General features: G+C 74.2%; 54 protein-coding genes and 1 pseudogene (1 of these 55 running past the window's edge). 29 read left to right on the forward strand and 26 right to left on the reverse strand.

Annotated features, from left to right (window positions below; all coding sequences use genetic code 11):
* Nucleotides 1-506: pseudogene (locus ABTY40_RS08625) on the reverse strand (protein phosphatase 2C domain-containing protein); the annotation flags it as partial.
* A gap of 950 nt (nucleotides 507-1456) precedes the next feature.
* Here ABTY40_RS08625 and ABTY40_RS08630 point away from each other — a divergent pair.
* Both ABTY40_RS08630 and ABTY40_RS08635 read left to right on the forward strand, forming a co-directional pair.
* Entirely contained in the window at nucleotides 1457-2440 is a 984-nt protein-coding gene (locus tag ABTY40_RS08630; protein WP_352058833.1) for a helix-turn-helix domain-containing protein, read from the forward strand.
* A 118-nt stretch (nucleotides 2441-2558) separates the two neighbouring features.
* A complete protein-coding gene (locus ABTY40_RS08635) occupies nucleotides 2559-3041 on the forward strand; it encodes a DUF456 domain-containing protein (RefSeq protein WP_352058834.1) in 483 nt (160 codons plus the stop codon).
* Here ABTY40_RS08635 and ABTY40_RS08640 read toward each other — a convergent pair.
* Nucleotides 3028-4395: a DNA-3-methyladenine glycosylase 2 family protein gene (locus tag ABTY40_RS08640; RefSeq protein ID WP_502990521.1), complete on the reverse strand. Its 1368-nt coding sequence runs from the start codon at nucleotides 4393-4395 to the stop codon at nucleotides 3028-3030. The two genes, ABTY40_RS08635 and ABTY40_RS08640, sit on opposite strands and share 14 nt — an antisense overlap.
* Before the next feature lie 88 nt (nucleotides 4396-4483).
* The gene (gene rsgA / locus ABTY40_RS08645; RefSeq protein ID WP_352058836.1) at nucleotides 4484-5629 is read right to left on the reverse strand and encodes a ribosome small subunit-dependent GTPase A; all 1146 of its coding nucleotides are present in this window, start codon (nucleotides 5627-5629) and stop codon (nucleotides 4484-4486) included.
* Nucleotides 5630-6009: 380 nt separating this feature from the next.
* On the opposite strand from rsgA, the gene ABTY40_RS08650 reads away from it, so the two are divergent.
* Nucleotides 6010-6453 (forward strand): VOC family protein, encoded by a 444-nt coding sequence (locus tag ABTY40_RS08650; RefSeq protein WP_352058837.1) that lies wholly within the window; start codon nucleotides 6010-6012, stop codon nucleotides 6451-6453.
* Here ABTY40_RS08650 and ABTY40_RS08655 read toward each other — a convergent pair.
* Together ABTY40_RS08655 and ABTY40_RS08660 are read right to left on the reverse strand one after the other, a co-directional pair.
* Nucleotides 6345-7151, reverse strand: a complete 807-nt coding sequence (locus ABTY40_RS08655) for a helix-turn-helix domain-containing protein (protein WP_352058838.1) — start codon at nucleotides 7149-7151, stop codon at nucleotides 6345-6347. The genes ABTY40_RS08650 and ABTY40_RS08655 overlap by 109 nt on opposite strands.
* Nucleotides 7148-8272 carry a YihY/virulence factor BrkB family protein gene (locus ABTY40_RS08660; RefSeq protein WP_352058839.1) on the reverse strand — a complete coding sequence of 375 codons (1125 nt, stop codon included), beginning with the start codon at nucleotides 8270-8272 and terminating at the stop codon, nucleotides 7148-7150. Before ABTY40_RS08660 ends, ABTY40_RS08655 begins: the two co-directional genes overlap by 4 nt.
* A gap of 17 nt (nucleotides 8273-8289) precedes the next feature.
* On the opposite strand from ABTY40_RS08660, the gene ABTY40_RS08665 reads away from it, so the two are divergent.
* Together ABTY40_RS08665 and ABTY40_RS08670 are read left to right on the forward strand one after the other, a co-directional pair.
* A complete protein-coding gene (locus ABTY40_RS08665; RefSeq protein WP_352058840.1) occupies nucleotides 8290-9939 on the forward strand; it encodes an acyl-CoA dehydrogenase family protein in 1650 nt (549 codons plus the stop codon).
* A gap of 312 nt (nucleotides 9940-10251) precedes the next feature.
* Nucleotides 10252-11553 (forward strand): helix-turn-helix domain-containing protein, encoded by a 1302-nt coding sequence (locus ABTY40_RS08670; RefSeq protein ID WP_352058841.1) that lies wholly within the window; start codon nucleotides 10252-10254, stop codon nucleotides 11551-11553.
* Nucleotides 11554-11668: 115 nt separating this feature from the next.
* Here ABTY40_RS08670 and ABTY40_RS08675 read toward each other — a convergent pair whose 3' ends face one another.
* The 3 genes from ABTY40_RS08675 to ABTY40_RS08685 form a co-directional block, all read right to left on the reverse strand.
* On the reverse strand, nucleotides 11669-12151 hold the full coding sequence (locus tag ABTY40_RS08675) for a DUF2267 domain-containing protein (protein ID WP_345286001.1): 483 nt from the start codon (nucleotides 12149-12151) through the stop codon (nucleotides 11669-11671).
* Nucleotides 12152-12224: 73 nt separating this feature from the next.
* Nucleotides 12225-12620 (reverse strand): DUF2267 domain-containing protein, encoded by a 396-nt coding sequence (locus tag ABTY40_RS08680; protein ID WP_352058843.1) that lies wholly within the window; start codon nucleotides 12618-12620, stop codon nucleotides 12225-12227.
* A 270-nt stretch (nucleotides 12621-12890) separates the two neighbouring features.
* Nucleotides 12891-13325, reverse strand: a complete 435-nt coding sequence (locus ABTY40_RS08685) for an Hsp20/alpha crystallin family protein (protein ID WP_352058844.1) — start codon at nucleotides 13323-13325, stop codon at nucleotides 12891-12893.
* 134 nt (nucleotides 13326-13459) lie between these two features.
* Between ABTY40_RS08685 and ABTY40_RS08690 the strand changes: the two genes are divergently transcribed.
* The 13 genes from ABTY40_RS08690 to ABTY40_RS08750 all read left to right on the forward strand — a co-directional run bounded on the left by ABTY40_RS08690 (nucleotide 13460) and on the right by ABTY40_RS08750 (nucleotide 24641).
* A complete protein-coding gene (locus ABTY40_RS08690) occupies nucleotides 13460-14113 on the forward strand; it encodes a type III effector protein (RefSeq protein WP_502990523.1) in 654 nt (217 codons plus the stop codon).
* Between the two features lie 144 nt (nucleotides 14114-14257).
* Nucleotides 14258-14827: a GNAT family N-acetyltransferase gene (locus ABTY40_RS08695; protein ID WP_352058846.1), complete on the forward strand. Its 570-nt coding sequence runs from the start codon at nucleotides 14258-14260 to the stop codon at nucleotides 14825-14827.
* A 203-nt stretch (nucleotides 14828-15030) separates the two neighbouring features.
* Nucleotides 15031-15114, forward strand: a complete 84-nt coding sequence (locus ABTY40_RS08700; RefSeq protein WP_351391960.1) for a putative leader peptide — start codon at nucleotides 15031-15033, stop codon at nucleotides 15112-15114.
* A gap of 125 nt (nucleotides 15115-15239) precedes the next feature.
* Nucleotides 15240-16937 carry a nitrite/sulfite reductase gene (locus tag ABTY40_RS08705; RefSeq protein WP_352058847.1) on the forward strand — a complete coding sequence of 566 codons (1698 nt, stop codon included), beginning with the start codon at nucleotides 15240-15242 and terminating at the stop codon, nucleotides 16935-16937.
* Entirely contained in the window at nucleotides 16934-17167 is a 234-nt protein-coding gene (locus tag ABTY40_RS08710; RefSeq protein ID WP_352059088.1) for a hypothetical protein, read from the forward strand. Before ABTY40_RS08705 ends, ABTY40_RS08710 begins: the two co-directional genes overlap by 4 nt.
* Nucleotides 17164-17871: a phosphoadenylyl-sulfate reductase gene (locus ABTY40_RS08715; protein ID WP_352058848.1), complete on the forward strand. Its 708-nt coding sequence runs from the start codon at nucleotides 17164-17166 to the stop codon at nucleotides 17869-17871. The genes ABTY40_RS08710 and ABTY40_RS08715 overlap by 4 nt, the downstream gene beginning before the upstream one ends.
* Nucleotides 17871-18464, forward strand: coding sequence for an adenylyl-sulfate kinase (gene cysC / locus ABTY40_RS08720; RefSeq protein ID WP_345286021.1), 594 nt, complete (start codon nucleotides 17871-17873; stop codon nucleotides 18462-18464). The genes ABTY40_RS08715 and cysC overlap by 1 nt, the downstream gene beginning before the upstream one ends.
* A gap of 115 nt (nucleotides 18465-18579) precedes the next feature.
* Nucleotides 18580-19515 (forward strand): sulfate adenylyltransferase subunit CysD, encoded by a 936-nt coding sequence (gene cysD, locus ABTY40_RS08725; protein ID WP_352058849.1) that lies wholly within the window; start codon nucleotides 18580-18582, stop codon nucleotides 19513-19515.
* Nucleotides 19515-20861 carry a sulfate adenylyltransferase subunit 1 gene (locus ABTY40_RS08730; RefSeq protein WP_352058850.1) on the forward strand — a complete coding sequence of 449 codons (1347 nt, stop codon included), beginning with the start codon at nucleotides 19515-19517 and terminating at the stop codon, nucleotides 20859-20861. The genes cysD and ABTY40_RS08730 overlap by 1 nt, the downstream gene beginning before the upstream one ends.
* Before the next feature lie 204 nt (nucleotides 20862-21065).
* The gene (locus ABTY40_RS08735) at nucleotides 21066-22175 is read left to right on the forward strand and encodes an aliphatic sulfonate ABC transporter substrate-binding protein (protein WP_352058851.1); all 1110 of its coding nucleotides are present in this window, start codon (nucleotides 21066-21068) and stop codon (nucleotides 22173-22175) included.
* Between the two features lie 30 nt (nucleotides 22176-22205).
* Complete coding sequence (locus tag ABTY40_RS08740; protein WP_352058852.1) at nucleotides 22206-23003, forward strand: ABC transporter ATP-binding protein; 798 nt, start codon at nucleotides 22206-22208, stop codon at nucleotides 23001-23003.
* Entirely contained in the window at nucleotides 22990-23892 is a 903-nt protein-coding gene (locus ABTY40_RS08745) for an ABC transporter permease (RefSeq protein WP_352058853.1), read from the forward strand. Before ABTY40_RS08740 ends, ABTY40_RS08745 begins: the two co-directional genes overlap by 14 nt.
* Nucleotides 23893-23900: 8 nt before the next feature.
* Nucleotides 23901-24641, forward strand: a complete 741-nt coding sequence (locus ABTY40_RS08750) for a sirohydrochlorin chelatase (protein WP_352058854.1) — start codon at nucleotides 23901-23903, stop codon at nucleotides 24639-24641.
* Here the strand turns inward: ABTY40_RS08750 and ABTY40_RS08755 are convergent.
* From ABTY40_RS08755 to ABTY40_RS08775, 5 genes are all read right to left on the reverse strand, one after another.
* On the reverse strand, nucleotides 24634-25272 hold the full coding sequence (locus ABTY40_RS08755; RefSeq protein ID WP_352058855.1) for a mycothiol-dependent nitroreductase Rv2466c family protein: 639 nt from the start codon (nucleotides 25270-25272) through the stop codon (nucleotides 24634-24636). The two genes, ABTY40_RS08750 and ABTY40_RS08755, sit on opposite strands and share 8 nt — an antisense overlap.
* 74 nt (nucleotides 25273-25346) lie before the next feature.
* Nucleotides 25347-25901 (reverse strand): DUF1697 domain-containing protein, encoded by a 555-nt coding sequence (locus ABTY40_RS08760; RefSeq protein ID WP_352058856.1) that lies wholly within the window; start codon nucleotides 25899-25901, stop codon nucleotides 25347-25349.
* 167 nt (nucleotides 25902-26068) lie between these two features.
* A complete protein-coding gene (locus tag ABTY40_RS08765) occupies nucleotides 26069-27370 on the reverse strand; it encodes an ABC transporter substrate-binding protein (RefSeq protein WP_352058857.1) in 1302 nt (433 codons plus the stop codon).
* Nucleotides 27367-28209 carry a carbohydrate ABC transporter permease gene (locus ABTY40_RS08770; protein WP_352058858.1) on the reverse strand — a complete coding sequence of 281 codons (843 nt, stop codon included), beginning with the start codon at nucleotides 28207-28209 and terminating at the stop codon, nucleotides 27367-27369. Before ABTY40_RS08770 ends, ABTY40_RS08765 begins: the two co-directional genes overlap by 4 nt.
* Nucleotides 28206-29195, reverse strand: a complete 990-nt coding sequence (locus ABTY40_RS08775) for a carbohydrate ABC transporter permease (protein ID WP_352058859.1) — start codon at nucleotides 29193-29195, stop codon at nucleotides 28206-28208. Before ABTY40_RS08775 ends, ABTY40_RS08770 begins: the two co-directional genes overlap by 4 nt.
* Before the next feature lie 95 nt (nucleotides 29196-29290).
* On the opposite strand from ABTY40_RS08775, the gene ABTY40_RS08780 reads away from it, so the two are divergent.
* Both ABTY40_RS08780 and ABTY40_RS08785 read left to right on the forward strand, forming a co-directional pair.
* Nucleotides 29291-30148 (forward strand): phosphotransferase, encoded by an 858-nt coding sequence (locus tag ABTY40_RS08780; protein WP_352058860.1) that lies wholly within the window; start codon nucleotides 29291-29293, stop codon nucleotides 30146-30148.
* Nucleotides 30149-30204: 56 nt separating this feature from the next.
* The gene (locus ABTY40_RS08785; RefSeq protein WP_352058861.1) at nucleotides 30205-31035 is read left to right on the forward strand and encodes an alpha/beta fold hydrolase; all 831 of its coding nucleotides are present in this window, start codon (nucleotides 30205-30207) and stop codon (nucleotides 31033-31035) included.
* A 10-nt stretch (nucleotides 31036-31045) separates the two neighbouring features.
* Here ABTY40_RS08785 and ABTY40_RS08790 read toward each other — a convergent pair whose 3' ends face one another.
* The 4 genes from ABTY40_RS08790 to ABTY40_RS08805 form a co-directional block, all read right to left on the reverse strand.
* Entirely contained in the window at nucleotides 31046-31771 is a 726-nt protein-coding gene (locus tag ABTY40_RS08790) for a 3'-5' exonuclease (protein ID WP_352058862.1), read from the reverse strand.
* 66 nt (nucleotides 31772-31837) lie between these two features.
* Nucleotides 31838-33124 carry a DUF5919 domain-containing protein gene (locus ABTY40_RS08795; RefSeq protein WP_352058863.1) on the reverse strand — a complete coding sequence of 429 codons (1287 nt, stop codon included), beginning with the start codon at nucleotides 33122-33124 and terminating at the stop codon, nucleotides 31838-31840.
* Nucleotides 33125-33234: 110 nt separating this feature from the next.
* Entirely contained in the window at nucleotides 33235-34557 is a 1323-nt protein-coding gene (locus ABTY40_RS08800) for a copper amine oxidase (protein WP_345286051.1), read from the reverse strand.
* A 57-nt stretch (nucleotides 34558-34614) separates the two neighbouring features.
* Complete coding sequence (locus ABTY40_RS08805) at nucleotides 34615-35526, reverse strand: Tat pathway signal sequence domain protein (RefSeq protein ID WP_352058864.1); 912 nt, start codon at nucleotides 35524-35526, stop codon at nucleotides 34615-34617.
* Between the two features lie 136 nt (nucleotides 35527-35662).
* Between ABTY40_RS08805 and glgX the strand changes: the two genes are divergently transcribed.
* Complete coding sequence (glgX, locus tag ABTY40_RS08810) at nucleotides 35663-37783, forward strand: glycogen debranching protein GlgX (RefSeq protein ID WP_352058865.1); 2121 nt, start codon at nucleotides 35663-35665, stop codon at nucleotides 37781-37783.
* On the opposite strand, the gene ABTY40_RS08815 is transcribed toward glgX, so the two are convergent.
* Nucleotides 37752-38981 (reverse strand): MFS transporter, encoded by a 1230-nt coding sequence (locus ABTY40_RS08815; protein ID WP_352059074.1) that lies wholly within the window; start codon nucleotides 38979-38981, stop codon nucleotides 37752-37754. The two genes, glgX and ABTY40_RS08815, sit on opposite strands and share 32 nt — an antisense overlap.
* Nucleotides 38982-39071: 90 nt before the next feature.
* Between ABTY40_RS08815 and treY the strand changes: the two genes are divergently transcribed.
* Nucleotides 39072-41426: a malto-oligosyltrehalose synthase gene (gene treY, locus ABTY40_RS08820; RefSeq protein ID WP_352058866.1), complete on the forward strand. Its 2355-nt coding sequence runs from the start codon at nucleotides 39072-39074 to the stop codon at nucleotides 41424-41426.
* A 66-nt stretch (nucleotides 41427-41492) separates the two neighbouring features.
* Nucleotides 41493-41717 carry a hypothetical protein gene (locus ABTY40_RS08825; RefSeq protein ID WP_345286059.1) on the forward strand — a complete coding sequence of 75 codons (225 nt, stop codon included), beginning with the start codon at nucleotides 41493-41495 and terminating at the stop codon, nucleotides 41715-41717.
* Between the two features lie 55 nt (nucleotides 41718-41772).
* On the opposite strand, the gene ABTY40_RS08830 is transcribed toward ABTY40_RS08825, so the two are convergent.
* The 3 genes from ABTY40_RS08830 to ABTY40_RS08840 form a co-directional block, all read right to left on the reverse strand.
* Nucleotides 41773-42276 (reverse strand): hypothetical protein, encoded by a 504-nt coding sequence (locus tag ABTY40_RS08830; RefSeq protein WP_352058867.1) that lies wholly within the window; start codon nucleotides 42274-42276, stop codon nucleotides 41773-41775.
* A gap of 91 nt (nucleotides 42277-42367) precedes the next feature.
* Nucleotides 42368-43501 carry a cytochrome P450 gene (locus ABTY40_RS08835; RefSeq protein ID WP_502990524.1) on the reverse strand — a complete coding sequence of 378 codons (1134 nt, stop codon included), beginning with the start codon at nucleotides 43499-43501 and terminating at the stop codon, nucleotides 42368-42370.
* A gap of 145 nt (nucleotides 43502-43646) precedes the next feature.
* A complete protein-coding gene (locus tag ABTY40_RS08840; RefSeq protein WP_352058868.1) occupies nucleotides 43647-44195 on the reverse strand; it encodes an FHA domain-containing protein in 549 nt (182 codons plus the stop codon).
* A 204-nt stretch (nucleotides 44196-44399) separates the two neighbouring features.
* On the opposite strand from ABTY40_RS08840, the gene ABTY40_RS08845 reads away from it, so the two are divergent.
* Nucleotides 44400-45368 (forward strand): GNAT family N-acetyltransferase, encoded by a 969-nt coding sequence (locus ABTY40_RS08845; protein WP_352058869.1) that lies wholly within the window; start codon nucleotides 44400-44402, stop codon nucleotides 45366-45368.
* A 62-nt stretch (nucleotides 45369-45430) separates the two neighbouring features.
* Nucleotides 45431-47182, forward strand: a complete 1752-nt coding sequence (gene treZ / locus ABTY40_RS08850) for a malto-oligosyltrehalose trehalohydrolase (protein ID WP_352058870.1) — start codon at nucleotides 45431-45433, stop codon at nucleotides 47180-47182.
* 37 nt (nucleotides 47183-47219) lie between these two features.
* On the opposite strand, the gene ABTY40_RS08855 is transcribed toward treZ, so the two are convergent.
* The 3 genes from ABTY40_RS08855 to ABTY40_RS08865 are packed head-to-tail and all read right to left on the reverse strand — an operon-like array spanning nucleotide 47220 to nucleotide 49694.
* Nucleotides 47220-48179 carry a DUF1444 domain-containing protein gene (locus ABTY40_RS08855; protein WP_352058871.1) on the reverse strand — a complete coding sequence of 320 codons (960 nt, stop codon included), beginning with the start codon at nucleotides 48177-48179 and terminating at the stop codon, nucleotides 47220-47222.
* Between the two features lie 49 nt (nucleotides 48180-48228).
* Nucleotides 48229-49116 (reverse strand): LysR family transcriptional regulator, encoded by an 888-nt coding sequence (locus ABTY40_RS08860; RefSeq protein ID WP_352058872.1) that lies wholly within the window; start codon nucleotides 49114-49116, stop codon nucleotides 48229-48231.
* 20 nt (nucleotides 49117-49136) lie between these two features.
* Nucleotides 49137-49694: a tetratricopeptide repeat protein gene (locus ABTY40_RS08865; RefSeq protein ID WP_352058873.1), complete on the reverse strand. Its 558-nt coding sequence runs from the start codon at nucleotides 49692-49694 to the stop codon at nucleotides 49137-49139.
* Between the two features lie 97 nt (nucleotides 49695-49791).
* Between ABTY40_RS08865 and ABTY40_RS08870 the strand changes: the two genes are divergently transcribed.
* Nucleotides 49792-50520 (forward strand): CTP synthase C-terminal region-related (seleno)protein, encoded by a 729-nt coding sequence (locus ABTY40_RS08870; RefSeq protein ID WP_352058874.1) that lies wholly within the window; start codon nucleotides 49792-49794, stop codon nucleotides 50518-50520.
* Nucleotides 50521-50593: 73 nt separating this feature from the next.
* Here ABTY40_RS08870 and ABTY40_RS08875 read toward each other — a convergent pair whose 3' ends face one another.
* A complete protein-coding gene (locus ABTY40_RS08875; protein ID WP_502990525.1) occupies nucleotides 50594-51229 on the reverse strand; it encodes a nucleoside/nucleotide kinase family protein in 636 nt (211 codons plus the stop codon).
* Nucleotides 51230-51506: 277 nt separating this feature from the next.
* Here ABTY40_RS08875 and ABTY40_RS08880 point away from each other — a divergent pair, with 277 nt between their 5' ends.
* Both ABTY40_RS08880 and fusA read left to right on the forward strand, forming a co-directional pair.
* Nucleotides 51507-51935, forward strand: coding sequence for a VOC family protein (locus ABTY40_RS08880; RefSeq protein ID WP_352058876.1), 429 nt, complete (start codon nucleotides 51507-51509; stop codon nucleotides 51933-51935).
* A 287-nt stretch (nucleotides 51936-52222) separates the two neighbouring features.
* Nucleotides 52223-54229: an elongation factor G gene (gene fusA / locus ABTY40_RS08885; protein ID WP_352058877.1), complete on the forward strand. Its 2007-nt coding sequence runs from the start codon at nucleotides 52223-52225 to the stop codon at nucleotides 54227-54229.
* Here fusA and ABTY40_RS08890 read toward each other — a convergent pair.
* Nucleotides 54189-54656: an ATP-binding protein gene (locus ABTY40_RS08890; RefSeq protein WP_352058878.1), complete on the reverse strand. Its 468-nt coding sequence runs from the start codon at nucleotides 54654-54656 to the stop codon at nucleotides 54189-54191. The genes fusA and ABTY40_RS08890 overlap by 41 nt on opposite strands.
* 149 nt (nucleotides 54657-54805) lie before the next feature.
* Between ABTY40_RS08890 and ABTY40_RS08895 the strand changes: the two genes are divergently transcribed.
* On the forward strand, nucleotides 54806-55412 hold the 5' portion of the coding sequence (locus ABTY40_RS08895) for a helix-turn-helix domain-containing protein (protein ID WP_352058879.1). The gene runs 227 nt beyond the window's last position; the window shows 607 of its 834 coding nt (coding positions 1-607); the start codon lies at nucleotides 54806-54808; its stop codon lies beyond the right edge, outside the window.

Consider the following 55412-nt stretch of genomic DNA (forward strand, 5'->3'; position numbering starts at 1 on the left):
CCCCGCGCCCCGGCGGGGGGCCCCCGCGGCGCGGGGGCGGCCTCGGGGGGCGGGGGCGGGGGCTCGGGAGGCGGGGGCTCCGGGAAGGTGCGCGGCCCGGCCTCCGGGGCCTCCCAGGGCGCGCGCCCGACGGGAGCGGCGGGGGCGCGGGGTGGCGGCGGGACGGCCGGGGGCGCAGCGGGCGGGGCCGGTGCGGCGGGTGGTGGCGTCTCGGGCCCGGGGGGCGCCGGGGGCGCGGGCTCGGGCACGGCGGGTGCGGCGGGCGGTGCGGCCGGGGTGGCTTCCGCCCGGGCCGGGGGGCTCGAGGTGGCGGGCGGTTCGGGCGCGGTCACCGGGTCCGGGAGGCGCGGCTCCGGGGCGGGGCCGGACGTGGCGCGGGTCGCCGAGGCGAAGTGGGCGTCGAGCGAGTCACCCGAGCCGGAGCCGTGCGACCGGCCCGGCGGTGCCGGTTCCGGCGCCGCGTCGTCGTAGAGCTTGTCCCACCAGTTGTCCCCCTGCTGAGTCATGCCCTTATTGTCCACCGCGCACGGCGTCCGAAAACGGGACATCCCCAAAACCGTTACGGCGAATGGGTGGTCCGCCGGGCGACCCCACCCCCCACGGGAAGGACGCCCGGCGGACCGCGTGGTCAGCGCACGTCGTCAGCGCCGACCACGGTCAGGGGGACGGAGTCGCCGTGGGCGTCCGTCCGTTCGGTCCTCAGGGTGACCTCGCGCCGGACGCGCCCGCGTGGTGCACGGTCGCGGTCCGGCCGTCGCCCTGCTGAGAGACCCGCTCTCCGGCCCGGGTCACGCCGCCGTCGCAGGAGTACGCGAGCGTGGCCGGGGTGAGCGCCGCGGGGGGGTACCCCGCGTGACCCGTCGCGGTGAGGCCGATCCGCTGGCCGTCGGTCGCGGCGAGGGTCTTGGGTCCGTCCTCCGGAAGGTCGTACCGGGGGAAGGGAATCGGGATGCCTTGAGAATAGACGCTCGTCTCAGGCTTGGAGGTGAATTCCCGGTATGAGTTGACGGACGTGGACCTCGACCGCGCGTCGCTCCCGATCGTGCGGTGTTCCGTTCGGGGGGTACGTCCCGGCTTCGGCCGGTACCTCGCAGGCGGTCTTCGGCCCGACGGGGGTGGGCCGCGTCGACGCCGGGGCGCGGCAAGGCGCCCTCGCCGCGCACGAGTTCGACGGCCGGGACGGCGGCGGTCGCCGGCCCCCGGACCGTACGCGGCGTCGGGCGCATCGCTCTCCCCATCTGATTCCGGGAAGAGGCGCGAAAGGCCCGCTTCCGGCGACTGTCGGTGGTGCGGTGGCGCCACATTGGCAGAGGTGAGGGCGGTGCGGGGATGATGGGTGCGGCGGGAATACGCCGTGGCCGATTCCCGCCAGGTCACCAACGGAACGAATGCCTCCGGCAGGAGCTCCGGGAACCCCCGGGACGCGGCCGGCGGTACGGCGAGGGGCGGGACGCACATGCTGGGAGCGATAGGACTCGACGGACGTCAGGAGTCCGCGTACCGGGCGCTGGTGGCGCTGGGCGCGGCGGAGGTCTCCGATCTCGCGCACCGGCTGGGGCTGCCCGAGCAGGACACCGAGCGGGCGCTGCGCCGGCTGGAGGCGCAGGGGCTCGCCGCCCAGTCCTCGGCGCGGACCGGGCGCTGGGTGGCGGCGCCGCCCGGGGTGGCGCTCGGGGCCCTGCTGACCCAGCAGCGGCACGAGCTGGAACAGGCGGAGCTGGCGGCGAAGATCCTCGCCGAGGAGTACCGGGCGGAGGCGACGGAACCGGCGGTGCACGACCTGGTGGAGGTGGTGACCGGGGCGAGCGCCGTGGCGCATCGTTTCTTCCAGCTCCAGCTCGGCGCCGCGGAGGAGGTCTGCGCGCTGGTCACGGGCAAGCCGGTCGCCGTCACGGGCCTGGAGAACGACGTGGAGGAGCGGGCCGCGAGCCGTGGTGTCGCCTACCGGGTGGTGCTGGAGCGGGAGGTGCTGACCCAGCCCTCGGGGCTCGGTGAGCTGGCGGCGGCGCTCGGCCGGGACGAGAAGGTCCGGGTGGTGGACCGGGTCCCCACCAAGCTGGTGGTCGCCGACCGGACCCTGGCCATGGTGCCGCTGACCGGCCGGGGCGCGGAGCCGGCGGCGCTCGTGGTGCACGCCAGCGGGCTGCTGGAGTCGCTCATGGGCCTCTTCGAGTCGGTGTGGCGCGACGCGCTGCCCCTGCGGCTCGGCGCCGGCGCGCAGGTCACGGAGGAGGAGGCACCGGGGCCGGACGCCACGGACCTGGAGGTGCTGTCCCTGCTGCTCGCGGGCATGACCGACGCGAGCGTCGCCAAGCAGCTCGACCTGGGCCTGCGGACGGTGCAGCGCCGGGTGAAGGGCCTCATGGAACTGACCGGGGTGACGACCCGCCTCCAGCTGGGGTGGCACGCGTACGAGAAGGGGTGGGTGTCCCGGCGCTGAGGCGGGACGGCGGGGTGGCCGGGGCTTCGCTCCGCCCGGAGGCCGCCCCCCCGGAGCCACCGCTCCCGGATGCCGCGCCCGACCTGCGCGGAGGCGGTGGGTGCGGGACGCTGGCCGGGTGGGTGTGTGGCAGCTCCTGATGGTGGCGACGGTGATGCTGCTCGGCGTCTTCGGGGTGCTCGTGCCCGGGGTGCCGGGGACGTGGCTCGTCTGGGCCGCCATGCTGTGGTGGTCGCTGCACGAGCAGACCGGCCTGGCCTGGATCCTGCTGGTCTCCTCGACCGCGCTCCTGCTGCTCACCCAGGTGGTGGTCTGGCAGCTGCCGCCCCGCCGCTTCCGGGGCGTCGGCATCACCCGGCGCATGGCCGCGTACGCGGGCGCCGGCGCGCTCCTCGGTTTTCTGCTGCTCCCGGTGGTGGGCGCGCTCCCCGGTTTCGTGGGCGGGATCTACCTCGCGGAGCGCCTGCGGCTCGGCGGCCACGGCCAGGCGGGGGCGGCGACGCGGGCCGTGATGCGGGCGGCGGGCACGAGCGTCCTGGTGGAGCTGTTCGCGTGCCTGCTCATCGCGGGCGCCTGGGCGGGCGCGGTCATCGCGGGCTGAGCTCGGCCGGCGCCGGGGCCAGGTAGCGGGCCGCGTACGAGCGCCAGGGGCGCCACCGCTCCGCCTCCGGTCCGGGTACGGACACGGGGGCGACGTCCGGGTCACCGAGGGCCCGCATGCGGATCAGGGCGGCGGTCCCCGCGTCCACGCCCGCGACGCCGCGCAGGGCGCGCTCGGCCTCGTCGCGGTCGGCGCCCGGATCGAGGCGGACCTCCCCGGCGGCCAGGGCGCGGGCGAGCGGCCCGGCGTCGGGGTGGGCGGCCAGCCCGGCCGGGGTGGGGAAGAGGTGCGTGAGGGTGCCGCAGGGAGTGTCGAGGGGCGTGCCGTACCGCCGCACGACCCGGGCCGCCTCCCCGGGCCCGAGGACGGCCCGCAGCGCGAACTCCTCCGGCGCGGCCGTGCCCGGGGACCGTACGCCGGGCCGGGCCGCGACCTCGGCGGCGAGCAGCGGGTCGGCGCCGAGCCGTTCCGCGACCGCGTAGGGGTCGGCGTCCAGGTCGAAGAGGCGGCGCAGCCGGTGCACGGCGGTGGTGAGGTCGCGCAGGTCGGTGAGGTGGATGCGGGCGTCGAGCCAGCGGCCGGCCGACCGCTCGTCGACGGAGACGATGCCGGTGCCGTACGGGAGGCGGAGCGTGCGCCGGTAGGTCCGGGTGCCGGGGGCGCCGACGACCTCCTCGACCAGGGGGACGGCCTCGGCGGCGAGCAGGTCGAAGACCTCCCGGGCGGCGTAGGGGCCGCGGTGGGCGAGCCGCAGCGGGACGCCGGCGGCGAGCGCGGTGCGGTCCCGGGCCCCCGCGCCGGCCTCGGCGCGCAGGGCGGTGGGGGTGCGGGCGTAGACGGCGCGGATGGTGTCGTTGAACTGGCGGACGCTGGCGAAGCCGGCGGCGAAGGCGATGTCGGTGACCGGCAGGGCGGTGGTCTGCAGCAGCAGCCGGGCGGTGTGGGCGCGCTGGGCACGGGCCAGGGCGACGGGTCCGGCGCCGAGCTCGGCGGTGAGCTGGCGCTGGACCTGCCGGGTGCTGTAGCCGAGGCGGCCGGCGAGCCCGGGGACGCCCTCGCGGTCCACGACCCCGTCGCCGATCATCCGCACGGCCCGGCCGACGACGTCGGCCCGGACGTTCCACTCGGCGGAGCCGGGCACGGCGTCCGGGCGGCAGCGGCGGCAGGCGCGGAAGCCGTGGCCCTGGGCGGCGGCGGCCGTCGGGAAGAAGGTGACGTTCTGCCGTTTGGGGGTGACGGCGGGGCAGCTGGGACGGCAGTAGATGCCGGTGGTGCGGACGGCGAAGAAGAACTCTCCGTCGAACCGCGCGTCCCTGCTGCTCACCGCCTCGTAGCGGGTGTCGTCGTCCGTCACGGGATCCAGTGTGCGGCGGCGGACGGCCCGGGGCTCGCGGTTTTCGGACACCGCGCTCCCCGGAGCCGTACGTCCCCGCCCGTACGGGCTACCGCAGACGTCCCTTGCGCTTGAACTCCACGGCGGCGCGGCCCGCGGCCATCGTGCGCTTCCAGTCCTTGCGGATCTCGCCGCGCAGCCGGGCGTCGGTCTTGGCGACGATCCGCTGGTTCTCGCGGAGCAGCTTGCGGTAGCTCTCCAGGCGGCGCACGGCGAGCGTGCCGTCCTCCACGGCCGCCGTGACCGCGCAGCCCGGCTCCGCCTCGTGGGCACAGTCGTGGAAGCGGCAGTCCCGGGCCAGCTCCTCGATCTCGGAGAACACCTGGCCCACCCCGGTCTCCGCGTCCCAGAGGCCGACACCGCGCAGTCCCGGCGTGTCGATGAGGACACCGCCGCCGGGCAGCACGAAGAGGTTGCGGGTGGTGGTGGTGTGCCGGCCCTTGCCGTCGACGTCCCGGGCCTCGCGGACGTCCATGACGTCCTCGCCGACCAGGGCGTTGGCGAGGGTGGACTTGCCCGCGCCGGAGACGCCGAGCAGCACGGTCGTGCCGCCCGCGACGGTGGCGGAGAGCTCGTCGAGACCGAGGCCGGTGGCCGCGCTCAGGGGCAGCACCCGCACGCCGGGGGCGACGGTTTCGACGTCCTCGACGAGGTAGGAGAGCCCGACCGGGTCGGGCACCAGGTCGGCCTTGCTGAGGACGACGACGGGCTGGGCGCCGGACTCCCAGGCCAGCGCGAGGAACCGCTCGATCCGGCCGAGGTCCAGCTCGACGGCGAGCGAGACGGTGATGATCGCGTGGTCGACGTTGGCGGCGAGGATCTGCCCCTCGGACCGCTTGGAGGAGGTGGACCGCGCGAACGCCGTCCTGCGCGGCAGGTACGCCCGTACGTAACGGGGGTCGCCGGCGCCCTCGGGGTCGACGGCCGCCCAGTCGCCGGTGCAGATGACGCGCAGCGGGTCGTGCGGGGTCACGAAGGCGGTGTCGGCGCGGACGACGCCGCCGGGAGTGGCGACGTCGCACTGCCCGCGGTCGACCCGGACGACCCGCCCGGGAACGAGTCCCCGCGCGGCGTACGGGGCGAAGGCCTCGGCCCAGCCGGTGTCCCAGCCGTGGGCGTCGAGTACCGAGGCGGCGCCGGCGGGAGCCGGAGCGGTGGAAAAGGTGGAGGAAGCGGCGGAAAGCGGGAAAGACAAGGGGAACCCTTCACAGGGTGGCCCCGGCGGCGCGCTCCGAGCGCGCGGATCGAGTCGGTGTCAGCCGGAGGCCACGGGGGTGGGAACGATGAACTCCTGAATGCGGGCAGAGCCCGTCACCGTGACAGTCATCAATGTCCTCACCTCCTGCTTCTTCTCAACGGACCAACTCCGTGCCCTCGGCGACGACACGGCCGCGCCTCGGGACGAGCAGAACCCTAGCCTCACCCCGGGGCACGGCACCACCGATTAAATCGGAGACCTCACGCACCCGTCCTGGGCCGCGGACCTCAGCGGTGCCGACTGACGACCGCGCGCGTCGGCGGCCGTGTCCGATCCGTACAAGACCCGGGTCCGGATCGCGCTTAACCTCTCGGGGCATGAACACACCGCGACTTGATCTGATCGGCTTGGTGGTCTCCGACATGGCCGCCTCGCTCGCGTTCTACCGGCGGCTCGGCCTCGACGTGCCCGAGGGGGCCGAGAGCGCGCCGCACGTGGAGGTGGGGCTGGCCGGGGGGCTGCGGGTGGCCTGGGACACCGAGGAGACGGTCCGGGCGTTCGACCCGGGGTGGAGCCGGCCGACCGGCGGGCACCGGGTCGAACTCGCCTTCCGCTGCGGGTCGCCCGGGGAGGTGGACGCCTTGTACGCGGAGCTGACCGGCGCCGGGTACGGCGGGCATCTGGAGCCCTGGGACGCGTTCTGGGGGCAGCGTTACGCCGTGGTCCTCGACCCGGACGGAGCGGGGGTGTCCCTCTTCGCCGACCTTCCGGCCGCCCCGTCCCCCGACGGTGCCGCCGGAGGCGCGAACGGGCGGGCGTAGGCGGCCGGGGTCGTCCCGGCCAAAGCGCGTGTCTCCCGGGTCAGGTGGGCCTGGTCCGCGTAGCGGGCGCGCAGCGCCGTCTCGGCCGGCGGGAGGCCGGACCGGAGGAGGGCGAGCGCCCGTTGGAGGCGGAGGATCCGTGCCAGGGGCCTGGGGCCGTAGCCGAAGGCGTCCAGGGAGAGCCGGTGCAGCCTGCGGGCGCCGAGCCCGAGGGCGTCGGCGGTGGCGGCGACCGGACGTCCGGCGTCGAGGCGGGTGACGACCTCGCGCAGCACCGGGTCGGGTGGCGGGGCCGCGGCGGCGCGGCGCAGGACGAGGCGTTCGAGGGCGGCGGCCGGGTCGGGGGCGGCGCCGATCCGCTCGGCGAGCCGCCGCGCCTCGGCCGTACCCCACAGGTCGTCGAGGCCGGCGCGCCGGTCGCGCAGTTCCCGTGCGGGCACCCCGAGGACGCGGGGCGCGTCACCGGGGGCGAAGCGCAGCCCGGCGTACCGCTCCACCCGCTCCCCCGGCACCCAGGGCCGGGTGTCGGGGCCGGTGACGAAGAGGTGTCCGTCGGCCCACACGAGGTCCATGCAGCCGTCGGGGAGCACGGGCCGGGAGGGCGCGGCGGCGGCCGGGGCGGTCCGGGCCCACAGGAAGGCGCCGTCGAGCCGCGCGGGGCGCTCGGTGTACGTCCCCCGGGTCCCGGCGGCCGTCAATCCTTGTCCCCGCCCGCGTGGAGGCGGGACTTCACGTCGTCCGGGGGCAGGAACCTGGACCAGCGCTCGGGGAACTCGGACGGCATGTCGGGGTCGTCCTCGTCCACCTCCTCGGCCTCGGCGCGGACGCGGGCGACGAGTTCGGCGGCCTGGACGGCGCGGGCGCGCTCGTTGGCCTCACGGGCGGCGGCGGTGGCGACGGAGGGCCACACGCGGTCGATGGCGGCGTTCACGGCGGCGCCGACGAGGACGGCGAAGGCGGAGATGCCGATCCAGAGGAGGACCGCGATGGGGGCGGCGAGCGAGCCGTAGATGGTGGGGCCCTCGACCTGGCTGGTCAGGTAGATGCGGAGCAGGAAACTGCCGAGCACCCCCATGGCGAGCGCGACCAGGGCGCCGGGGATGTCCTCGATCCACGGCGACCGGACGGGCACGGACACGTGGTAGAGCGTGGTGAGGAAGGCGATGGTCAGCAGGATGACGGCCGGCCAGTAGAGGACGGTGACGATCTCCGTCCCCCAGGGGACGAACTCCACGACCCGGTCGGGTCCCACGACCGCGAGGGGCAGGACGACGGCTCCGATGACCAGGGCCACGAGATAGAGCAGGAAGGCCAGGAGCCGGGTCTTGACGATGCCGCGGTGGCCGTCGAGTCCGTACATGACGGTGATGGTGTCGATGAAGACGTTCACCGCGCGGGAGCCGGACCAGAGGGCGATGGCGAAGCCGAGGGAGATGAGGTCGGGGCGTTTGCCCTGCGTGACGTCCTCGATGAGGGGTTTGGCGATGTCGTGGACGCCGCGGTCGGAGAGGACCGTCCCGGCGGCCCGGAGGATGTTCTCCTCGATGCTGGCGACGGTGTCGGTGTTGGTCCAGTCGTCGGCGTAGCCGAGGAGGGCGATCAGGCCGAGGAGGAGGGGCGGCAGGGACAGCAGGGTGAAGAACGCGGCCTCGGCGGCGAGACCCAGGATCCGGTACTCGATGCACGAGTTGACGGTGTCCTTCAGAAGCAGCCAGACCATCTTCCGCTTCGAGACGTTGCGGTAGAGGACGCGTGCCCGGTGGAGCCTGCTCCAGGGCCGACGCTCGGGCCTTTCGGGTGTTTCTCTTGCTGCCTGCACCTGCTTACCGTATCGGCATGGCAGCGAGCACCCACACCGTCACCAATCAGGCTCCGCCCCTGGTGGGATACGACGTCTTCACGAGCGACCGGGCCCTGACCGAGGCCGTCGACCGGCACCTCGGCGCGGCGGGCGCCCCGGAGGTCCTGGAGGAGGCGCGCGAGGAGCTGGGGGCGCTCGGCCGTTCGGCCGGTTCGACGCAGCTGAACGGGTGGGCGGAGCTGGCGAACGCCTTCCCGCCCCGGCTGCGCACCCACGACCGGTACGGCCACCGCGTCGACGAGGTGGAGTTCCATCCGGCCTGGCACCGGCTGCTCGGCAAGTCGGTGACGTCGGGCCTCACGGACGCGTGGGGCAGGCCGGGCGGGCACGTCCGGCGCGCCGCCGGGTTCCTGCTGATGTCGCAGGTGGAGGCGGGGCACGGCTGCCCGGTCTCGATGACGCACGCGGCGGTGCCGGCGCTGCGCGCCGAGCCGGAACTCGCCGCCGTGTGGGAGCCGCTGGCGACCTCGCACCTGTACGAGGAGGAGCTGCGGCCGCCGCTGGGCAAGACGGGCGTGCTGCTCGGCATGGGGATGACGGAGAAGCAGGGCGGCAGCGACGTCCGGGCGAACACCACGTCGGCGCGCCCGCTGGCGGCGGCCGGGGAGTACGTCCTGACGGGCCACAAGTGGTTCTGTTCGGCGCCGATGTCGGACGCCTTCCTGGTCCTGGCGCAGGCACCGGGCGGGCTCACCTGCTTCCTCGTGCCCCGGATCCTGGAGGACGGGACGCGCAACGCGTTCGCGCTCATGCGTCTGAAGGACAAGCTGGGCAACCGTTCGAACGCCTCCGCGGAGGTGGAGTTCGACGGGACGACCTGGGCGCGCCGGGTCGGTGAGGAGGGCCGCGGGATCGGCGTGATCATCGGCATGGTGGCGGCCACCCGGCTGGACTGCGTGCTCGGCTCGGCGGCGCTGATGCGGCGGGCGGTGGCGGAGGCCGTGCACCACGCCTCGTACCGCTCGGCGTTCGGCGGTCTCCTCGTCGACAAGCCGCTGATGCGGAACGTGCTCGCCGACCTGGCGCTGGAGTCGGAGGCGGCCACGGTCCTCGGGATGCGTCTCGCGGCCGCCTGCGACGCCGACACCCCCGCGGAGCGGGCCCTGCTCCGCATCGCCGTGCCGGCGGCGAAGTACTGGGTGACGAAGCGCTGCACGCCGGTGGTGGCGGAGGCGCTGGAGTGCCTGGGGGGCAACGGCTACGTGGAGGAGTCGGGGATGCCGCGCCTGCTGCGCGAGTCACCGCTCAACTCGATCTGGGAGGGCTCGGGGAACGTCCAGGCCCTCGACGTGCTGCGGGCCCTGCGGACCGAGCCGGCGGCGCTCGACGCCTTCCTGACCGAGGTGGGGGCGGCGCGGGGCGCGGACCACCGGCTCGACCGGGCGATCCGGGGGGTGCTGACGGAGCTGGCGGACCTGGACGGGGTGGAGGCGCGGGCGCGGCGGCTGGTGGAGCGCATGGCGCTGGTGCTGCAGGGATCGCTGCTCGTGCGGTGGGCGCCGCCGGAGGTCGCGGACGCGTTCTGCGCGGGGCGGCTCGGCGGGGAGGCGGGGGCGGCCTTCGGGACGCTGCCGCCCACGCTGGACCTGCGGTCGGTGGTGGAGCGGGCGCGCGTGGAGGTCTGAGCCGGCGCCGGGGTCGCGGGGGTGGCCGTCCGCGGGGGAACCGGCAGGGCCGGGGCCGGGGGCCGGACCGCCGGCGCGCGGGCCCCGGTCGGCCGCTCGGCGCGGAAGAAGCGGGGGTGGTGCTGCGCCGACACGGCACCACCCACCGCTGGTTCCACCTTCACGTACGGGGGCCGCTCCCGGCCAGAGTTGCAAAGGGTTGCAGGATTACCGAAACCGTCCCTCGCCGGGCGCCGTGGGACGGCACGATGGGCAGCGACACCCCGGACATCAGCAGAACCGATACAGCGCCGGGGTGGCTGGGAGAGACCGATGAAGAACACGCAGCTGGACATGAAGCGGCTGGCCGCCATGGACGCCGCTCAGGCCACGCGCCTGCTGCACCGGGTCCGCGAGGAGACGCTCGCGGGCCGTACGCCCCCGATCGCGCCCCGCCCCGTGATCGACGCCTCCTGGCAGCGGATGGCCCGGATAGGTCTCGACCCGGACCAGGGCACGAGCAGTGTCCTGCTGCGGCGGGAGGAACTGGAGCGGCGACGGCGCTCCACGCTCCTCTCCGAGGTGATGGAGACGCTGAGCGGCGGCCTCGCCGGCATCGCCGACGCCTCCCTCCAGATCATGGTGGTCACCGACGAACAGGGCCGGGTGCTGTGGCGGGAGGGCAACCTCGCGGTGATGCGGCAGGCGAACGGGATCTGCCTGGAGGAGGGCGCCGCCTGGACCGAGCACACCGCCGGCACCAACGCCGTGGGCACGGCCCTCGCCATGGGCCGGGCGGTCCAGGTCCACTCGGCCGAGCACTACGTGCACACCCTCCACAACTGGACCTGCGCGGCGGCCCCGGTACGTGACCCGCGCGACCAGCGGCTGCTCGGCATCCTGGACGTGAGCGGCCCGGCCTCCAGCTTCCACCCGGCGATGCTCGCCCTGGTCGCTTCCGTGGCGCGGCTGGCCGAGGCGGAGATGCGGGAGCGGCACCGGCGGTCGGTGGAGCGGCTGCGGGCGGTGGCGGCGCCGATCCTGTGCCGGGTGGGCGGCCGGGCGGTCGCCGTGGACGCGCACGGGTGGACGGCGGCGGTGACGGGGATCGCGCCGGTGGACCGGATCGCGCTGCCGAAGTCCTTCCGGGCGGGGCGGACATGGCTGCCCTCGCTGGGCATGTGCGCGGTGGAGCCGCTGCCGGGGGGCTGGCTGCTGCGCGTGGAGGAGGAGCCGCCGCCGGCGGAGGCCGAACCGGGTGCGGCCGGCCGGGTGGTGCTGGACCTGAGCCGGCCGCGCCGCTGGACGGTGGACGTGTCGGGGCCTGCCGGGAGCTGGCAGCAGGAGCTGAGCCCGCGCCACGCCGAGCTGCTGTACGTGCTCGCGCTGCACCGGGACGGGCGGACGGCGGCGGAGCTGGCGCAGGACGTGTTCGGGGACCGGACGAGGACGGTGACCGTACGGGCCGAGATGTCACGGGTGCGGCGGAACCTGGCGAGCGTGCTCGCCCACCGCCCGTACCGATTCCGGGAGGAGGTCGAGGTGACCGTCCTGCGGCCGGACCGCCCGGCCGACCTGCTGCCGCACTCGACGGCTCCGGCGGTGCGGGCCGCGCGCACGGAGGCCGCCCCCTGACACCGGGCGGGCCGATGGCCTCCGGAGGTCCGGACGGCGTGGACACGGGACCGGGCCCGGATCGACGAGGACCGGGCCCGGGTCGGGAGGGGCGCGGGGGAACGGAGGGCGGGGATCAGGCCGCGGCGGCCGTGCCCTCGGCGGCGGGCCGGCGCTGGGTGAGTTCGGCGCGGCCGAAGAGGAGGGCGTAGCCCGGCGGGAGCTGGGCCACAATCCGGTCGATCAGCTCCGGACCGGCCAGCCGGGTGACGGCGGCCAGGACCGCGCTCACGTTCCAGCGGGCCGTGGCGGGCGTCCGGCCGGTGCGTTCGGCGAGGTCCTTCACGAACTCCCAGCCGGTGAGACGGTTCAGGGCCGGGATCTGACCGGTGAGGACGAGGGCCGCCTCGACGGGGAGCCGGGCGGCGAGGTCGACGCGTTCGTCGCCGACCAGCTGGCGGCCGAGGGCCGCGAGGACGTCCCGTACGGCTTCCTCCGCGTGCTCACGGGTGGGGTGGGCGCCCTCGTAGCGGACGCGTTCGAGGAGGCGTACGTAGTCCTCGCTCTCCTGGAGTCCGGTGCGGGGGGCGGGGATGGCCGTCTCGGTCTGCTGGAGCATGGGTCTGGTCGTCACCGTTCTCTGCGGGCCCGGCCGCCGGGGCCGGGCGGGGTGGACGGGTACGGGTGCCGGCTCACACGGAGTGCGGCCGGCCGAAGAGGACGTCGTAGCCGGGTGGGAGCTGGAGCAGCATCCGGGAGGTGAGCTCCTCGCCCGCCGCGTCGGCGACGGTGCTGAGGACCGCGCTCACGTCCCAGGCCGCGGTCTGTTCGGTGGCCCCCTCGATCCAGGCGGCGGTCGCGCGGACGAACCGCTCCGGGGAGAGCGGCTCGGCGGCCTGGAGCGGATTGAGCAGCACGACGGCGAAGGTCTCCGGGAGGCGGGCCGCGAGCGCGGCCCGTACGTCGCCGACGAGGTGGGCGCCGAGCAGCGCCAGGACCGTGCGCGCGGCGCGTTCCGCCTCGTGGGGGGTGGGGTAGTCGCCGCGTTCCCCGACTCGGTCGAGGAACGTCTGCCACGGCAGTCTCATCACGGCTCCCTTCGGCGGGGGAAGGAGCGGGTGGGGAGCGGCGGGGGCGGGTGGTCCGGTGGGGCACCCGCCCTCCGCTCGCGGGGTTCTCCTGGCGCGGACGCCGAAATCTCCGGCGTCCGGGGTGCCGCCGGCCCGGGGGCCTGGTCGTCGGCGTCCGGGTTTCCTCCCGGTGCGGTCCGGCCACCGGACCGCGGCGGACGGTCGGGCCGTGGGGCGCCGATCGCGGGTGGGCCGCCGGCAGCACGGCTCTGGCGCCGGCCGGGTGGGTCAGCCGCTGATCTGCTTGCGGTCGTCGCCCCGGCCGATCTCGATCTTGCGGGCCTTCGCGCGCTCCGCGATCGGGATGCGCAGGGTCAGCACGCCCGCCTCGTAGTCGGCGGTGATCTTCTCGGTGTCGAGGGTGTCGGCGAGCATCAGCTGGCGGGAGAAGACGCCGAGGGGCCGCTCGGACAGCTCCATCGTCACGTCTTCGGCCTTCGCCACCGGCCGGCGCTCCGCCTTGACCGTCAGCATGTTCCGCTCGACGTCGATGTCGATGGCGTCCGGCGAGACACCGGGCAGGTCGAGCGCGATGACGTACACGTCGCCTTCGCGGTACGCGTCCATCGGCACGGTCGACGGCCGTGACCAGGTGCCGGTGGCGCCCAGCAGCTGCTGCGTCAGGCGGTCGAGCTCGCGGAACGGATCGGTGCGCATCAACATCGCGAAACACCTCCATCGGATCGACAAGGAGCCAATGCGCTTCACCTGACTCCGTTGTAGCATGTCATCCGAATGACGACAACTGTCCTGTCAACGGAAAGACGACATCGGTCCGAGACGACCGGACGGAGAGGATGCGCCCCGTGGCCGGAACCGACCGCCCCCTCAGCCTCCACGCGGCCCTCGCCGCCCTCGCGACGATCGACGAGGCCGTACGGGAGGCGGGCACGGCGGACGGCCCCGGTCCGGCGACGGGCGCGGAGCCGCCCTCCTCCGAGCAGGCGCTCGCCGCCCTGCTCCTGCTGCGGGAGCTCCGCGAGCGCCTCGCGGACTGGGAGCCGGGCCTCATCGAGACGGCCCGGGAGGCGGGCGCGAGCTGGGCCGACCTGGCGGGGCCGCTCGGCGTCACCAGCCGGCAGGCCGCCGAGCGGCGCTACCTGCGGGTACGGCCGGGCAGGCCGGGCGACACCGGCGAACAGCGGGTCCGGGCGACCCGGAACCGGCGGGCGGCCGACCGTTCGGTGAGCACCTGGGCCCGGGGGAACGCCGCGGACCTGCGGCAGCTGGCCGGGCAGGTCACCGCGCTCGACGGCCTGCCGCCCCGGGTGCGCACGGCCCTCGCGGGGGCACTGGCGGAGAGCGATCCGGCCCTGCTCCTGGAACCGCTGGCGGGCACCCGGCCCCATCTCGTGCGCCTGAGCCCCGATCTCGCGGAGCGGGTCGACGCCCTCGTCCGGCACACCGCCCACCTGCGGGACGCGAGCGATCAGCGCCGCGCGGGCGCCTGAGCGGACGGGTGCGGGAGCGGACGGGACAGAACCCCTCGCTCCCCCGTCCGCAATCCGGACAGACCGACCACTGAGCGGACGATCCCGCGCCGGCCAGGACGGACGCCCCTGGGAATCTCGTGCTCCACATGATGCGATGAGCCCATGAGCATCACTCTCACCACCTGGTCCCTCGAGCAGACCTCCCCGTCCGACCTGCGCCCCGCCACCCCTCCGGAGAGCGGCGACGTCACCGTCCGGCGCGCCGAGGTGCCCTCGCCCGAGTTCGCCCGCTTCCTCTACACCGCCGTCGGCGGCGACATCCGCTGGACCGACCGGCTCGGGCTGACCTACCGGCAGTGGCAGGAGATCGTGGAGAAGCCGGGCTCCGAGATCTGGGTGGCGTACGACCGGGGCACGCCCGCCGGGTACGTGGAACTGGACGCCCAGGCGGACGGCGTGGTGGAGATCGTCTACTTCGGGCTCATTCCCGGCTTCCGGGGGCGCCGGATCGGCGGCCACCTGCTCTCCTGCGGCACGGCTCGCGCCTGGGACCTGGCCGAGCGCTGGCCGGACCGGGAGCCGACCAAGCGGGTGTGGCTGCACACCTGCTCCCTGGACGGGGAACACGCCATGGCCAACTACGAACGGCGCGGTTTCCGCCTCTTCGACACCAAGGTCGAGCAGGCCGAGGAGACGGAGACGCCCGGGCCCTGGCCCGGCGCCCACGCCTGAACCGCGCTCCGGCGCGGGCCCCGCGCCCGCGCCCCGCGCCTCCCGTCGCCCCCCGGAGGCCGGGGCCTGAGGCGGCGTCACCGAGGGCCCCTCCGGGCCCCGCCCGCGTGACCCAGAACACATCATCTCGCACAGCGAGACGATGTTGTCCATATACCGGACGAAGCTGGACTGGTTCCAAAGTCCCGTGACACGCTTCCGCCATGCCTGGAACTGGAATTGCCTTGGTGAGTCGGCGGCACGTCGACCTCGGCCGCATGTCCAGCGCCATCTGTCCGGTGCGCTGAGAGAACCAGCACCGCCGCGATCCCTTTTCTGACCGACCCCGCTGCGCACCGTCGCGCCACCTCTGACCCGAGCGCGCGTGTGCAGGTCAGAGCCGCCCTCCCGCAGTCCCGAAGGACGAAACGCCATGGCCGCCACCCCGGAAAACCCCACACCCGCCGCCGCCCGCCGCAAGACCGGGCGCCACCGTGGCGAGGGTCAGTGGGCCGTGGGGCACTTCACCCCGCTGAACGGCAATGAGCAGTTCAAGAAGGACGACGACGGTCTCAATGTGCGGACACGCATTGAGACGATCTACTCGAAGCGCGGCTTCGACTCGATCGACCCCAACGACCTGCGCGGCCGCATGCGCTGGTGGGGGCTCTACACCCAGCGCAAGCAGGGGCTCGACGGCACGAAGACCGGCGTCCTGGAGCCGGAGGAGCTGGACGACGAGTACTTCATGCTCCGCGTCCGCATCGACGGCGGCCGGCTGACCACCGAGCAGCTGCGCGTGATCGGCGAGATCTCCGAGGAGTTCGCCCGGGGCACCGCCGACATCACGGACCGGCAGAACGTCCAGTACCACTGGATCCGCATCGAGGACGTGCCCGAGATCTGGAACCGCCTGGAGGCGGTCGGCCTGTCCACCACCGAGGCGTGCGGTGACACCCCCCGTGTCATCCTCGGCTCCCCCGTCGCCGGCATCTCCGCCGACGAGATCATCGACGGCACCCCCGCCATCGAGGAGATCCAGCGCCGGATCGTCGGCAACAAGGACTTCTCCAATCTCCCCCGCAAGTTCAAGTCGGCCGTCTCCGGCTCGCCGCTGCTCGACGTCGCCCACGAGATCAACGACGTGTCCTTCGTCGGTGTGCGCCACCCGGAACACGGCCCCGGCTTCGACGTGTGGGTCGGCGGCGGCCTGTCCACCAACCCCAAGCTCGGCGTACGGCTCGGCACCTGGGTCTCGCTGGACGAGGTCCCGGACGTGTACGAGGGCGTCATCTCGATCTTCCGCGACTACGGCTACCGCCGGCTGCGCAACCGCGCGCGCCTGAAGTTCCTCGTCGCCGACTGGGGCGCGGAGAAGTTCCGCCAAGTCCTGGAGGACGAGTACCTCGGACGCAAGCTCACCGACGGCCCCGCCCCCGAGCAGCCGGCCGGCCGCTGGCGGGACCACGTCGGCGTGCACAGCCAGAACGACGGCCGCTTCTACGTCGGCTTCGCACCGCGCGTCGGCCGCGTCGACGGCGCCACCCTGACGAAGATCGCCGAGGTCGCGGAGGCGCACGGCTCGGGCCGGGTCCGTACCACCGCCGAGCAGAAGATGCTCGTCCTCGACATCGAGGAGGGCCAGGTCGACTCGATCGTCTCCGCCCTGGAGGCGCTGGACCTGCGCGTCACCCCCTCGCCGTTCCGCCGGGGCACGATGGCCTGCACGGGCATCGAGTTCTGCAAGCTGGCGATCGTCGAGACCAAGGGCCGCGGCGCCACGCTCATCGACGAACTGGAGCGGCGCGTCCCGGACTTCGACGAGCCGCTGACGATCAACATCAACGGCTGCCCCAACGCCTGCGCCCGTATCCAGGTGGCGGACATCGGTCTCAAGGGCCAGCTGGTCCTGGACGAGGACGGCAACCGCGTCGAGGGCTACCAGGTCCACCTGGGCGGCGCCCTCGGCCTGGAGGCCGGCTTCGGCCGCAAGGTCCGCGGCCTCAAGGTCACCGCCGCCGAGCTGCCCGACTACGTCGAGCGGGTCCTCAAGCGCTTCCAGGCGGAGCGCGAGGACGGCGAGCGCTTCGCCGCCTGGGCCTCCCGCGCCTCGGAGGAGGCCCTCTCATGAGCGAGCGCGCGGCCCCCTTCTTCTGCCCCTACTGCGGGGACGAGGACCTGCGGCCGGGCGAGCAGGGCCACGGCGCCTGGGAGTGCGCGGCCTGCGGCCGGGCCTTCCAGCTGAAGTTCCTCGGCCTGCTCGCGCCCGGCAGCACCGGCCGTGCGGCCGGTGCGCCCGGCACGCGGAGCACGGACGACGGACACGGCACGGCCGGCACGACGGGGAGGGAACGGACATGACGATCACTCAGGACGCCACCGAGGCCGACCTCAAGGCACTCGCCGAGCGGGCCGGCCGCGAGCTGGAGGACGCCTCCGCCCTGGAGATCCTCCGGTGGGCCGCCGAGACCTTCGGCAAGCGCTTCTGCGTGACCTCCTCCATGGAGGACGCCGTCGTCGCCCACCTCGCCTCGCGCGCCATGCCCGGCGTCGACGTCGTCTTCCTCGACACCGGCTACCACTTCGAGGAGACCATCGGCACCCGGGACGCCGTGGACGCCGTCATGGACGTCAACGTCATCACCCTGACCCCGCGGCAGACGGTGGCCGAACAGGACGCCGAGTACGGTCCCCGGCTGCACGACCGCGACCCCGACCTGTGCTGCGCGCTGCGCAAGGTCAAGCCGCTGGAGGAGGGCCTGACCGCGTACGCCGCGTGGGCCACCGGCCTGCGCCGCGACGAGTCCCCCACCCGGGCGAACACCCCGGTCGTCGGCTGGGACGAGAAGCGGCGGAAGGTCAAGGTCTCGCCCATCGCCCGCTGGACGCAGGACGACGTCGACGCGTACGTCGCGGAGCACGGCGTCCTCACCAACCCGCTCCTCATGGACGGGTACGCCTCCGTCGGCTGCGCCCCCTGCACCCGCCGGGTCGCGGACGGCGAGGACGCCCGGGCCGGCCGCTGGGCCGGCCGCGCCAAGACCGAATGCGGGCTGCACGGCTGATGACGACCACCCCTCACGCCTCCTCGCAGGCCACCCCCGACACCCCCCAGGAGACATCCGTGACCGGTGCCACGATCTGGCTCACCGGCCTGCCGAGCGCCGGCAAGACCACCATCGCGTACGAGCTGGCCGGCCGGCTCCGCGAGGAGGGCCACCGCGTCGAGATCCTCGACGGGGACGAGATCCGCGAGTTCCTCTCGGCCGGCCTCGGCTTCAGCCGCGAGGACCGCCACACCAACGTGCAGCGCATCGGCTTCGTCGCCGAGCTGCTCGCCTCGCACGGGGTGAAGGTCCTGGTCCCGGTCATCGCCCCGTACGCCGACAGCCGTGAGGCCGTCCGCAAGCGCCACCAGGCCGAGGGCACCGCCTACGTCGAGGTCCACGTGGCCACGCCGCTGGACGTGTGCTCGGTCCGCGACGTCAAGGGCCTCTACGCCAAGCAGGCCGCCGGCGAGATCAGCGGCCTGACCGGCGTCGACGACCCGTACGAGGCACCCGAGACGCCAGACCTGCGGATCGAGTCCCAGAACCAGACCGTGCGGGAGTCCGCGGCGCAGCTCCACGCGCTGCTCACCGAGAGGGGCCTGGTGTGAGCGCCGCACGCGCGGCCATCGGGTCGCCGACGAAGAAGAAAGCCGCACCTCTGCTCCCCCTGCCTCCGGCGGGCGGTACCCCCAGCACGGGCGGAGAAGCTCACGAGGAGGCACTGTGACCACCGTCGCCCACGTCCATGACGTCACCGGCAGCCCGTTCGCGCTGTCGCACCTCGACTCCCTGGAGTCCGAGGCCGTCCACATCTTCCGTGAGGTGGCGGGTGAGTTCGAGCGGCCGGTGATCCTGTTCTCCGGCGGCAAGGACTCCATCGTCATGCTGCACCTGGCGCTGAAGGCCTTCGCGCCCGCCGCGGTCCCCTTCTCGCTGCTGCACGTCGACACGGGACACAACTTCCCCGAGGTCATCGAGTACCGGGACCGCGTCGTCGCCCGGCACGGCCTGCGGCTGCGCGTCGCCTCGGTGCAGGAGTACATCGACGCCGGGAAGCTCCGCGAGCGCCCGGACGGCACCCGCAACCCGCTGCAGACCGTGCCGCTGACGGAGGCGATCCAGGAGCACCGCTTCGACGCCGTCTTCGGCGGCGGGCGCCGCGACGAGGAGAAGGCCCGGGCCAAGGAGCGGGTCTTCAGCCTCCGCGACGAGTTCTCACAGTGGGACCCGCGACGCCAGCGCCCCGAGCTGTGGCAGCTCTACAACGGCCGGCACGCCCCCGGCGAGCACGTCCGGGTCTTCCCGCTCTCCAACTGGACCGAGCTGGACGTCTGGCAGTACATCCAGCGGGAGAAGATCGAGCTTCCGCAGATCTACTTCGCCCACGAGCGCGAGGTGTTCGCCCGCAACGGCATGTGGCTGACGGCCGGCGAGTGGGGCGGCCCCAAGGAGTCGGAGAAGGTAGAGAAGCGGCTCATCCGCTACCGCACCGTCGGCGACATGTCCTGCACCGGCGCCGTCGACTCCGACGCCACCACGCTGGAGGCCGTCATCGCCGAGATCGCCGCCTCCCGCCTCACCGAGCGGGGTGCGACCCGCGCCGACGACAAGCTGTCCGAGGCCGCGATGGAAGACCGCAAGCGCGAAGGGTACTTCTAATGAGCACGTCCACCGAGCCGCTGCCGGCCTCCGGGCCGGCCGCCACGACCCTGCTGCGCTTCGCCACCGCCGGCTCCGTCGACGACGGCAAGTCCACCCTCGTCGGGCGCCTGCTGCACGACTCCAAGTCGGTCCTCGCCGACCAGCTGGAGGCCGTGGAGCACGCCTCCCGCTCGCGCGGGCAGGAGGCGCCCGACCTGGCGCTGCTCACCGACGGCCTGCGCGCCGAGCGGGAGCAGGGCATCACCATCGACGTGGCCTACCGCTACTTCGCGACGCCCCGCCGCCGGTTCATCCTCGCCGACACCCCCGGGCACGTGCAGTACACCCGGAACATGGTGACCGGCGCGTCCACGGCCGAGCTGGCCGTGGTCCTCGTCGACGCCCGCAACGGCGTGGTCGAGCAGACCCGCCGGCACGCCGCCGTCGCCGCCCTGCTCCGCGTCCCGCACGTGGTCCTGGCCGTGAACAAGATGGACCTGGTCGAGTACCGGGAGTCCGTCTTCGCCGCGATCGCCGAGGAGTTCACGACGTACGCCTCCGAGCTGGGCGTCCCGGAGATCACCGCGATCCCGATCTCGGCGCTCGCCGGTGACAACGTGGTGGAGCCCTCCGCGAACATGGACTGGTACGGCGGTCCGACCGTCCTGGAGCACCTGGAGACGGTCCCGGTCAGCCACGACCTGACGGCCTGCCACGCCCGCTTCCCCGTGCAGTACGTGATCCGGCCGCAGACCGCCGAGCACCCCGACTACCGGGGCTACGCCGGCCAGATCGCCGCCGGCGCCTTCCGGGTCGGCGAGGAGGTCACCGTGCTGCCCTCCGGGAAGACCTCCACGATCACCGCGATCGACGCGCTGGGCGAGGCGGTGGACATCGCCTGGGCGCCCCAGTCGGTCACCATCCGGCTCGCCGACGACATCGACATCTCGCGCGGCGACCTGCTCGCCCCGAGCGCCGACGCCCCGGCCACCAGCCAGGACGTCGAGGCGACCGTCTGCCACGTGGCGGACCAGCCGCTCACCGTCGGCCAGCGGGTGCTCCTCAAGCACACCACCCGCACGGTCAAGGCGATCGTCAAGGAGATCCCGTCCCGGCTGACGCTGGACGACCTCTCCCAGCACCCGGAGCCGGGCCGGCTCGTCGCCAACGACATCGGCCGCGTGAAGGTGCGGACCGCCGAGCCGCTCGCGCTCGACGCCTACGCCGACTCCCGCCGTACCGGCTCGTTCCTGCTGATCGATCCCGCCGACGGCACCACGCTCGCGGCCGGCATGGCGGGCGAGTCCTTCGCCACCGCCAAGGCCGTGGCCGCGGTCGACGACGAGGAAGGCTGGGACTTCTGACATGTACCCCGACGTGTACGCGACCTTCGCGAAGGAAGGGGGCCGGATCGGTTCCGGCGCCCTCGGCGCGGGCCGGGGAGGTGTCGCGCGATGTGCGTGCTGACCTCCTCGCGCCGCCGCCGCGGCGCGCCGCCGCTCCACCCGCTCCACTCCGCACGCCATAGACACAGACTGCGAAGTCGCTGATTCGAGGGGAAACCTCCCGTGCCTGCCACCACCCGCACCACCCTGCGCCGAGGCCTGGCCGCCGCCGCCGCCCTGCCGCTCCTGATCGGGGCGCTCGCCTCCTGCGGCTACGGCTCCCAGGCCAAGAACGACGAGAAGAAGGTGGCCGCCGAGGGCGCGAAGCTCTCCGCCGACACCGTACGGCTCGGGTACTTCCCCAACCTCACGCACGCCACCGCCCTGATCGGCGACAAGGAAGGCATCCTCCAGAAGGAGCTGGGCGGCACCGCCCTGGAGACGACGACCTTCAACGCGGGCCCGTCCGAGATCGAGGCCCTGAACGCCGGAGCCATCGACATCGGCTTCATCGGCCCCTCCCCGTCCATCAACGGGTACGTCAAGTCCCAGGGCGCGAGCCTGCGGATCGTCGGCGGCTCCGCCTCCGGGGGCGTCAAGCTCGTGGTGAACCCGGCGCGCGTCAAGACCCTGGACGACCTCAGGGGCAAGCGGATCGCCACCCCGCAGAAGGGCAACACGCAGGACGTCGCGTTCCTCAACTGGATCGCGGAGAAGGGCTGGAAGGTCGACTCCGCGAGCGGCAAGGGTGACGTCTCGGTGGTCCGCTCGGACAACAAGACGACCCCGAACGCCTACAAGTCCGGTTCGATCGACGGCGCGTGGGTGCCGGAACCGACCGCGTCCAAGCTCGTCTCGGACGGGGCGAAGGTGCTGCTCGACGAGTCCGACCTGTGGCCGGACAAGCAGTTCGTCATCACCAACATCATCGTGTCGCAGAAGTTCCTGGCCGCGCACCCCGACGTCGTCGAGGCGTTCCTGCGCGGCACGGTGAAGACCAACGAGTGGATCAACGCCAACCCGGCCAAGGCCAAGGAGTCGGCCAACGCCAAGCTCAAGGACCTCTCCGGCAAGGCGCTGGGCGCCGAGGTGATCGACGCGGCCTGGCCGTCCATCCGGTTCACCGACGACCCGCTGGCCGCCACCCTGCGGGCGCAGGCCGACCACGCGGTCAAGGCCGGCCTCCTGGAGCAGCCCGACCTGACGGGCATCTACGACCTCAGGCCGCTCAACAAGGTCCTCAAGGCCGCGGGCAAGCCCGAGGTCTCCGACGCCGGTCTCGGCGTCAAGTAACAGCCCGCACACATCCAGGAGGTGACGACCATGGCCACGACCACCACGCTCGCCGAGGCCGAGGACCGCGCCGAGGCGGCCGGCCACGCCGCGCGCATCGCGCACGTCTCGAAGTCCTTCGGTGGCTCCACCGGCGGGCAGCTCGTCCTCGACGACATCTCGCTCGATGTCGCCCCCGGCGAGTTCGTCACCCTTCTGGGTGCCTCGGGCTGCGGCAAGTCCACGCTGCTCAACCTGGTCGCCGGGCTCGACCGGCCGTCCGCGGGGTCCATCGAGACCCCCGGCGGCCGGCCGGCCCTGATGTTCCAGGAGCACGCCCTCTTCCCGTGGCTCACCGCGGGCAAGAACATCGAACTCGCTCTGCGGCTGCGCGGGGTGCCCAAGGCCGAGCGGCGCCCGGAGGCCGAGCGGCTGCTCGAACTGGTGCGGCTCTCCGGCTCGTACGGCAAGCGGGTCCACGAACTGTCCGGCGGCATGCGGCAGCGGGTGGCCCTGGCCCGCGCCCTGGCCCAGGACAGTGACCTGCTCCTGATGGACGAGCCGTTCGCCGCGCTCGACGCCATCACCCGGGACGTGCTGCACGACGAGCTGACCCGCATCTGGCGGGAGACGAAGCTGTCGGTGCTGTTCGTGACCCACAACGTCCGCGAGGCCGTGCGGCTGGCCGAGCGCGTGGTGCTGCTGTCCTCGCGGCCGGGGCGGATCGCCCGGGAGTGGACCATCGACATCCCGCAGCCGCGCCGCATCGAGGACGCCGCCGTCGCCGAGCTGTCCCTCGAAATCACCGAACACCTGCGTGGGGAGATCCGCCGCCATGGCCAGCACTGAGACGACCGCGAGGTCCGCGAAGTCCCCGAAGGCCGACGACCTCGCCGGGCTGGAGGCGGGCCTCGACGCGCTCGACAGCGTGCAGATCAGCCGGACCCCGGTGACCGAGGTCCTGACCAGGAAGGTCCTCCCGCCCGTCCTGGCCGTCGCCCTGGTCCTGGTCGTCTGGCAGGTCCTGGTGTGGGCCGAGGTCACCGACGCCTACAAGCTCCCCGCGCCGTCCGCGGTCTGGCACAGCCTGTCCACGATGTGGTTGGAGGGGACCCTCCTCGACGTCCTGTGGACGAGCGTCTCCCGGGCCCTGCTCGGCTTCCTGCTCGCCCTCGCGATCGGCACCCCGCTCGGCCTGCTGGTCGCCCGGGTGCGGTTCGTCCGGGCGGCGATCGGCCCGATCCTCTCCGGCCTCCAGTCGCTGCCCTCGGTGGCCTGGGTGGCGCCGGCGGTCCTCTGGCTCGGCCTGAACGACAGCATGATGTACGCGGTCATCCTGCTCGGCGCCGTGCCGTCGATCGCCAACGGGCTGGTGTCGGGCGTCGACCAGGTCCCGCCGCTGTTCCTGCGGGCCGGGCGCACGCTCGGCGCCACGGGGCTCAAGGGCGCCTGGTTCATCGTGATGCCGGCCGCGCTGCCCGGTTACCTCGCGGGCCTCAAGCAGGGCTGGGCGTTCTCCTGGCGGTCGCTGATGGCCGCCGAGATCATCGCCTCCTCGCCGGAGCTGGGCCTCGGCCTCGGCCAGCTCCTGGAGAACGGCCGCAACGACTTCGACATGCCGGGGATCTTCCTGGCGATCATCCTGATCCTCGTCGTCGGCATCGCGGTCGACCTGCTCGTCTTCAGCCCGCTGGAGCGCACGGTGCTGCGCCGCCGCGGTCTGCTCGCGAAGGGCTGACCGCCGCCGTGAACCGTCCCGTCCTCCTCGTCGTCGCCCACGGCAGCCGTGACCCGCGGCACGCGGCGACCGTCGACGCCCTGGTCCGCCGGGCCGGGGCGCTGCGGCCCGGGCTGCGCGTGGAGACGGCGTTCCTGGACTTCACCCTGCCGTCGGTGCCGGGGGTCCTGGAACGGCTGGCCGCGGAGGGGGTCCGGGACGTGGTGGCGCTGCCGCTGCTGCTGACCCGGGCCTTCCACGCGAAGGCCGACATCCCGGCGGTCCTGCGGCAGGGCCCTCCTTCGCTGCGCGTCCGGCAGGCGGAGGTCCTCGGTCCCTCGCCGCTGCTGATCGCGGCGGTGGAGCGGCGGCTGTACGAGGCCGGGATCACGCCCGCCGAGAAGAGCGCGACCGGGGTCGTCCTGGCCTCGGCGGGCTCCACCGACCCGGAGGCGATCGCGGTGATCGCAGAAACGGCGCGGGAGCTGCGGCGCACCGGTTGGTGCTCCGTGCGGCCCGCGTTCGCCTCCGCATCCCTTCCCCGGACCGAGGACGCGGTACGGGCCCTGCGGGCGGAGGAGGGCGTCCGCCGGGTGGCCGTCGCCCCGTACGTGCTCGCCCCCGGCCGGCTTCCGGACCGGATCGCGGCGGGCGCGGGCGGGGCCGACGTCCTCGCGGACGTGCTCGGCCCCTCCCCCGAGGTGGCCCGGCTGCTCGTGGAGCGGTACGAGGAGGCGGCGGCCGGGCGGGTGCTGGTGGCGGTCAGCTGAAGTCGAGGCCGCCGGTGCGGGTCCGCTTGAGCTCGAAGAGGTCGGGGTGGCCGGCGAGGACGCGGAAGGCGTCGAAGAGACCGGCCGCCTCCTCGCCGCGCGGGATCGCGCGCAGGACGGGGCCGAACCAGGCCGTGCCGTCGACGTGGATCGTGGGCGTGCCGACGTAGCCGCCGGTCGCCGGGTCGTGGCCGGCCTCGTGGCTGCGGCGGACCGCCTCGTCGTGGGCGGGGTCGTGGGCGGCGGCGGCGAGTTCGGCGGGCAGTCCGACCTCGGCGAGGGCCTCCGCGACGACGGCGTCGTAGTCCTTCCGCCCGGCCTCGTGGATGCGGGTGCCGTACGCGGTGTAGAGCGGACGCAGGACCTTGTCGCCGTACTGTTCGGCCGCGGCGACGGCCACCCGCACGGGGCCGAGGGAGGCGTCGACCAGAGCCCGGTAGTCCTCGGGGAGGTCGTTGCCCTCGTTGTGGAAGTAGAGGCTCATGACCTGGAAGCGGAGGTCGATGTCGCGGTGCCGTTCGACCTCCAGGATCCAGCGCGAGGTGATCCAGGCGAAGGGGCAGGCGGGGTCGAAGAAGAAGTCGACGACGGGTCGGGACGCGGGGGTCCCCGGGATCTCGGTGGTGGTCATACCGGCCACCCTATCCAGCCGGTGGCCGGTTCCAGGGGGCCAATCGGCGGCCCCGGACCTGGGCCATTCGCCGGTCAGGCGCCGCCGGTCATCTCCACCAGCTTCCGTACGGTGTTCCAGTTCCGGGCGGTGGTGACGAGCCCTTTGAGGAGGGCGGGCCGCAGCACGGCGTCGGCGAGCCGGGAGGTGCCGAGCCCGCCGGGTGTGTACAGGTAGAGGACGCGGTCGCCGAGGGCGAAGGCCTCGGGCCGGTAGGCCTCCGGGTCGAGCGCGGCGAACCGTTCCGGACCGAGGGGGCCGGAGGCGTAGACGGCGTGCAGCTGTCTGCCCTCCAGGCCGGCGGCGTCGAAGGGGCAGTTCTCGGCCACGGCGGCGAGGTAGGCGCCGTCGCGGACGAGGCAGTCGACGCGGAAGCCGAACCGGGCCTCGATCGCCTCCTCCAGGGCGGCGGTGAGCGCGTCCTCGGTGGCGGGGGCGTCCGTGGCGAAGACGGCGTTCCCGCTCTGGAGATGGGTGCGGACGTCCCGGTGCCCGAGCCCTTCGAGCAGGGCGCGCAGCTCCGCCATCGGCACCTTGCGGTGCCCGCTCACGTTGATGCCGCGCAGCAAAGCCGCGTACGTGGTCGTCATGGCACCCCACCTTAGAAGGCCATCGCGCCTCGTGGGGGGCGGCACGATGGCCGGTTCGAACACTGTCCGATCGCGGGCCTCCGGAGAAGACCCTTCACTCATCTGTGACTTATTCAACAAGGTTTCGTAATGCGGAAGATGACGAAGGTGGCGAATCCGGCGGAACCTCACCTCCGCTGGTAGCGCGCGAGCACCCGGTTCCCGTCCTCGACCAGACGCCTGCGGAGCTCGGCCGAGTCGATGGCGCCGCTGTAGAACTCCTGGAAGGCGGGGGTCGCGACCTTGTCCTTCCACTCCGGGTAGCCCCGCACGGACGGCGCGGGCGCCGGCCGCAGATGGGCGGCGAGGGCGGCCCCGGTCGCCCAGCCGTCCCGCTCCGTGCGGAGGGAGGGGTCGGCGAGGGCGGCGGTGCCGGTGGGCAGCATCCAGTCGCCCCGGGCGAGGAGCACCATGTTCCGCGGCTGGAGCAGGTGGTCGAGGAAGGCGGCCGCCTCCTTCTTGTACGGGCTGTCCGCGGCGATCGACAGGGTCTGCGGGGAGACACCCTGGGCGAGTCCCCCGCTGCCGGCGGGGGCGGGCAGCACGGTCCACTCGAAGCCCTCGGGGGCCTGCTGGACGATCTGCTGCCGGTAGGCGAAGCCGAGCGGCACCATGGCGTACCTGCCGGCGAAGAAGCCGGGGAGCGTGTCGGAGCCGCCGCTGCCGAGCGTCGTACGGGGTGCGCTGCCGTCCTCCACCACCTGGGCGCGGACCGTGCCGGGGACCACGGCGTCCGCCTCGGTGAACCGGAGGGTGACCCGGCCGTCCGGCTCCCGGTGGAACAGCCGGCCGCCGGCCGAGAGGCCGAGGTTGAGACTGACGGAGACGGGCTCGCGCAGGGGCCAGGCCACCGCGTGGCGGCCGGGGCCCATGGCGCGGGTCAGCTCGCGGGCGACCTGCCGGAACTCGGGCCAGGTCCACGGCCTCTCCGGGGTCGGGACACGGACGCCCGAGGCCCGGAGGATCTTCCGGTTGGCGATGAGGACGCGCGGCTCCTGGAGGAAGGGCACCCCGTACACGCCCTCTCCGAAGGTGGTGGTCTCCCAGCTCCGGGCCGGGATGTCGGCGCGCAGCCGCTCGGGGAGCAGCGGGCGGAGGTCGGCGAGGTGGCCGCCGTGGGCGAAGTCGGCCAGGTCGTCGGAGGCGTCGTGGATGATGTCGGGCGCCTCGCCGCCCTCGAAGGAGGTGAGGAGCTGGTCGTGGACGGAGTCCCAGCTGCCCTGGACGTACGCGACCTGGATGTCCGGATGGCGGGCGTTCCACTCCGCGACCAGCCGCTTGTTGGCCTCGACCGATTCCTTCTGCCAGGCGAGGGACTGGAAGCGGAGCCGGACGATCCCGTCGGTGCGGCGTTCGCCGCCGTCGGCGCAGCCGGTCAGCAGGAGCGCGAGCGCGGTGAGGACGGCGGCGAGGAGGCGGGCGCGGCTCATGACTTCACCGCCCCGGCGAGGACGCCGCCGGTGATCCGCCGCTGGAGGAGGGCGAAGACCGCGAGGGAGGGCAGGGTGGCGAGGAAGGCGGCGGCGGCCAGCGGGCCGAGGTCGGCGACGCCCTCGGCGCCGAGGAAGTGGGTGAGGACGACCGGCAGCGTCTGTTTCTCCGGGGTCTTGAGCAGGACGAGCGCGAAGAAGAACTCGTTCCAGGCGGTGACGAAGGCGAAGAGGGCGGTGGCGACGATCCCCGGGGCCAGCAGCGGGGCGGTGACGGAGACGAGGGTGCGGAGCCGGCCGGCGCCGTCGACGGCGGCGGCCTCCTCCAGTTCGGCGGGGACGGCCCGGACGTACCCCATGAGCATCCAGAGCGCGAAGGGCAGCGACCAGACGACGTACACGAGGACGAGTCCGGCGAGGCTGTTGATCAGATGCAGCCGCTTGAGCACGAGGAAGAGCGGGATGATCACCAGGACGAAGGGGAAGGCCTGGCTGATCACGACCCAGCCGGTGGCCGCGGTGGTGAGCCTCCCGCGCCGCCGGGCGGTGACGTGGGCGAGGGGCGTGGCGACGGCCACGGTGATCAGGGCGGCGGCGAGCGCCGCGGCGAGGCTGTTGCCCGCGGCCCGCAGCAGGGGCTGCTCGGCGAAGGCCTGCCGGAAGTTGGCGAGGGTCGGTTCCCCGGGGATCCAGGTGGGGTGGAGCGAGGCCAGTTCCGGGGCGGGTTTGAAGGCGGTGGAGACCAGCCACAGGAACGGGAAGGCGAGGAAGGCCAGATAGGCGAGGAGGGCGAGGTACTGGCCGAGCCGCGCGGGCCGGCCGGTGCGGAAGGCGCTCACCGGTCCTGGTCCCCTTTCAGCCGTCGGACGAGGGAGAGGGCGATGAGGACGGAGACGGCGGCGACCATCACGCAGCCCATCGCGGCCGCGTAGCCGAACTGGCCGTAGCGGAAGGCCTCCTCGTACGCGAAGAGCATCGGGAGCCGGGTGCGGCCGCCGGGTCCGCCGCTGGTCAGCACGTAGACCAGGGCGAAGGAGTTGAAGTTCCAGATGAGGTTGAGGGCGGTGACGGCGAGCGCCACGGGCCGCAGGGCGGGCCAGGTGACGGCGCGGAAGCGGCGCCAGGCTCCGGCGCCGTCGAGGGCGGCGGCCTCGTGGAGTTCCCGCGGTGTGTTCTGGAGTCCGGCGAGGAGGGTGACGGTGGTCTGCGGCATGCCCGCCCAGACACCGACGACGATCACGGCGGGCAGGGCGGTGGCGAGGCCCGAGAGCCAGTCGTGGCCCTCGCCGAGGCCGAGGTCGCGGAGGGTCTCGTTGAGGATGCCGGCGTCCGGGTTGTAGACGAGCCGCCACATGATGCCGACCACGACCTCGGGCATCGCCCAGGGCACGATCGCGAGGGCGCGGGCGAGCGGGCGGAAGCGCAGGTTCTGGTCGAGCAGGAGGGCGAGGCCGAGGGCCAGGAGGAACTGCGGCACGGTGACGCCGACGGCCCAGAGCAGGCCGATGCGGAAGGACTCCCAGAAGAGGGTGTCGTGCAGGAGGTCCTGGAAGTTGAGCGTGCCGATCCACCGGGTGGGCTCGGTGCGGCCGGACTGGGCGTCGGTGAAGGCGAGGGCGAGGCCGTAGAGGAGGGGGCCGACGCTGAGGACGAGGATCGGCAGCAGGGCGGGCAGGACGAGGAACCAGGCGCCGGGGTCGGGGCCGCGGGGCCGTGCCGTCCGCGCGGTGCGCGGGGTCCGCGTCCCGCCCGGCCGCTTCCTCGCGGTCACCGCGCTCACGATCCGACCCCCGTCCGCCGTCGCCGCCGTCCAGAACCCCGCCATGGTGCTGACGGCCCGTCGGCCCGTCAAGGCGGCGGGCGGGGTGAGCTGGGCGGATGGCAGACTTTGGCGCGAAAACGTACGGGAGGGAGAGGTCGATGGACGAGGCGCGGGCCCGGGAGGTACTGGCCGCGGCGGGGCTGGCGGCCGCGGAGGCGCGGCTGCTGGCCCTGGGCGAGAACGCGGTCTTCGCCGTGGGCGGCCTGGTGGCGAAGGTCGGCCGGGACGCGGAGCTGCTCGGGCGGGCGGAGCGGGAGCTGGCGCTCGCCTCGTGGCTGGCCGCCGCGGGCGTGCCCGCGGTCCGTCCGGCGGAGGAGAAGCCGCTGGTGGCCGACGGGCATCCGGTCACCCTCTGGCACCGGCTGCCGGAGGCGGTCCGGCCGGCCGAGCCCCGGGATCTCGCGCCGCTGCTGCGGGCGGTGCACGCGCTGCCGGAGCCGGAGGTGCCGGCGCTGCCTCGCCGGGAGCTGCTCGGCGGGGTGGAGCGGTGGCTGCGGCTCGCGGGGGACGCGATCGACCCGGCGGACGCGGCGTTCCTGCGGGAGCGGCGGGACTCCTTCGCCCCGGCGGCGGCCGCCCTCGTACCGCGTCTGACGCCGGGCCCGATCCACGGCGACGCCCTGCCGCGCAACGTGCACGTGGGCCCGGACGGTCCGGTCCTGGTGGATCTGGAGACCTTCTCCTCGGACCTGCGCGAGCACGACCTGGTGGTCCTGGCGCTGTCCCGGGACCGGTACGGCCTGGACCCGGCCGCGTACGACGCCTTCACCGAGGCGTACGGCTGGGACGTGCGGGAGTGGGAGGGCTGCGCGGTGCTGCGGGGGGCGCGGGAGACCGCGAGCTGCGCCTGGGTGGCCCAGCACGCGCCGTCGAACCCGAAGGCGCTGGCCGAGTTCGAGCGGCGGGTGGCCTCGCTGCGCAGCGGCGATGCGGAGGTCCGCTGGTACCCCTTCTGACATCATGATCCCTGGTGAACCGAACCGACCGTGGGGAACGGGGTCTTGTGATGCGGATGGAACTCTCGGACGTCACGCTGGACGTGGAGGTGCGCGGCGAGGGCCCTGCCGTGCTCCTCGTGCACGGCTTCCCGGACAGCCACGCCCTCTGGCGCCACCAGGTGCCGGCGCTGGCGGGGGCGGGGTTCATGACGATCACCCCGACCCTGCGCGGTTTCGGCGACTCGGACCGGCCCGAGGGCGGCCCGGAGGCGTACCACCCGGCGAAGCACGTCGGGGACCTGCTCGAACTCCTCGCCCGGATGGGCCTGGACCGGGTGCATCTGGTCGGCCACGACTGGGGTTCGGCCATCGTCCAGGGCATGACGCAGGCGGCGCCTGAGAAGGTGCGGAGTCTGAGCCTGCTGTCGGTGGGCCATGTGGCGGCGGTCCGTGACGCGGGCTGGGAGCAGCGGCAGCGCTCGTGGTACATGCTGCTGTTCCAGCTGGCCGGGCTGTCCGAGGAGTGGCTCTCCCGGGACGACTTCGCGCAGCTGCGGGAGATGCTGGGCGAGCACCCGGACGCGGAGGCGGTGCTGGAGCCGCTGCGGGCGCCGGGCGCCCTGACGGCCGCGCTGAACATCTACCGGTCGGGCATGCCACCGGAGGCGCAGTTCGGCCCGGACCGTCCGCTGCCCCCGCTGCCGGCGCCGGTCCCGGTGCTGGGCATCTGGTCCAGCGGCGACCGCTTCCTCACCGAGCGGCAGATGACGGACACCGGAAAGCACGTGTCCGGCGACTGGCGGTATGAGCGCGTGGAGGGTGCGGGGCACTGGCTCCAGCTCGAACAGCCGGAGCGGGTCAACACGCTGCTGCTCGACTTCCTCGGGCAGCACGCGGAGGACTGAGGCCCCGCTCTCAGCCCACCACGGCCGTGGCTCCGCGCAGGGGCCACTCCGGGTCGACGACGGCGTCCGTCTCGCCCTTGCGGCGCAGGAAGGCCTGGAAGTCCTCGGCCCAGGCGCGGTACCAGGTGATCTGGCGCGCGTGGAGTTCGGCCGGGTCGAGGGCGGCGACCTCGGCGTGCCGGCCCGCTATCGCGACGGCGACCCGGACGGCCGCCAGGGCGTCGGCGGCGGCCTCGTGGGCGGATTCGAGCACCACGCCGTACTCGCCGCAGACCGCTTCCAGGGTCCGCTTGCCGCGCCGGTAGCGGTCGACGGCCCGGTCGATGGTGTACGGGTCGACGACGGGTCCGATGCCGGCGCCGCCGAGCCGCTCGCTCAGCGAGGGCAGCGCGTGGCGGCGCAGTTCGGCGGCGAGCAGGGTGAGGTCGAAGGAGGCGTTGTACGCCACGACCGGCACGCCCTTCTCCCAGTAGGCGGTGAGGGTGCGCGCGAGTTCGTCGGCGACCTCCCGCACGGGCCGGCCCTCGGCGGTGGCGCGCTCGGTGCTGATGCCGTGAATGGCGGAGGCCTGCGCCGGGATGCGGATGCCCGGGTCGGCGAGCCAGTCCCGCCGGTGCGTGATCCGGCCGCCGCCGTCGACCTCGACGACCGAGGCCGTGACGATCCGGGCCTCCAGCGGGTCGGTGCCGGTCGTCTCCAGGTCGAAGCCGACCAGCGTCTCGCCGTGCCAAGCCATCGGGTCCTCCTTACGTGATCTCCCCCGTGGTGCTGACCACCCTCGCACGCGCCACTGACAACGGGTTCAGGAGACCGGCCGGGAGTCGAGCCACACCGCCTCGAACTCCTCCCGGTACGTCTCGAAAAGTCCGTGTTCGCCGTGGGGGTCGCGCTGCCCGTGGCGCACCACGTTCCGCCCGCCGCCGCGGAGCACGAGGACCGGTGCCTCCATGCCGCGGGCCCGGCGCAGGTAGGACTGCACGACGCCGACGCCGTCCGGGCCGTCGCCGTCCACGAGGTAGGCGGTGAAGCGGGGCGTCTCGTCGAAGACGTGGATCTGGAAGGCGCCCGGGTCGCGGAGCTTGGAGCGGACCCGGCGCATGTGGAGGATGTTCATCTCGACCGAGCGGCTCAGTTCGCCCTTCTTGAGGCCGAGTTCGCGCTCGCGCCGTTTGACGGCGCTGCTCGCCGGGTTGAGGAAGAGGAGCCGTATGCGGCAGCCGGACTCGGCGAGCCGGACCATGCGGCGGCCCGAGAAGTTCTGCACGAGCAGGTTCAGGCCTATGCCGGTGGCGTCGAGGCGGCGGGCGCCGCCGAAGAGGTCCTCGGCGGGCAGCTGCCGCTGGAGCCGGACCCGGTCGGGGTGGACGGAGACCACGTCGGCGTACCGGTCGCCGACGAGGTCCTCGACGGCGTCCACCGGCAGCCGGTCGGCGGACGGGACGCCCGCCCCGCTGCCGAGGATCTCCAGGAGGCGGGCGGAGGCCCGCTCGGACTGCGCGAGGACGGTGAGTGACAGGGCCCGGTTGCGGGAGACGACGTTGCGCGTGACCTCCAGCTCGTCCAGGGCCAGTTCGACCTCGCGCCGGTCGTCGAAGTAGGGCTCGAAGCAGGGCCAGTGCTGCACCATCAGCTCGCGCAGCTGCGGCAGCGTGAGGAAGCTGAGCACGTTGTCGTCGGCCGGGTCGAGCAGATAGCCCTTGCGGCGCGAGACCTCGCGTACGGCGGCGGCCCGCTGGACCCATTCCTGTCCCGCCGGTCCGGCCGCGGCCACCACCCACTCCTCGCCGTGCACCGGTTCGTACACGGGCCGGAGGACGGCCGCGACCACGGCCCGCATGCGCTGCTCGACCAGGTTCAGCCAGATGTAGGCGCGGCCGGCCCGCTGGGCGCGGGTGCGCACCTCGCTCCAGGCCTCGGCCCCCCAGTCGAGTTCCGCCCCGATCTCCACGGGCCGGGCGACCGGCACCGTGCCGGGGGGTACGGCCGTCCCCGGCGGGGCGTCCGCTCCCGGGGGCGCCTCCGCGGCGTCCGCCGGACCCCCTTCGTGACCCGCGTCCCCTGGGGGCAGCTCCCGGCCTCCCGAGCTCACCCGCGCACCGCCTTCTGCTCCTGGACGCCCGTCTGTGCACATCCGACAACGATCAAGGAAGGGTACTCCGGGAGCGGGAGGCGGTGCAGCAGGATCGGTGAGCTGTTTGCTCAACTCCCCAGATCGGGCTGACCGTTCTGGGAGGCGAGTTCGGACGGAGTGAGCGGATTCATAGCGGTTACGTCGCGGGGCGCGAGCTGGAAGCCCTGCCAGTGGACGGGCATGGGCTGCTGGTCCTCGTCCCGGGCGATGTGGTGGAACCCGATGTTGACCCAGACGGACGGCGTGGTGAGCGTCTCGCCGTTGACCCACTTGTCGACGCTGTCGCCGCCGCGGGGTCCGCAGTCGCCGATGTTGTTGCTGGCGAACTGCTCGCAGGCGCGGGCCTGGGTGAAGTAGACGTCGTGCCGGGTGAAGCCGCGTCCGGCGTGGGTGTTCGTGTGGCCGGGCACGATCTCGTACGAGCGGGCGTGGCCGTCGGCGTTCTTGCCGGTGCCGCTGACCACGCGCCACCAGCGCATGTTCTTCGCGTCCCCGGCGAGTTCCTTGGTGACGGGGGTGCGCTTGGTCTTCACGGTGGGGCCACCGCCGCCGGCGGGCGGCGCGGTGACGGTGGAGTCGAACTGCTCGATGCGGTCCTTGCCGCCGTCGAGGCCGAAGTCGAGCTTCCAGAACACGTTGTGGGCGTGGCTGGTGGCGTAGGAGCGGGCGCCCTTGCCGATGGGCCAGCCGCGTCCGTCGGTGGCGTTGTAGTCGACGGGCGAGAGGCTGCCGGTGGCGCCCACGTTGGCCCCGACGGTGCCGTCGGAGGAGAAGCGCCACTCGGAGATGTACTCGTACCAGCCGACCTTGTTGACGGTGTAGACGAGCAGGTCCTTGGCCTGGGCCTGGTAGACGCCGCTGCCGGAGTCGGCGGCCATGCGGTAGGCGTGGCCGCGCGCGCGGGTGGTGGTGCACAGGCCCTTGACCTGGCCGACCTCGGGCACCTTGACGGTGGTGAGGGTGCCGCCGGGGCATTCGGCGGGCTTGAGGTTCTGCAGGCCCCAGCCGAAGCCGGCGCCGGTGAGGTCGTCGTACTCGGCGCCGCCGTCGTCGTAGGGGACGTGGATCTGGGCGAGCCGGGCGTGCTTGAGGACCTTGACCGGGGCGTGGGCGCCGGGCGGCTGGTAGGTGACCTTGTCGAGGATCAGGCCGGCGTCGGTGCTGTAGCGCCAGCACATGCGCCAGACGGCACCGCCGTCGAGCTTCTGGGTGATGCGGTAGGCGGCCGAGCAGTCGGCGTTGACGGAGCGGTTGCCGGTCGGCGGGGGCGGCGTGGGCGCGGCGCCGGCGCTGGTGGCGGGCCCGGCGGTGGCCGTGGCGGCGCCGAGCACGGCGGCGGCGGTGAGGACGGCGCCGCGGGTGCGGGCGCGCCGGTGTGGCTGGGTGGACATGCGGACGTACTCCCTCGTACGGGTCGTGAAGGCGGCGGCAGGGCCGTGCGGCGGTGGTCAGCCGACGCGGACGACGGTCCTGGCGGAGAGGTCGACGATCAGGTTCCGGGTGTCGATCCAGGCCCCGTTGAGGACCTTGGTGACCAGCCGGACGCAGCGGTGCTCGCCGCAGCGGGCGAGCTGCTCGGGCACGTTCGCCTCGCGGTAGGTGCGGTAGACGTCGCCGTTGAACCAGAGCTGGCCGGTGGTGGTGAGCTCCTTGCCGGTGGCGTCCTTGTAGTCCTCCTTGACGCCCTTGCCCAGCGGGCTCGCGAGGATCAGTTCGAGGGCCTCGCGCAGCTCCTCGGGGTGGGCGGAGGGCTGGACGCCGCGCTGGACGCCGGTGCGCTCGACCTTGCCGGTGTCGAGGTTGACGGTGCGCGTGAGGAGTTCGTCGCGCGCGTAGTCGTAGAAGCGGACCTCGGCGCGGCGCGGTGCCGGGCCGGTCTCGCCCTCGCCGGGCAGCGGGTCGGCGAGTTCGGTCGCCAGGTGCTGCGGTCCCCGGCCGCCGTCGGCGTTCTGCCGGGCGGCGGTGCCGGGCGGGGTCAGCGCCAGCGTCTCGGCTCGGGCCAGCTCGTCGTCGGTGAGCGGGTCGGTGCCCACCCCCTTCTCCCCCTCGGGCGCGGGCGGCGCCACGCTCGCGGGCGGCGGCGCGGCGGTCGCGCCCTGCGCCCCTCCGGCCGCCGGCGGCGTGCCCGCCGCGTCCGCTCCCCCGGCCCCTTCGCCGGTGCTGGTGCCAGCCGCGCCGTTCCCGGTGCCCGTCACCTGCCCGGCCGTGCCGGCGGCGGCCGGGGCGCCCCGGCCGCTCGGCGTGTCGTCGGCCCCCGCCGTGCCCGGCATGCCGATGGCCACCGCGACGGCGGTTCCCGTCACCGCCATCGCCGCTCCGGCCACCACCTTCCCCAGGTGGCGGCGCGCTATTTCGTACACACTTCCCCCTCTTCCCCCCGCTCGGTCTCGGTCACCCGGTAGGACGGGGCGAAGTCCTAGGAGGTTGCCCGCTTTTCGGGCAGGATCTGGCGAGGAACATCCCCTGTATCCGGACAGAAGAGGAAGAGTCGCATCCATGCAGGTCTGGCCGGGACGGGCGTATCCCCTGGGCGCCACGTACGACGGAGCGGGAACCAACTTCGCGGTCTTCTCGGAGGCCGCGCACAGGATCGAGTTGTGCCTGATCCATGACGACGGTTCGGAGACGGCGGTCGAGCTGCGCGAGAGCGACGCGTTCGTGCGGCACGCCTATCTGCCGGGCGTGATGCCGGGACAGCGGTACGGCTTCCGCGTCCACGGCCCGTACGAGCCGGAGCAGGGGCTGCGCTGCAACGCGGCGAAGCTGCTGCTCGACCCGTACGCGCGAGCGGTGTCGGGGCAGATCAGCTGGGGCGAGGCGGTGTACGGGTACCCCTTCGGGCGGCCGGACGCGCGCAACGACCTGGACTCGGCCCCGCACACGATGACCTCCGTCGTCGTCAACCCGTACTTCGACTGGGGCGACGACCGCCGTCCGCGCACCGAGTACCACCACACGGTGATCTACGAGGCCCATGTGAAGGGCCTGACGATGCTGCACCCGGAGCTGCCGGACGAGTTGCGCGGTACGTACGCGGGCCTCGCGCACCCGGCCGTGATCGGGCATCTGAAGGAGCTGGGCGTGACGGCCCTCGAACTGATGCCGGTGCACCAGTTCGTCAACGACCACCGGCTGGTGGACGCGGGCCTGTCGAACTACTGGGGCTACAACACGATCGGCTTCTTCGCCCCGCACAACGCCTACGCGTCCTGGGGCGACCGGGGCCAGCAGGTGCTGGAGTTCAAGTCGGCGGTCCGGGCGCTGCACCAGGCGGGCATCGAGGTCATCCTCGACGTGGTCTACAACCACACCGCCGAGGGCAACCACCTGGGCCCGACGCTCTCCTTCCGGGGTCTGGACAACGCCTCGTACTACCGGCTCGGTGACGATCCGCGCTACTACTACGACACCACCGGCACCGGCAACTCGCTGCTGATGCGCTCGCCGCACGTGCTCCAGATGATCATGGACAGCCTGCGGTACTGGGTGACCGAGATGCACGTGGACGGCTTCCGCTTCGACCTGGCGGCGACCCTGGCCCGGCAGTTCCACGAGGTGGACCGGCTGTCGTCCTTCTTCGACCTGGTGCAGCAGGACCCGGTGGTGAGCCAGGTCAAACTGATCGCCGAGCCGTGGGACGTGGGCGAGGGCGGCTACCAGGTGGGCAACTTCCCGCCGCTGTGGACCGAGTGGAACGGCAAGTACCGGGACTGCGTCCGGGACCTGTGGCGGGGCGAGCCGCGCACCCTGGCCGAGTTCGCCTCCCGGCTCACCGGCTCCTCCGACCTGTACCAGGACGACGGCCGCCGGCCGCTGGCCTCGGTCAACTTCGTGACCTGCCACGACGGTTTCACCCTGCGCGATCTGGTCTCGTACAACGAGAAGCACAACGAGGCCAACGGGGAGGGCAACCGGGACGGCGAGAGCCACAACCGGTCCTGGAACTGCGGCGCGGAGGGCGAGACCGACGACGTCGGCATCAACGAGCTGCGGGCCCGGCAGATGCGCAACTTCCTCGCCACGCTGATGCTCTCGCAGGGCGTGCCGATGCTCAGCCACGGCGACGAGTTCGGCCGTACGCAGGGCGGCAACAACAACGCGTACTGCCAGGACAACGAGGTGTCCTGGGTGCGCTGGCCGAAGGGCGACAGCGAAGCGGAGGGCACCCTGCTCCGCTTCACCCGGGCGATGGTCCGGCTGCGCCGTGAGCACCCGGTGTTCCGGCGGCGCCGCTTCTTCCACGGCCGGCCGGTGGAGGGCACGCACGACGAGCTCACCGACATCGCCTGGTTCACGCCGGAGGGCGAGGAGATGACCTCGCGGGACTGGCAGGCGGCGCACGCGCAGGCGCTGACGGTCTTCCTGAACGGCCAGGCCATCTCCGAGCCGGGGCCGCAGGGCGAGCGGATCTCCGACGACTCCTTCCTGCTGATGTTCAACGCCTCCGCGCAGGAGCTGGAGTTCACGGTGCCGGACAGCCACGGCCGGTACTGGCGGACGGTGGTCGACACCTCCGACCCCGAGGGCATGCCTCCGCAGGAGGGGCCGGAGCTGTCGGGCGGGGAGCGGGTGACGCTGGCGCCGCTCAGCCTGACCGTTCTGCGGCGGCCGGTCTGACGGAGGGGCCCGGGACCCCGGCCCGTACCGTCCAGGACAGCAGCGCGCAGGCCACGGCCGCCCCCACCGCCACCGCGAAGGCGGCGGGGGCGCCGTGGCCTTCGGCGAGGCGCCCGGACACGGCGAGGGCGAGCGCCTGGCCGCCGACGATCCCGCTGGTGAGGAAGGCCATGGACTCGGCGAGCCGGTCGGCGGGCACGGTCCGTTCGGTGAGCCCGAAGACCGTGATGAGGTGCGGCGCGTAGGCCGCGCCGAGGACGACGACGACCGCGTACAGGGCGCCGAGCGAGCCGGCGAACAGCAGCGGTACGGAGAGGACGACCAGCGCGGCGGTGGCGGCGCGCCACCGGGTGACCAGACCGATCCGGGCGGGAACGGCCGCCATGGAGAGGCCGACGACGGCGCTCATCACGCCCATCGCCGCGTACACGAGGCCCGCCTGGGCGGGGGCGCCGAGCCGCTCGGTGAGGGCGGTGATCCCGGCCTGGGAGGCGCCGAACATGGCGCCCTGGAGGACCATCGTCACCCGGAGCGCGTACGCGCCGCCCGGCAGCCGCGTCCGTTCGGCGGCACCCTTTCGGGTGGTGCGCGCGGCGGGCCCGGGGGCGGTCGCGCGGGCCGAGGGGTGCAGGGCGAAGGCCGAGCCGCAGACGGCGATCAGGAGCGCGGCGGCCGCCAGCGCGGCCGCCGGGTGGGCGAGCGCGGCGGCGAGGCCCACCAGGGCCGGGCCGAGCACGAACGACACCTCGTCCAGGGTGCCCTCGAAGGAGAGGACCGCGCCGACGGTGCGGTCACCGGCGCCGGAACGGCGGGCGAGGGCCACCGAGCGGGTCCGCGCCAGCGGTCCGACCTGCGGGACGGTGGCCCCGGCGAGCGCGCCGAGGACCATCAGGGCGGCGGTCGGGGCCTGGGCGAGCGCGGCGAGGACGAGGGCCACGACGGCGCCGGCGTTGGCGAGGGACGCGGCGAGGACGATGCCCCGCTGGCCGTACCGGTCGGCGAGCCGGCCCACCACGGGGCCCGCGACGGTCTGCCCGGCGGCCAGGGCGCCGCCCGCGAGTCCGGCCGTGGCCAGCGAGCCGCTGGTCTCCGCGACCAGGAGCAGACTGCCCAGCTGGCACATGGCGGTGGGCAGCCTGCCGAGGAAGGAGAGCGCCGGGAGCACCGGTCCGAGCAGACAGAACGTGTCGCGATACATCCGCAGCATCGGGCGAACCTAACGCACCTCACCCGATCGGGCGCACGGGGCGATGACACAGAAGCCCCGCCACGGGGTACGTACGTTCGCATGACGCCCAACCCGGTCCGTACCGCCCCGTACACCCCGCCGACCGCCACCTACCGGCTCCAGCTCCAGCCCGGCTTCCCGTTCGCCGCCGCCGAGCGGGCCGTGCCGCACCTGGCCGGGCTCGGCATCTCCCACCTGCACCTCTCCCCCGTCCTGGAGGCCGTGCCCGGCTCCACCCACGGCTACGACGTCACCGACCACCGGTCCGTACGGGCCGAGTTGGGCGGCGAGGCCGGGCTGCGGGCGCTCGCGGCGACCGCGCGGGCGCACGGCCTCGGGCTCGTCGTGGACCTGGTGCCCAACCACATGGCGGCCTCGCCGGCGCACAACCGGGCGCTGCGCGCGGTGCTCCAGGAGGGCCCGGACTCGCCGTACGCCCGCTGGTTCGACATCGACTGGACGGCGGGCGGCGGGCGCCTGCTGCTGCCGGTGCTGCCGGCCCGGCTGCCGGAGGTCCGGGACCGGATGCGGGTGGAGGGCGGGACGCTGCGTCTGGACGGGCAGGAGTTCCCGCTGCGGGCGGGCACGGAGGAGCTGCCGCTGGACGAGCTGCTCGACGCCCAGTGGTACCGGCTCGGCTGGTGGCGGCTGGCCCGCACCGAGCTCAACTACCGGCGCTTCTTCACCGTGTCGGACCTGATCGGCGTGCGCGTGGAGGATCCGGCGGTGTTCGCGGAGACCCACGCGAAGATCGTGGAGCTGGTGCGGGACGGGGTGATCGACGGCCTGCGCATCGACCACCCGGACGGCCTCGCCGACCCCCAGGGCTACCTGGAGGACCTGGCGGAGGCGACCGGCGGGCGGTGCTGGACGGTGGTGGAGAAGATCCTCACCGGCGAGGAGGCGCTGCCGGCGGCCTGGCCGGTGGCGGGCACCACCGGGTACGACGCGCTGCGCCGGATCGACGGGGTCTTCACCGACGCCGACGGAGCGGAGGAACTCGCGTCGCTCTACCGGGCGTACACCGGCAGCACCGGGGACCGCGGCGGGCGGTGGGAGGCGACGGCGCGCCGGGCCGCGTACGAGGTGGTGGGGCACGACCTGGCCGCCGAGACGGCCGCGCTGACCCGGCTCGCGGAGCGGATCTGTGCCGCCGATCCGGCGCTGCGGGACCACGCTCCCTGGGCGCTGCGCACCGCGGTCCGGGAACTGCTGGTGCGCGTCCCCGTCTACCGGACCTACCGGACCGGCGGCGAGGAGGTCCTGACGCCGGAGGCGGCCCGGGGCGCCAAGGCCGCGTTCGCGGTGGAGGAGGAGGCCTCGGCCGTCGACACCGTACGGGCCCTGGCCCTCGGGGCGCTCGGCGACGGGCCGGACCACCGGGCGTTCCGGGCCCGGTTCGCGCAGACCTCCTCGGCGCTGCGGGCCAAGTCCGTGGAGGACCGGGCCTTCTACCGGTACGCGCCGCTGCTCTCGGCCAACGAGGTGGGCGGCGAGCCTGGCCTGCCCGCCGTGTCTCCCGGGGAGTTCCACGCCTACTGCGCGCGGATCGCCCGGGACTGGCCGCACACCGGCACGGTGCTCTCCACGCACGACACCAAGCGCAGCGCGGACGTACGGGCGGGGATCGCGGTCCTCGCCCAGTGCCCGGGTGAGTGGGCGTCGCTCCTGGAGGAGGTCTCCGGGGTGCCGGCCCCCGATCCGCACGTGGCGTGGACGGCCTGGCAGACGGCCTTCGGCTTCGGCACGCCGGACGTGGAGCGGCTGACGGCCGCCGTGCTGAAGTCGGTACGGGAGGCGGGGCTGCGGACCGGCTGGACGGAGCCCGACCCGGGCTACGAGCGGGCGGTGGCGGAGTTCGTGGCGGCGGGTCCCGGTCGGATCCCGCTGCGAGCGGCCTCGGAGGCGGCCTTCGCCCTGGAGCCGCACATCCGGGCGCACCGGCTGGGGGCGGCGCTGGTCCAGCTGACGATGCCGGGGGTGCCGGAGCTGTACCAGAACACGGAGCGGGAGTACCGGGCGCTGGTGGACCCGGACAACCGGGAGCCGTTCGCGCCCGGTGCCGACGACGAGAAGACGGTCCTGGCGCGGGCGGCGCTGCGGCTGCGGCGGGAGCGGCCGGAGGTCTTCGGGGCGTCCGGCTCGTACACGCCGCTGGTGGCTCAGGGTCCGGCGGCGGACCATTGTCTCGCCTTCGCCCGTGCCGGGGAGGTCGTCACGGCGGTGACACGGCTCCCGCTGCGGCTGGCGCGGGCGGGCGGGTGGCAGGACACGGAGCTGGTCCTGCCGGAGGGCAGGTGGGAGGATGTGCTGGACGGGGTCCGTGAGTTCACGGGTGGCCCCGCGTCCGAGACGAAGGCTGCGGAGCTGTTCGCGGAGCGGCCGGTGGCGCTGCTCGCGCGGATCCGCGACTGAGGGCGCCGGCGGGCGGGGCCGTTCGCGGTGGCCGCCGGGCGCCCTACGGGGGAAGGGGTGAGGGCGATGAACGCCCTGCTGGTGATGTTCGGGGGCTTCTGGGGCCTGGTCGTCCTGCTCACCGTGGTGCTCACGCGGCGCCGGCGCCGGTACAGCCGTACCGAGTCGGCCGAGGGCCTGCTCATCGAGCAGCGGGCGCGGGAGCAGGCCGCGCAGGACCGCGTGACCTACCATCCGCTGGCGGTGCACGACGCGCCGATCAGTTACAAGGACATCCACAACCGCCCGTGAGGGCGGGTGCGGGGGGACGCGGACCGAAGGGGCGCGTCCCCCCGCGGGGCGCCGGTCAGTAGCGGCTGGCCCGGGTGACCTCGCACTTGGTGTACTCGGAGCCGTCACCGCTGCCGAAGTACGGGGTGGACACCTCGGCGCTCGCGGAGGCGCCCGCCGCGACGGCGATGCCCGACTTGAACGCGGTCGCCGTGGTGGCGCCGCTGCCGGTGAACTTCATCGTGACGCTGTAGGTGCGGTCGAGGGAGCCGTCGTTCTTGACGGTGATCCGGCCGACGAGCTCCTTGCGGGACGGCTCGTACCGGCACTTGTCGATCGTCACGTCGCGGGCCGCCTTGTCGGCGGTGCCGCCGGTGCCGGGGACCGAGCCGCCCGAGCTGCTGCCGGAACCGCTGGAGCCGCTGTCGTCGTGGCTGCCGCTGCCGCCGGAACCGCTGCTGCTGGAGCTGCTGGAGCCGCCGTGGTTGTCGCAGCCTCCGCCGCCGGAACCCCGGGCACCGGTCAGGGCGACGAGCGCGATGCCGAAGACGGCGAGCGCGCGGACATGACGAATCTTCACGTTTCAATCCCCGTTGAAAGTGGTATGGATATGGGCTCGCTTGACGAGCGCACGTCACCCTAGCAGCGGTGAGAAGGGCTCTCGGTACGGCTCAGCCGCGCGGACGGACGATCAGGCTCCGGGGGGCGCGGGTGATCAGGCCGGCGGGCGCGGGGCGGAAACCGTCGGCGAGACGCAGCCGGGGCATGGCCGTGAACAGCGCCCGCAGGGCGTACTCCGCCTCGAAGCCGGCGAGCAGGACCGCCGGGCAGAAGCCCTTTCCGTACGTGAGCTGGTCCGCGTCGTCGCGCAGCGGGTCGAAGCGGTCGGGCGCGCGGAAGCGTTCCGGGTCACGGCCCGCGGAGCCGATGAGGAGGGCGACGGAGGCGCCGGCCGGAAGGACGCCGCCGCTGACCGGCACCTCGGCGCGGGTGCGGCGGACGGCGATCTGGACGGGCGGGTCACGGCGCAGGGACTCGTTCCAGGCGCGGGCGACCAGGCCGGCGGGGGCGTCGCGCAGGGCGGCGGCCTGCTCGGGGTCGGCGAGGACGTTGCCGAGGAAGGAGGCCAGCGCCTTCTCCCGTACGGCGATCTGGCCGCCGCACTCGCCGGCGAGCGTCCCGGCGGCCCGGCCCCGCACGAGCCGCATCATGTCCCGGTACGGGATGCCGACGGCGGCGGCGACGGTCCCGGCGGGCAGCCAGCGGCAGAAGTCGGCGACCAGGTCGGCCTGGGCGCGGTCGGCGAGCCGGCGGGCGAGGACGTGCGCGGTGCGTTCGGCGACGGACCGCAGCTCGCCCACGTCGACGTCCACGTGCGCCCGCGCGCAGGGCGGGTCGCCGGGCCGGTGGCCGTGGGTGAAGCGGGCGTCGGTGAGGGCCGTGGCCACGTCGGTGTACCGGCTGAGGACCCAGGCCCGCAGGAGCGGGTCGTACGTGAGGGGGAACCGTTCCCGCAGGACGCGGTGCACGGGGTGCGGGTCGTGGGCGGCGCCCGGGTCGAACGGGCTCGGGGCGACGGTCCGCGCCTCCGGCGCGGCGGCGGCCGGTGCGGCGGCGGCGGTCCTGACCCGGCCGGGGACCGGGGCGACGGGCCGCGCGGCGGGGCGGGCCGCCGGGGCCATCGGGGGCAGCCGCAGCCAGGGGTCAGCGCCGGTGCCCCGTGGCGGGTGGTCCGGCCTCCCGGGGCCCGGGGTGCCGTGCTCCGGTATCCCGTGGTCCGCATCGCGGTTCGGCGCCTCGTTCATCGCGTCCCCTGTCGGTGGGCTGTGGGTACCGCGGCCGACGGACGTGGCGCGCGTCTTCCCACCCCATCACCGGCCGGTCGGCGCCGCGCGCCGCGTACCGCCGGACGGGTGAAGGACGCGGGGGGTGACGGGGGCTTTCCCGGGGTCAGTCGAGCGAGAGCCGGAACGTCATCTCGCCGAAGCCGACCACGTCACCGGCCCGGACCACGACGGAACCGGTCACCCGGCGCCCGTTGACCGTGGTGCCGTTGGTGGAGCCGAGGTCGCGCAGCACCCACATCCCGCTCCGCATCGACAGTTCGGCGTGCAGCCGGGAGGCCGTCTCGTGGCTCAGCCGCAGTCCGTTGACGGGGTCGCGGCCGATGCGCAGCGGGTGCGGGCCGGGGTGGGGCAGCAGCAGCTTCGGCAGCCGCTCGGCCGCCCAGGCCCGGCGCAGCCGCGCCGTGAACGCCGACACCTTCTCGACCGCTCCGACGACCCGCCGGGTCCAGGCGCCCTCACCCCGCAGATCCGCGGTGAGCAGGTCGAGTTCGTCCGGGCCGCGGGCCGCGAGCGCGCGCTCCATCCGGAACAGGAAGGTGTCGTGCGAGAGCCGACCCTGCGCGGCGCCCTCGCGGAGCAGCATCAGCGCCCGGTCCCGCTCGGCGTCGGAGAGCCGGGGGGAGTTCGCCGGGAGCTCGAAAGGGGTCGTCACAGGCCCGATTGTCGGCCCGGTGGCCCCGGAGTGTCCAGAAGGGGCGGTACGGGCACCGGGCGGGCGGGCGCGGGGAGGCGCCGGGCGGCTCGGCGGGAGGGTCCGCGCCCGCGCCCGGCGCCGTGGAAAAGGCCTGTCCCCCGTTCCAAGATCACTGCTACGGTCGGCCGGCTCGAACCACCGCGACCCCGGGGGACCACCCACGTGCCCGACGCACTCGTCATACGCCCGCTCACCGGCCCGGAGGAGCTCGGCCTCTTCCTGCGCCTGACCTACACGCTCGACGACGAGGTCGCCGACGACCTCGCCACCGGCCGCCGCGTCCCCGCGTGGATGTGGGTGGCCGTGCGCGGTGAGCGGCTTCTCGGCCGGCTGTCCTGGTGGACGCACAAGGCCGGCGGGGAGCCGTTCACGCTCGACTTCTTCGACCTCGACCCGGAGCTTTCCGAGGAGGAGCGCGCCGAGATCGGTCTGCGGCTCCTGGAGACGGCGACGGCCGCGGTGATCCCGGCGGGGACGCGGCGCCCCGAGTTCGGGCGGTTCCTGCCGGCCGACTGGCGCGAGGTCCCGGAGACCCGGGCCGAGCTGGAGACGCTCTTCGGCGTCCTGGAGCGGTCGGGGGCCCGCCCGCTGGTCGAGCGGCTGCGGCTGGAGTGGCGGCCGGGGACTCCGGTGGCGGAGCCGACGGACCGGCTGGCGTTCCGGCCGGTCCGCGACCGCGAGGACCTGGTGGGCCTGATGACCTCCGTGATGGAGGGCACGCTCGACGCGCACGGTCAGGCCGACCTGGCTTCGGGCCTGACCCCGCGCGAGGCGGCGGAGCAGCACTACGACGAGGAGCTGGCGGAGTACGCCTCCCCGCGCGAGTGGTGGCGGGTGGCCGAGCTGCCGGGCAGCGGCGAGCCGGTCGGTTTCGTCGTCCCGGCGCGGAACAACTACCACCACACGATCGCGTACATCGGCGTCCTGCCCGCCCACCGCGGGCACGGCTACATCGACGACGTCCTGGCGGAGGGGACCCGCGTCCTCGCGTCCACCGGCGTGCCCCGCATCCGCGCCGCCACGGACCTCGGCAACGTCCCGATGGCCGCCGCGTTCGCCCGCGCGGGGTACGTGGCGTTCCAGCACGCGATCAACCACGTGTGGGACGCGCCGGGCGCGTCGCCGTCCTGACTGCCAGGATGGGCACGGTAGTCGTTCGTTGATCCGCACTCCGTCGACGAAGGGACCGGCAGGTGCTGTTCGAGGTGTGGGCGCCGCACGCCCGTGACCGGGTGACGCTGGAGCTGAACGGTTCCCGCCACGCCCTCGCCCGGGACGCCGAACGGGACGGCTGGTGGACCGGGGTGGTGCCCGCCGCGGACGGTGACCGGTACGGCTTCGCCCTCGACGGCGGCCCCGTCCTGCCCGACCCGCGCGCCCGGCGGCTCCCCGACGGCCCCGAGGGCCCGGCCGCCGTCGTCGACCACGCGGCGTACGCCTGGCGGCACGAGGCACCGCGCCTGCGGCTGCGCGGCGCCGTCCTCTACGAGCTGCACGTCGGCACCTACACCCCGCAGGGCACCCTCGACGCGGCGGCGGAGCGCCTCGGGGAGCTGGCGGGCCTCGGCGTCACCCATGTGGAGCTGATGCCGCTGTGCCCGTTCCCCGGGGTGCGGGGCTGGGGGTACGACGGGGTGGCGCCGTGGGCCGTCCACGAGCCGTACGGCGGCCCCGAGGCGCTCAAGCGGTTCGTGGACACGGCGCACGGCCTCGGCCTGGGCGTGGTCCTCGACGTGGTCCACAACCACCTGGGGCCGTCCGGCAACCATCTGCCCGTCTTCGGGCCGTACTTCACGGACACCCACCACACCCCGTGGGGCGCGGCGGTGAACCTGGACGCGCCGGGCTCGGACGAGGTCCGGGCGTACTTCCTGGGCAGCGCGCTCGCCTGGCTGCGGGACTACCGGATCGACGGGCTGCGCCTGGACGCGGTGCACGCGCTCGCCGACACCCGGGCCCTGCACTTCCTGGAGGAGCTGTCGGAGGCGGTCGACGAGCTGGCGAAGGAGCAGGGCCGGCAGCACTTCCTCATCGCCGAGTCCGACCTGTGCGATCCGCGCACCACGACCCCGCGCACGCTCGGCGGCCTGGGCGTGCACGCCCAGTGGAACGACGACTTCCATCACGCCCTGCACACCGCCCTCACCGGGGAGTCGCAGGGCTACTACGCCGACTTCGCCCGCGCCCCGATGGCGGCGCTCGCGAAGACCCTCACCCACGTCTTCTTCCACGACGGCACCTACTCGGCCTTCCGGGGCCGCCACCACGGGCGGCCGGTGGACCGGGGGCGCACCCCCGCCCACCGTTTCCTCGCGTACGCGCAGACCCACGACCAGATCGGCAACCGGGCGCTCGGCGACCGGCTCTCCGCCTCCCTCTCCCCCGGACTGCTGGCCTGCGCGGCGGCGCTGGTCCTGACGGGCCCCTCGGTGCCGATGCTGTTCATGGGCGAGGAGTGGGGGGCGACCACGCCGTGGCAGTACTTCACCGACCACACCGATCCGGAGCTCGCCGAGGCGGTTCGCAAGGGGCGCCGCCGGGAGTTCGCGGCGCACGGCTGGGCCGAGGACGAGGTGCCCGACCCGCAGGACCCGGCGACCCGGGACCGCTCGGTCCTCGACCGCTCCGAGCGCGAACGGAACCCGCACCGGCGGCTGCTCGCCTGGTACCGGGAGCTGATCGCCCTGCGCCGCACCCTGCCGGACCTGACCGATCCCGATCTGGCCGGGGTGAAGGTCGCGTTCGACGAGGAGGCGCGCTGGCTGGTCTTCCGGCGGGGCGACCTGCGGGTGGCCGTGAACCTGGGCCGGGAGACCGCCGCGATCCCGCTCGGCTCCCACGGCCGCGACCGGGTGCTCGCCGCCTGGGAGCGGGTGACGGCGCCGGGCGCGGACGGGGTGCTGCGGCTGCCGGGCGAGTCGGCGGTCGTCCTGGCGGACGGCTGAGCGCAGCGCCCCCGGCGGCGCCGCCGGCGCTTCCGCTTCAGCGGCCGTCGGGCCCCTGCGCGATGAGCCGTTCCAGGAGCTCCTGGAAGTCGTCGCCGACGACGATCCGCAGGCCGCCCCGGTCCGCGTCGTACTCGCTGAGCTGCGTCAGCGTGCCGGCCCGCCACCAGAACACGTACGGGCTGATGGCGCCCGGCGTGTCCTCGAACCCGGAGGCGGCGAAGGAGGCCATGGTGCCGAGGGCCGGGATGATGGTGGTGTCCCGGATGGGGTGGAAGGCGAGCTGGTGCCGGAAGGGCAGGGCGACCAGGGCCCCGTGCTCCCCGAGCGGCAGGCCGGTGACCCGCCGGGCGACGCCGTCCAGGTCGAGGACGCGGCTCGCGGTGTAGAAGGAGTCGCCGAGGATGACCTCGAAGGAGACGCCGTCGGCGTCCCGGACGGTCTCGTGCTCCTCGACGGGCAGCCCGCGCAGGTTCCCGAGCGCCCGGTCGCGCAGCCGGGCGTGGTCGCCGAGCCGGTCGAGCGCCTCGTCGGTGAGGGTCATGACGCTCTCCGGCAGGTCGAGCGCGAGGACCTCGTACAGGCCGGGGGCGAGGCTCCTGGCGTACCCGAAGGTGTCGGGGTCGATGCCCTCGCCGCTGACCACCCGGGGGTAGAGCTGGGAGCGGATCTGCTCGGGCGGGAGGGTGTCGAGGGCGGAGGGCCCGTCCATCGCCCGCACCACCAGGCCGATGTGACGGTGGATCAGATGGGGCCAGACGCGGGGGCCGCGGGGGTCCTGGTGGCAGACGGCGGCGAGGTTGCCGAGGCCGAACTGCCGGCCCCGGTCGTCGGTCACGTGGTCGGCGTAGACGGTGACCTCCAGGCCCAGTTCGGCGAAGGCCGCCCGGACGCCGCCCCGGAAGAGGGCGGCCTCGCGTTCGGAGAAGTACGCGAAGCGCGGATCCCTCGGCGCGTCCTCGCCGTCCCGCCTGGGCCCCCGCCGCAGCCACCCCACGCCCGCCCGCCTTCCCTCGCCGTTGGCCACAGGGTAGCGAGTACGTGTGTCAGCCTCGCAGCCTGTGGGTGAACTCGCCCAGCCGGCCGCCGCGTTCGGCCTGCCCGGCCGGTGCCGTCGGCAGCAGCAGTTCGGTGCGGTGCACGAGCCGGGGCGAGACGAGGGGGACGGTGACGGCGCCGGGCACCCCCTCCGTCACGGGGTGCGGCAGCAGCGCGAGGCCGTGGCCCGCGGCGGAGAGGGCCACGACGGCCCGGGGGTCGGCGCCCTCGTAGCGCAGGGCGGTGCGGAAGCCCCGCCCGGCGGGCCCGCCGTGGACGGCCCGCAGCCGGTCCAGGGCGACGCCGGCGACGGGGGCGTCGAGCCAGCGGGCGTCGATCAGGTCGGTGAGGCGCAGCCCGGAGCGGCCGGCCAGCGGATGGCCGGCGGGAAGGACGACGGCGAGCGGCTCCTCGGCCACCCGGGTCGCGGCGAGCGGGGCCACGTCGGGCAGGCGGAGCGGGTCGCTGGGGGCCGCGACGCCGTCGACGAGCCCGGCGTCGGCCTCCCCGGTGGCGACGGCGGCGGGCACCCGGTCGCGGTCCAGGGCCCGCAGGGTGACCCCGGTGGCGGGCAGGGCGGCCAGGACGCGCGGGTGCAGGGCGAGCGGGGAGGCGGCGACGGTGAGCGTGGCGCGGGGCGATGCGGCGAACCGGTCCAGGTCGGCGCGGGCGGCGTCCAGCCGGAGCAGCAGCGCCCCGGCGTGTTCGAGGAGCCGTTCGCCGGCCGGGGTCGGGGCGACGGGCCGCCGGCTGAGCAGCGGCAGCCCGAGGTCGGCCTCCAGGGCGGCGATGTGCTGGGAGACGGCGGACTGGGTGTAGCCGAGCTCGCGGGCGGCCCTGGAGAAGGAGGCGAGCCGGGCCACGGTGACGTACGTGCGGAGGAGGTGCGGGTCCACGGGGGCGTTGCCCGGTCCGGTCAGGAGCCGTCGGGGGCGGTGAGGAGGGCGCGGGCGTAGTGGGCGAGGGAGTGGTTGTAGCGGGGCAGCAGCGGGGCGAGGGCGCCGAGCGCGAGGGAGGCGGCCTCGCGGTCCCGGCCGGTGTCCGCGAGGGCGAGCGCGAGGAAGGCGTCCACGGCTCCGTCGAGGGCCCGCTCGCCGTCGTCGAGCCGGTCGGCGGGGATGTCCCGCTCGGCGGTGAGGAGTTCGACGCTGCGGTCGGGCCGGCCGAGGTTGCGCAGACTGCTGGCCAGCTGGATGACGGCCCGCCGCCGGCGGAGCCCGGTGAGGCCGCGGTCGAGGGCCCGCCGGTAGAGGTCGACGGCCTCCTCGGGCAACCCGGTGGAGTCGTGCGCGGCGCCCTGTTCGAAGAGGGCGGCGGCGTCGTCCCGGGGGCGTTCGGCGGCGAGTTCGGCGATCCGTTCCCGGAAGTCGGCGGGGTCGTGGGCGTCGAACCGCTCCCAGAGGGCGGCGACGCGGCGCTCCCAGTCCTGGTCCGTACCCGGGCCGGTGCCCCGCTCTGTTCCATGGGTGCTCATGCGCCTCAGCCTAGCGAGACGGGCATCAGTTCTCGTGATGGAGAGAGCAGAGATCATCGTTGGACGTGAACGAGGGCGACTCCGCAGGATGGGGCGCATGACCACGCACACCCTTCCCCGGATCGCCCTCGTCGGTGACCGCTCCCCGCACGTCACCTCCCACGTCCGGATCCCCGTGCTCCTCGACGCGCTGGCGGAGCGGGACGGACTCGCGCTCGACGCGTACTGGATCCCCACGCCGGACGCGGAGGAGCCCGGCGCGGTGAAGGGCTTCGACGCCGTGTGGGTGCTGCCCGGGAGCCCGTACGCCAGTGAGGCGGGGGCCCTGGCGGCGATCCGCACCGCCCGCGAGGACGGCATCCCCTTCCTCGGCACCTGCGGCGGCTTCCAGCACGCGCTGCTCGAGTACGCCCGCTCCGTCTGCGGCCTGGAGCGGGCCGCGCACGCCGAGAACGACCCGGCGGCCGGCGAGGACGACCTGGTGATCGCCCCGCTCGCCTGCTCCCTGGTGGGCCACGAGGGTCCGGTCCGGGTCGCCCCCGGCTCCCTGGCCGAACGGGCCCTGGGCGCCGGGCGGACCCAGGAGCGCTACCACTGCGACTACGGCCCCGACAGGCGCAGGCTCGACGTCCTGCGGGCCCACGGCCTGCGGTTCACGGGCGAGGACGAGGAGGGCGGCGTGCGGATCGCCGAACTCCCCTCCCACCCCTTCTTCCTGGCGACCCTCTTCCAGCCGGAGCTGGCCGGCGACGGCACCCGGCCGCACCCGCTGATCCGGGCGTTCGCGGAGGCGGCGGCCACGCACGCGCGGAGCGGCCGTTCCTGAGCGCGTGCCGTACGCGGAGGGTGGCGCCGCACGGGGGTCGGCGCCGCCCCGGGAGTTTCGGCCGGGCCGGTCGTCACGGCACCGGGACGACGAGGTGCGCGCGGTGCCGGCCGCGGGCCACGAGGCGCGCGTTCGCCTCGTCCGAGGTCCTGACCCACCGCTCCGCCCGCGCCCGGTCCTTGCCGAAGCGGACGTGCCGCTCCACCAGGCGCTCCACCCGCCGCCCGTCGTCCAGGTCCAGGTACCAGGCCTCGTCCAGGAGGGGCAGGACCCGGGCCCACGGCCCCTCGTCGTGCAGGAGGTAGTTGCCCTCGGTGATCACGAGCGGAACCTCGGGGGCGACCGGCAGGGACCCCGCGACCGGCTCCTCCAGGGAGCGGTCGAAGGCGGGGGCGTAGACGGTGACGCCGGGTTCGGGGGTGCGGAGCCGGGCGAGGAGCGCGGTGTACCCGGCCGCGTCGAAGGTGTCGGGCGCGCCCTTGCGGTCCGCCCTGCCGAGGCGGTCCAACTCGGCCTGGGCGAGGTGGAATCCGTCCATGGGGACGAGGACGGCGAGGCCGCCGAGGCGGTCGGCCAGTCGCGCGGCGAGCGTGGACTTGCCGGCGCCGGGCGGGCCCGCGAGCCCGAGGATCCGCCGCCGGCCCGGCTCGACGAGAGCCCTCGCGCGGGCGGCGAGCCGGTCGAACCCCTCTGCGTCCATGCCCGGCATTCTCGCACCGCGCCCGGCCGGACGGACGGTGGCACCGGCTCCGCGCGAGCGCGCCCGCCCGGCGCGCGGGCGCCCCTGTCCCCGGGACTCGTGCCCCCACCGGTCCCGGCCCTCGCGCGGGCCCCCTCCCCCCGGCCCCCGGCCGCACCCTGCCCAGGCCCCCGCCGCACCCCACCCCGACCCTCGGTGCGACCCTCGACCACGCGAGGGTCGCCCTTTCCCGGAGGCGGGTCGACGCGCGTGGATTTCCGCCCGTTCCGCGTATTACGTTGGGGTAATGCCGTCCATCGCACTCGTCACCCTCGTCGTCCGTGAGTACGACGAGGCCATCGCCTTCTACACCGACGCCCTCGGCTTCGACCTCGTCGAGGACACCGACCGGGGCGACGGCAGTCGCTGGGTCGTCGTCCGCCCGCGCGGCGCCGCCGGGGTCGGCGGCCTCGGGAACGCCGGGCTGCTGCTCGCCCGCGCCAAGAACGAGACCGAGGCCGCCGCGGTCGGCAACCAGACGGGCGGCCGGGTCGGCTTCTTCCTCCACACCGACGACTTCGCGCGCGACCACGCCCGGATGACCGCCGCCGGGGTCCGCTTCCTGGAGGAGCCGCGCCACGAGCCGTACGGGTCGGTCGCCGTCTTCGAGGACCTGTACGGCAACCGCTGGGACCTGCTCCAGCCCGCCGACGCCACGGACGCCACCGACGCCTAGAAAAACCGCTGTCGCACGGGCTTTCGCCCTCCCTAGACTCACGGCACCGCGCACCGAACGGTGTGCCGGTGCCGTGTGCCGACCGACCGAGGGGAGAGGACCGTGCGTTGCCGTCGCGCCGCCGTCGTGTCCTCCCCCGCTGCCCGGTACGACGTGATCCTCGCCTCCCCCGCCGAGCGGTGGCGGCTGCGCGCCCGCCATCGCCGCCCGTGACGGCGTCACACCCCTGACCGCCGTCCGGGAATCGCGCTGCCCTGTTCTCACGCAGCAGCGAAAGGCACGAGACCGTGCGTACCCCTGACAGCACCACCGTCCGCAACCTCGGCATCCTGGCCCACGTCGACGCGGGCAAGACCACCGTCACCGAGCGGATCCTGTACCTGACGGGCGCGACCCACAAGCGCGGCGAGGTCCACGAGGGCACCACCGTCACGGACTTCGACCCGCAGGAGCGCGACCGGGGCATCACCATCTCCGCCGCCGCCGTCAGCTGCGACTGGGCCGGTCACCGGCTCCATCTCATCGACACGCCCGGCCACGTCGACTTCTCCGACGAGGTCGAGCGCGCGCTGCGCGTCCTGGACGGCGCCGTCGCCGTCTTCGACGCCGTCGCGGGCGTCGAGCCGCAGAGCGAGACGGTGTGGCGGCAGGCCGACCGGCACGGCGTCCCCCGGATCGCCTTCGTCAACAAGCTGGACCGCGCCGGGGCCGAGTTCGACGCGGCCGTGGAGTCGATCCGCACCCGCCTGGGCGTCGTCCCGCTCCCCGTCCAGCTGCCCATCGGCCGCGAGGACGGCTTCACCGGCGTCGTGGACCTGGTCCGCATGCGGGCGTACGTGTGGGCCGGCGGGGCCGGCACGTACACCGAGCAGGAGGTGCCCGAGGCGCTCCGCGACGAGGCCGGGCGCCGCAGACGCGCCCTGGAGGAGAGGGTGGCGGAGCTGCATCCGGGCGCCCTGGAGGAGTTCTGCGCGGATTCCGCGCTGTCCGAGGGGACGCTGAGGAACGCCCTGCGGGACCTCACGCTCGGCGGCGAGGCCGTCGTCGTGCTGGGCGGCTCGGCCTACCGCGACCGGGGCGTCGAACCGCTCCTGGACGCCGTCGTCGCGTACCTGCCGGCACCGCCGGACATGCCACCGGTGCGGGGGACCGTCCCGGCGGACCCGGCGGCGCCGTTCACCGCGCTCGTCTTCAAGGTGCACGCGACCGCCACCGGCCGCATGACCTACCTCCGCGTCTACGCGGGCACGATCGGAAAGGGGGACACCGTGCTCGACACCGCGACCGGCCGCACCGAGCGGATCGCCCGCGTGCTGCGCGTCCAGGCCGACCGGGCCACGGAGGTGGAGGAGGCACGGGCCGGTGACATCGTCGCCGTCGTCGGGCCGAAGGCCGCCCGCGCCGGGGCCACCTTGTGCGACCCGGCCGCGCCGGTCGTCCTGGAACCGCCGACGACCGCCGCCCCGGTGGTCTCGGTCGCCGTGGAGGCCCGCCGGAGCGCGGACACCGGCCGGCTGGCGACGGCCCTCGCCCGGCTCACGGAGGAGGACCCGTCCCTGGTGGTGCGGACCGACCCGGAGACCGGCCAGACCGTCCTGTCGGGCATGGGCGAACTGCACCTGGAGGTCGCGGTGGAGAAGGTCCGCAGGGACCGGGGCGTCGAGGTGACGGTCGGCCGCCCCCAGGTGGCGTACCGGGAGACGGTGGAGAAGGGCGTCACCGGGCTGCTGTACCGGCACGTGAAGCAGGACGGCGGGGCGGGCCAGTTCGCCCATGTCGTCATCGATGTCGAACCGGCCACGTCGGAGGAGGAGTTCGCCTTCGCGTCGACGGTCACGGGCGGTCGCGTCCCGCAGGAGTACGTGCGCGCGGTCGAGGCCGGCTGCCGGGACGCCCTCGCCGAGGGCCCGCTCGGCGGCCACCCGGTGACGGGCGTCCGGGTCACGCTCACGGACGGCGCCACGCATCCGAAGGACTCCTCGGAGATGGCGTTCCGCACAGCAGGCAGGTTCGCGCTGCGCGAGGCGCTCCGGGCGTGCGGGATGACGCTCCTGGAGCCGGTGGCCCACGTCACGGTCACCGTCCCGGCGGAGTGCGTCGGCGCGGTCCTCGGTGACCTCGCCGCCCGGCGGGGCCGGGTGACGGACCAGGCGAACCGCGCCGGTACGGCGGTGGTGACGGCGACCGTGCCGCTCGCCGAACTGTTCGGCTACGCGTCCCGCCTGCGCGGCCGGACCCAGGGCCGGGGCACCTTCACGACCCGCCCGGCGGGGTACGAGGCCCTTCGGGGCTGAGGTCGAGCTCGGCCCGTACGGTCTTCCCGACCGGTACGCGGTCGAGCACCGACCAGCGCGAGGCCAGCGCCCCGACGAGCAGCAGCCCGCGCCCGCCCTCGTCGAGGGGGCCGTGGGCCCCGGGGGCCGGGCGCCGCTCGCCCCGGGTGTCGGAGACGTCGACCCGGAGCAGCAGCCCGGGCGTGTACGCGAGCACCAGCTCGCAGTCGCGCCCGGGCACCCGCCCGTGGGTGACGGCGTTGGCGGCGAGCTCGGCGACGAGCAGCCCGGCGGTGTCGGAGGTCTCGGAGCCGTAAGGGATGTCCCAGCGCTGGAGTTGGTGCAGGGCGAGCCGGCGGACGAGCCGGGCCCCGCGCGGGGTGGAGCTGAAGCGCTGGGTGAACACACGTACGGTAACGGGCGCTTCGCGGGTCACAGGGGAGGTCATGGGGCCAATGTGGCGCCGCGCGGGGCGAGTTGCCAGCTCAGGAACCCGTACGCTGCACAGCGTACGGGTTCACTCTCTGGACCGTACCGGTGACTGTCGGTAAATCTTGACGAGTTCGACGTGAGCACACGGGTACGGGAGGTGGCGGGGTGACGGACGAGGTCCCGAAGGGGAGCGAACCGGAGACGTCGGAGAGCCTGAAGGCATTCGGGGAAGTGGTCAAGGCCTTCCGCAGACGAGCGGGCCTGACGCAGGAACAGTTCGCCCCGCTGGTCGGCTACTCGGTCCCGATGATCGCCTCGATCGAGCAGGGCCGGCGCCTGCCGTCGAAGGACTTCGTGGCCCGCGCGGAGGAGGTGCTGGACGCGTTCGGGGTGATCAAGGCGGCGGCGAAGCACCTGACGCGGAAGGCGGGTCTGGCGAAGTGGTTCGAGGGGTGGGCGGGGCTGGAGCCGCTGGCGGTGACGCTGTACACCTTCGAGAACCGGCTCGTGCCGGGCCTCTTCCAGACGCCCGCCTACGCCCGGACGCTCTTCGAGGAGCAGATCCCCGCGATGGGTGACGACAAGATCGAATCGAACCTGGTCGCCCGCGTGGAGCGCACGCGCATCCTCATGGAGCGCCCGGAGACGATCTTCAGCTTCATCATCGAGGAGCACGTGCTGCGCCGCCAGATCGGTGGCGCGGAGGTCATGCGGGAGCAGCTCGACCACATCCTCGCGCTCTGCGAGCGTCGCAACATCGACATCCAGATCA

The organism is Streptomyces sp. NPDC126503, from assembly GCF_040302405.1.
GTDB classification, from domain to species: Bacteria; Actinomycetota; Actinomycetes; order Streptomycetales; family Streptomycetaceae; genus Streptomyces; species Streptomyces gulbargensis.

Bases quoted from the DNA above. Each gene is read 5' to 3' on its own strand.
- ABTY40_RS08630 (WP_352058833.1), top strand. From the start codon at position 1,457: ATGCTGGGAGCGATAGGACTCGACGGACGTCAGGAGTCCGCGTACCGG.
- ABTY40_RS08650 (WP_352058837.1), top strand. From the start codon at position 6,010: ATGAACACACCGCGACTTGATCTGATCGGCTTGGTGGTCTCCGACATG.
- ABTY40_RS08665 (WP_352058840.1), top strand. From the start codon at position 8,290: ATGGCAGCGAGCACCCACACCGTCACCAATCAGGCTCCGCCCCTGGTG.
- ABTY40_RS08670 (WP_352058841.1), top strand. From the start codon at position 10,252: ATGAAGAACACGCAGCTGGACATGAAGCGGCTGGCCGCCATGGACGCC.
- ABTY40_RS08675 (WP_345286001.1), bottom strand. From the start codon at position 12,151: ATGCTCCAGCAGACCGAGACGGCCATCCCCGCCCCCCGCACCGGACTC.
- ABTY40_RS08680 (WP_352058843.1), bottom strand. From the start codon at position 12,620: ATGAGACTGCCGTGGCAGACGTTCCTCGACCGAGTCGGGGAACGCGGC.
- ABTY40_RS08685 (WP_352058844.1), bottom strand. From the start codon at position 13,325: ATGTTGATGCGCACCGATCCGTTCCGCGAGCTCGACCGCCTGACGCAG.
- ABTY40_RS08690 (WP_502990523.1), top strand. From the start codon at position 13,460: ATGCGCCCCGTGGCCGGAACCGACCGCCCCCTCAGCCTCCACGCGGCC.
- ABTY40_RS08695 (WP_352058846.1), top strand. From the start codon at position 14,258: ATGAGCATCACTCTCACCACCTGGTCCCTCGAGCAGACCTCCCCGTCC.
- ABTY40_RS08700 (WP_351391960.1), top strand. From the start codon at position 15,031: ATGCCTGGAACTGGAATTGCCTTGGTGAGTCGGCGGCACGTCGACCTC.
- ABTY40_RS08705 (WP_352058847.1), top strand. From the start codon at position 15,240: ATGGCCGCCACCCCGGAAAACCCCACACCCGCCGCCGCCCGCCGCAAG.
- ABTY40_RS08710 (WP_352059088.1), top strand. From the start codon at position 16,934: ATGAGCGAGCGCGCGGCCCCCTTCTTCTGCCCCTACTGCGGGGACGAG.
- ABTY40_RS08715 (WP_352058848.1), top strand. From the start codon at position 17,164: ATGACGATCACTCAGGACGCCACCGAGGCCGACCTCAAGGCACTCGCC.
- cysC (WP_345286021.1), top strand. From the start codon at position 17,871: ATGACGACCACCCCTCACGCCTCCTCGCAGGCCACCCCCGACACCCCC.
- ABTY40_RS08730 (WP_352058850.1), top strand. From the start codon at position 19,515: ATGAGCACGTCCACCGAGCCGCTGCCGGCCTCCGGGCCGGCCGCCACG.
- ABTY40_RS08740 (WP_352058852.1), top strand. From the start codon at position 22,206: ATGGCCACGACCACCACGCTCGCCGAGGCCGAGGACCGCGCCGAGGCG.
- ABTY40_RS08745 (WP_352058853.1), top strand. From the start codon at position 22,990: ATGGCCAGCACTGAGACGACCGCGAGGTCCGCGAAGTCCCCGAAGGCC.
- ABTY40_RS08755 (WP_352058855.1), bottom strand. From the start codon at position 25,272: ATGACCACCACCGAGATCCCGGGGACCCCCGCGTCCCGACCCGTCGTC.
- ABTY40_RS08760 (WP_352058856.1), bottom strand. From the start codon at position 25,901: ATGACGACCACGTACGCGGCTTTGCTGCGCGGCATCAACGTGAGCGGG.
- ABTY40_RS08765 (WP_352058857.1), bottom strand. From the start codon at position 27,370: ATGAGCCGCGCCCGCCTCCTCGCCGCCGTCCTCACCGCGCTCGCGCTC.
- ABTY40_RS08775 (WP_352058859.1), bottom strand. From the start codon at position 29,195: ATGGCGGGGTTCTGGACGGCGGCGACGGCGGACGGGGGTCGGATCGTG.
- ABTY40_RS08780 (WP_352058860.1), top strand. From the start codon at position 29,291: ATGGACGAGGCGCGGGCCCGGGAGGTACTGGCCGCGGCGGGGCTGGCG.
- ABTY40_RS08785 (WP_352058861.1), top strand. From the start codon at position 30,205: ATGGAACTCTCGGACGTCACGCTGGACGTGGAGGTGCGCGGCGAGGGC.
- ABTY40_RS08790 (WP_352058862.1), bottom strand. From the start codon at position 31,771: ATGGCTTGGCACGGCGAGACGCTGGTCGGCTTCGACCTGGAGACGACC.
- ABTY40_RS08800 (WP_345286051.1), bottom strand. From the start codon at position 34,557: ATGTCCACCCAGCCACACCGGCGCGCCCGCACCCGCGGCGCCGTCCTC.
- glgX (WP_352058865.1), top strand. From the start codon at position 35,663: ATGCAGGTCTGGCCGGGACGGGCGTATCCCCTGGGCGCCACGTACGAC.
- ABTY40_RS08815 (WP_352059074.1), bottom strand. From the start codon at position 38,981: ATGTATCGCGACACGTTCTGTCTGCTCGGACCGGTGCTCCCGGCGCTC.
- treY (WP_352058866.1), top strand. From the start codon at position 39,072: ATGACGCCCAACCCGGTCCGTACCGCCCCGTACACCCCGCCGACCGCC.
- ABTY40_RS08825 (WP_345286059.1), top strand. From the start codon at position 41,493: ATGAACGCCCTGCTGGTGATGTTCGGGGGCTTCTGGGGCCTGGTCGTC.
- ABTY40_RS08835 (WP_502990524.1), bottom strand. From the start codon at position 43,501: ATGAACGAGGCGCCGAACCGCGATGCGGACCACGGGATACCGGAGCAC.
- ABTY40_RS08865 (WP_352058873.1), bottom strand. From the start codon at position 49,694: ATGAGCACCCATGGAACAGAGCGGGGCACCGGCCCGGGTACGGACCAG.
- ABTY40_RS08870 (WP_352058874.1), top strand. From the start codon at position 49,792: ATGACCACGCACACCCTTCCCCGGATCGCCCTCGTCGGTGACCGCTCC.
- ABTY40_RS08875 (WP_502990525.1), bottom strand. From the start codon at position 51,229: ATGCCGGGCATGGACGCAGAGGGGTTCGACCGGCTCGCCGCCCGCGCG.
- ABTY40_RS08880 (WP_352058876.1), top strand. From the start codon at position 51,507: ATGCCGTCCATCGCACTCGTCACCCTCGTCGTCCGTGAGTACGACGAG.
- ABTY40_RS08890 (WP_352058878.1), bottom strand. From the start codon at position 54,656: ATGACCTCCCCTGTGACCCGCGAAGCGCCCGTTACCGTACGTGTGTTC.